At 43.6% G+C, this 57,671-nt stretch carries 61 protein-coding genes (2 of these 61 only partly in view); 14 read left to right on the top strand and 47 right to left on the bottom strand.

Going from position 1 to position 57,671, the window contains the following annotated elements; all coding sequences use genetic code 11:
- Positions 1-264, top strand: partial view of a sodium-dependent transporter gene (locus BET10_RS07545; protein WP_070984596.1) — the end only. 1,083 nt of this gene lie to the left of the window's left edge; the window shows 264 of its 1,347 coding nt (coding positions 1,084-1,347); its start codon lies off the left edge, out of view; the stop codon is at positions 262-264.
- Between the two features lie 34 nt (positions 265-298).
- On the opposite strand, the gene BET10_RS07540 is transcribed toward BET10_RS07545, so the two are convergent.
- Both BET10_RS07540 and BET10_RS07535 read right to left on the bottom strand, forming a co-directional pair.
- Positions 299-757: a GNAT family N-acetyltransferase gene (locus tag BET10_RS07540; protein WP_070984594.1), complete on the bottom strand. Its 459-nt coding sequence runs from the start codon at positions 755-757 to the stop codon at positions 299-301.
- A 66-nt stretch (positions 758-823) separates the two neighbouring features.
- Complete coding sequence (locus tag BET10_RS07535; RefSeq protein WP_070984591.1) at positions 824-1,567, bottom strand: sporulation protein; 744 nt, start codon at positions 1,565-1,567, stop codon at positions 824-826.
- Positions 1,568-1,769: 202 nt separating this feature from the next.
- Between BET10_RS07535 and BET10_RS07530 the strand changes: the two genes are divergently transcribed.
- Both BET10_RS07530 and BET10_RS07525 read left to right on the top strand, forming a co-directional pair.
- Complete coding sequence (locus BET10_RS07530) at positions 1,770-3,341, top strand: cation:proton antiporter family protein (RefSeq protein WP_070984588.1); 1,572 nt, start codon at positions 1,770-1,772, stop codon at positions 3,339-3,341.
- 273 nt (positions 3,342-3,614) lie between these two features.
- Complete coding sequence (locus BET10_RS07525) at positions 3,615-3,902, top strand: hypothetical protein (protein WP_070984585.1); 288 nt, start codon at positions 3,615-3,617, stop codon at positions 3,900-3,902.
- Positions 3,903-3,977: 75 nt separating this feature from the next.
- On the opposite strand, the gene BET10_RS07520 is transcribed toward BET10_RS07525, so the two are convergent.
- From BET10_RS07520 to ccmA, 10 genes are read right to left on the bottom strand one after another with little or no spacing between them, the layout of a single operon-like run.
- Positions 3,978-4,709 carry an MlaA family lipoprotein gene (locus BET10_RS07520; RefSeq protein ID WP_070984583.1) on the bottom strand — a complete coding sequence of 244 codons (732 nt, stop codon included), beginning with the start codon at positions 4,707-4,709 and terminating at the stop codon, positions 3,978-3,980.
- Positions 4,710-5,963, bottom strand: coding sequence for a c-type cytochrome biogenesis protein CcmI (gene ccmI, locus BET10_RS07515; RefSeq protein WP_070985577.1), 1,254 nt, complete (start codon positions 5,961-5,963; stop codon positions 4,710-4,712).
- An 11-nt stretch (positions 5,964-5,974) separates the two neighbouring features.
- Positions 5,975-6,430, bottom strand: coding sequence for a cytochrome c-type biogenesis protein (locus BET10_RS07510; RefSeq protein WP_070984580.1), 456 nt, complete (start codon positions 6,428-6,430; stop codon positions 5,975-5,977).
- The gene (locus BET10_RS07505) at positions 6,427-6,999 is read right to left on the bottom strand and encodes a redoxin family protein (RefSeq protein WP_070984577.1); all 573 of its coding nucleotides are present in this window, start codon (positions 6,997-6,999) and stop codon (positions 6,427-6,429) included. Before BET10_RS07505 ends, BET10_RS07510 begins: the two co-directional genes overlap by 4 nt.
- The gene (locus BET10_RS07500; RefSeq protein ID WP_070984575.1) at positions 6,996-8,960 is read right to left on the bottom strand and encodes a heme lyase CcmF/NrfE family subunit; all 1,965 of its coding nucleotides are present in this window, start codon (positions 8,958-8,960) and stop codon (positions 6,996-6,998) included. Before BET10_RS07500 ends, BET10_RS07505 begins: the two co-directional genes overlap by 4 nt.
- 1 nt (position 8,961) lies before the next feature.
- Positions 8,962-9,441 carry a cytochrome c maturation protein CcmE gene (gene ccmE, locus BET10_RS07495; protein WP_070984572.1) on the bottom strand — a complete coding sequence of 160 codons (480 nt, stop codon included), beginning with the start codon at positions 9,439-9,441 and terminating at the stop codon, positions 8,962-8,964.
- Entirely contained in the window at positions 9,438-9,641 is a 204-nt protein-coding gene (gene ccmD / locus BET10_RS07490; protein ID WP_070984570.1) for a heme exporter protein CcmD, read from the bottom strand. The genes ccmE and ccmD overlap by 4 nt, the downstream gene beginning before the upstream one ends.
- Positions 9,641-10,381: a heme ABC transporter permease gene (locus BET10_RS07485; RefSeq protein WP_070984568.1), complete on the bottom strand. Its 741-nt coding sequence runs from the start codon at positions 10,379-10,381 to the stop codon at positions 9,641-9,643. Before BET10_RS07485 ends, ccmD begins: the two co-directional genes overlap by 1 nt.
- 1 nt (position 10,382) lies before the next feature.
- Positions 10,383-11,069 carry a heme exporter protein CcmB gene (ccmB, locus tag BET10_RS07480; protein ID WP_070984566.1) on the bottom strand — a complete coding sequence of 229 codons (687 nt, stop codon included), beginning with the start codon at positions 11,067-11,069 and terminating at the stop codon, positions 10,383-10,385.
- Positions 11,066-11,701, bottom strand: coding sequence for a cytochrome c biogenesis heme-transporting ATPase CcmA (ccmA, locus tag BET10_RS07475; protein WP_083330465.1), 636 nt, complete (start codon positions 11,699-11,701; stop codon positions 11,066-11,068). The genes ccmB and ccmA overlap by 4 nt, the downstream gene beginning before the upstream one ends.
- 88 nt (positions 11,702-11,789) lie before the next feature.
- On the opposite strand from ccmA, the gene fliK reads away from it, so the two are divergent.
- Together fliK and BET10_RS07465 are read left to right on the top strand one after the other, a co-directional pair.
- Entirely contained in the window at positions 11,790-14,216 is a 2,427-nt protein-coding gene (gene fliK, locus BET10_RS07470; protein WP_070984564.1) for a flagellar hook-length control protein FliK, read from the top strand.
- Positions 14,217-14,225: 9 nt separating this feature from the next.
- Positions 14,226-14,522 (top strand): EscU/YscU/HrcU family type III secretion system export apparatus switch protein, encoded by a 297-nt coding sequence (locus BET10_RS07465; protein ID WP_070984562.1) that lies wholly within the window; start codon positions 14,226-14,228, stop codon positions 14,520-14,522.
- Here the strand turns inward: BET10_RS07465 and BET10_RS07460 are convergent, their stop codons facing one another.
- The 29 genes from BET10_RS07460 to BET10_RS07320 all read right to left on the bottom strand — a co-directional run bounded on the left by BET10_RS07460 (position 14,523) and on the right by BET10_RS07320 (position 42,933).
- Positions 14,523-14,861 carry a DUF2802 domain-containing protein gene (locus tag BET10_RS07460; RefSeq protein WP_083330507.1) on the bottom strand — a complete coding sequence of 113 codons (339 nt, stop codon included), beginning with the start codon at positions 14,859-14,861 and terminating at the stop codon, positions 14,523-14,525.
- A gap of 87 nt (positions 14,862-14,948) precedes the next feature.
- Entirely contained in the window at positions 14,949-15,446 is a 498-nt protein-coding gene (locus BET10_RS07455) for a chemotaxis protein CheW (RefSeq protein ID WP_070984558.1), read from the bottom strand.
- 24 nt (positions 15,447-15,470) lie between these two features.
- Positions 15,471-16,241 carry a chemotaxis protein CheW gene (locus tag BET10_RS07450; RefSeq protein ID WP_070984557.1) on the bottom strand — a complete coding sequence of 257 codons (771 nt, stop codon included), beginning with the start codon at positions 16,239-16,241 and terminating at the stop codon, positions 15,471-15,473.
- An 11-nt stretch (positions 16,242-16,252) separates the two neighbouring features.
- A complete protein-coding gene (locus BET10_RS07445; RefSeq protein WP_070984556.1) occupies positions 16,253-17,020 on the bottom strand; it encodes a ParA family protein in 768 nt (255 codons plus the stop codon).
- Between the two features lie 64 nt (positions 17,021-17,084).
- The gene (locus BET10_RS07440) at positions 17,085-18,218 is read right to left on the bottom strand and encodes a protein-glutamate methylesterase/protein-glutamine glutaminase (RefSeq protein WP_070984554.1); all 1,134 of its coding nucleotides are present in this window, start codon (positions 18,216-18,218) and stop codon (positions 17,085-17,087) included.
- Positions 18,219-18,294: 76 nt separating this feature from the next.
- The gene (locus BET10_RS07435) at positions 18,295-20,490 is read right to left on the bottom strand and encodes a chemotaxis protein CheA (protein ID WP_070984553.1); all 2,196 of its coding nucleotides are present in this window, start codon (positions 20,488-20,490) and stop codon (positions 18,295-18,297) included.
- A gap of 13 nt (positions 20,491-20,503) precedes the next feature.
- A complete protein-coding gene (locus tag BET10_RS07430) occupies positions 20,504-21,286 on the bottom strand; it encodes a protein phosphatase CheZ (RefSeq protein WP_070984552.1) in 783 nt (260 codons plus the stop codon).
- Positions 21,287-21,306: 20 nt separating this feature from the next.
- Positions 21,307-21,690: a chemotaxis response regulator CheY gene (gene cheY / locus BET10_RS07425; protein ID WP_070984550.1), complete on the bottom strand. Its 384-nt coding sequence runs from the start codon at positions 21,688-21,690 to the stop codon at positions 21,307-21,309.
- 39 nt (positions 21,691-21,729) lie between these two features.
- Entirely contained in the window at positions 21,730-22,440 is a 711-nt protein-coding gene (locus tag BET10_RS07420) for an RNA polymerase sigma factor FliA (protein WP_070985575.1), read from the bottom strand.
- A gap of 26 nt (positions 22,441-22,466) precedes the next feature.
- Positions 22,467-23,327: a MinD/ParA family ATP-binding protein gene (locus BET10_RS07415; RefSeq protein WP_070984548.1), complete on the bottom strand. Its 861-nt coding sequence runs from the start codon at positions 23,325-23,327 to the stop codon at positions 22,467-22,469.
- Positions 23,320-24,792, bottom strand: coding sequence for a flagellar biosynthesis GTPase FlhF (flhF, locus tag BET10_RS07410; RefSeq protein WP_070984545.1), 1,473 nt, complete (start codon positions 24,790-24,792; stop codon positions 23,320-23,322). The genes BET10_RS07415 and flhF overlap by 8 nt, the downstream gene beginning before the upstream one ends.
- A gap of 21 nt (positions 24,793-24,813) precedes the next feature.
- Positions 24,814-26,910 carry a flagellar biosynthesis protein FlhA gene (gene flhA / locus BET10_RS07405; protein WP_070984543.1) on the bottom strand — a complete coding sequence of 699 codons (2,097 nt, stop codon included), beginning with the start codon at positions 26,908-26,910 and terminating at the stop codon, positions 24,814-24,816.
- Positions 26,911-26,974: 64 nt separating this feature from the next.
- Positions 26,975-28,105: a flagellar biosynthesis protein FlhB gene (flhB, locus tag BET10_RS07400; RefSeq protein WP_070984540.1), complete on the bottom strand. Its 1,131-nt coding sequence runs from the start codon at positions 28,103-28,105 to the stop codon at positions 26,975-26,977.
- A gap of 3 nt (positions 28,106-28,108) precedes the next feature.
- Positions 28,109-28,888, bottom strand: coding sequence for a flagellar biosynthetic protein FliR (gene fliR, locus BET10_RS07395; RefSeq protein ID WP_070984538.1), 780 nt, complete (start codon positions 28,886-28,888; stop codon positions 28,109-28,111).
- A gap of 2 nt (positions 28,889-28,890) precedes the next feature.
- Complete coding sequence (gene fliQ, locus BET10_RS07390; RefSeq protein WP_070984537.1) at positions 28,891-29,160, bottom strand: flagellar biosynthesis protein FliQ; 270 nt, start codon at positions 29,158-29,160, stop codon at positions 28,891-28,893.
- A gap of 1 nt (position 29,161) precedes the next feature.
- A complete protein-coding gene (fliP, locus tag BET10_RS07385; protein WP_070984535.1) occupies positions 29,162-29,902 on the bottom strand; it encodes a flagellar type III secretion system pore protein FliP in 741 nt (246 codons plus the stop codon).
- Positions 29,895-30,296, bottom strand: a complete 402-nt coding sequence (fliO, locus tag BET10_RS07380) for a flagellar biosynthetic protein FliO (protein WP_096348933.1) — start codon at positions 30,294-30,296, stop codon at positions 29,895-29,897. Before fliO ends, fliP begins: the two co-directional genes overlap by 8 nt.
- Positions 30,293-30,694 carry a flagellar motor switch protein FliN gene (fliN, locus tag BET10_RS07375; RefSeq protein WP_070984533.1) on the bottom strand — a complete coding sequence of 134 codons (402 nt, stop codon included), beginning with the start codon at positions 30,692-30,694 and terminating at the stop codon, positions 30,293-30,295. The genes fliO and fliN overlap by 4 nt, the downstream gene beginning before the upstream one ends.
- 28 nt (positions 30,695-30,722) lie before the next feature.
- On the bottom strand, positions 30,723-31,814 hold the full coding sequence (gene fliM / locus BET10_RS07370; protein WP_070984530.1) for a flagellar motor switch protein FliM: 1,092 nt from the start codon (positions 31,812-31,814) through the stop codon (positions 30,723-30,725).
- A gap of 8 nt (positions 31,815-31,822) precedes the next feature.
- The gene (gene fliL, locus BET10_RS07365; RefSeq protein WP_070984524.1) at positions 31,823-32,344 is read right to left on the bottom strand and encodes a flagellar basal body-associated protein FliL; all 522 of its coding nucleotides are present in this window, start codon (positions 32,342-32,344) and stop codon (positions 31,823-31,825) included.
- Positions 32,345-32,401: 57 nt separating this feature from the next.
- Complete coding sequence (locus BET10_RS07360; RefSeq protein WP_170829121.1) at positions 32,402-34,438, bottom strand: flagellar hook-length control protein FliK; 2,037 nt, start codon at positions 34,436-34,438, stop codon at positions 32,402-32,404.
- Between the two features lie 143 nt (positions 34,439-34,581).
- Positions 34,582-35,022 carry a flagellar export protein FliJ gene (gene fliJ, locus BET10_RS07355; RefSeq protein ID WP_070984519.1) on the bottom strand — a complete coding sequence of 147 codons (441 nt, stop codon included), beginning with the start codon at positions 35,020-35,022 and terminating at the stop codon, positions 34,582-34,584.
- A complete protein-coding gene (gene fliI, locus BET10_RS07350) occupies positions 35,022-36,353 on the bottom strand; it encodes a flagellar protein export ATPase FliI (RefSeq protein ID WP_070984517.1) in 1,332 nt (443 codons plus the stop codon). Before fliI ends, fliJ begins: the two co-directional genes overlap by 1 nt.
- Positions 36,354-36,367: 14 nt before the next feature.
- Positions 36,368-37,186, bottom strand: a complete 819-nt coding sequence (gene fliH, locus BET10_RS07345; protein ID WP_070984514.1) for a flagellar assembly protein FliH — start codon at positions 37,184-37,186, stop codon at positions 36,368-36,370.
- Positions 37,187-37,189: 3 nt separating this feature from the next.
- Positions 37,190-38,227, bottom strand: a complete 1,038-nt coding sequence (gene fliG / locus BET10_RS07340; RefSeq protein WP_070984512.1) for a flagellar motor switch protein FliG — start codon at positions 38,225-38,227, stop codon at positions 37,190-37,192.
- The gene (fliF, locus tag BET10_RS07335; RefSeq protein WP_070984511.1) at positions 38,220-39,929 is read right to left on the bottom strand and encodes a flagellar basal-body MS-ring/collar protein FliF; all 1,710 of its coding nucleotides are present in this window, start codon (positions 39,927-39,929) and stop codon (positions 38,220-38,222) included. The genes fliG and fliF overlap by 8 nt, the downstream gene beginning before the upstream one ends.
- Before the next feature lie 22 nt (positions 39,930-39,951).
- A complete protein-coding gene (fliE, locus tag BET10_RS07330) occupies positions 39,952-40,284 on the bottom strand; it encodes a flagellar hook-basal body complex protein FliE (protein ID WP_070984510.1) in 333 nt (110 codons plus the stop codon).
- 154 nt (positions 40,285-40,438) lie between these two features.
- Positions 40,439-41,833 (bottom strand): sigma-54-dependent transcriptional regulator, encoded by a 1,395-nt coding sequence (locus BET10_RS07325; RefSeq protein WP_070984507.1) that lies wholly within the window; start codon positions 41,831-41,833, stop codon positions 40,439-40,441.
- On the bottom strand, positions 41,830-42,933 hold the full coding sequence (locus BET10_RS07320) for a sensor histidine kinase (protein ID WP_070984505.1): 1,104 nt from the start codon (positions 42,931-42,933) through the stop codon (positions 41,830-41,832). Before BET10_RS07320 ends, BET10_RS07325 begins: the two co-directional genes overlap by 4 nt.
- Positions 42,934-43,104: 171 nt before the next feature.
- On the opposite strand from BET10_RS07320, the gene BET10_RS07315 reads away from it, so the two are divergent.
- Positions 43,105-43,710, top strand: a complete 606-nt coding sequence (locus BET10_RS07315; RefSeq protein WP_070984502.1) for a DNA-3-methyladenine glycosylase I — start codon at positions 43,105-43,107, stop codon at positions 43,708-43,710.
- On the opposite strand, the gene BET10_RS07310 is transcribed toward BET10_RS07315, so the two are convergent.
- Complete coding sequence (locus BET10_RS07310; RefSeq protein WP_070984499.1) at positions 43,707-45,146, bottom strand: sigma-54 dependent transcriptional regulator; 1,440 nt, start codon at positions 45,144-45,146, stop codon at positions 43,707-43,709. The genes BET10_RS07315 and BET10_RS07310 overlap by 4 nt on opposite strands.
- A gap of 148 nt (positions 45,147-45,294) precedes the next feature.
- Entirely contained in the window at positions 45,295-46,080 is a 786-nt protein-coding gene (locus BET10_RS07305) for a flagellin N-terminal helical domain-containing protein (RefSeq protein WP_070984498.1), read from the bottom strand.
- Between the two features lie 224 nt (positions 46,081-46,304).
- Here BET10_RS07305 and pseB point away from each other — a divergent pair, with 224 nt between their 5' ends.
- Genes pseB through BET10_RS07290 form a run of 3 tightly spaced genes read left to right on the top strand, consistent with a single transcriptional unit; the run spans position 46,305 to position 49,628 of the window.
- Positions 46,305-47,306, top strand: a complete 1,002-nt coding sequence (gene pseB / locus BET10_RS07300) for a UDP-N-acetylglucosamine 4,6-dehydratase (inverting) (protein WP_070984497.1) — start codon at positions 46,305-46,307, stop codon at positions 47,304-47,306.
- The gene (pseC, locus tag BET10_RS07295; protein WP_070984494.1) at positions 47,303-48,463 is read left to right on the top strand and encodes a UDP-4-amino-4,6-dideoxy-N-acetyl-beta-L-altrosamine transaminase; all 1,161 of its coding nucleotides are present in this window, start codon (positions 47,303-47,305) and stop codon (positions 48,461-48,463) included. Before pseB ends, pseC begins: the two co-directional genes overlap by 4 nt.
- Positions 48,464-48,494: 31 nt before the next feature.
- Positions 48,495-49,628 carry a Gfo/Idh/MocA family protein gene (locus tag BET10_RS07290; RefSeq protein WP_070984491.1) on the top strand — a complete coding sequence of 378 codons (1,134 nt, stop codon included), beginning with the start codon at positions 48,495-48,497 and terminating at the stop codon, positions 49,626-49,628.
- A gap of 20 nt (positions 49,629-49,648) precedes the next feature.
- Here the strand turns inward: BET10_RS07290 and BET10_RS07285 are convergent, their stop codons facing one another.
- From BET10_RS07285 to pseI, 4 genes are read right to left on the bottom strand one after another with little or no spacing between them, the layout of a single operon-like run.
- On the bottom strand, positions 49,649-51,154 hold the full coding sequence (locus tag BET10_RS07285) for a class I adenylate-forming enzyme family protein (protein ID WP_070984489.1): 1,506 nt from the start codon (positions 51,152-51,154) through the stop codon (positions 49,649-49,651).
- 20 nt (positions 51,155-51,174) lie between these two features.
- Positions 51,175-52,758 (bottom strand): hypothetical protein, encoded by a 1,584-nt coding sequence (locus tag BET10_RS07280; protein ID WP_070984487.1) that lies wholly within the window; start codon positions 52,756-52,758, stop codon positions 51,175-51,177.
- Entirely contained in the window at positions 52,755-53,006 is a 252-nt protein-coding gene (locus tag BET10_RS07275; protein ID WP_070984484.1) for a phosphopantetheine-binding protein, read from the bottom strand. The genes BET10_RS07280 and BET10_RS07275 overlap by 4 nt, the downstream gene beginning before the upstream one ends.
- Positions 53,003-54,043 (bottom strand): pseudaminic acid synthase, encoded by a 1,041-nt coding sequence (pseI, locus tag BET10_RS07270; protein WP_070984481.1) that lies wholly within the window; start codon positions 54,041-54,043, stop codon positions 53,003-53,005. The genes BET10_RS07275 and pseI overlap by 4 nt, the downstream gene beginning before the upstream one ends.
- A gap of 184 nt (positions 54,044-54,227) precedes the next feature.
- Here pseI and BET10_RS07265 point away from each other — a divergent pair, with 184 nt between their 5' ends.
- From BET10_RS07265 to BET10_RS07245, 5 genes are all read left to right on the top strand, one after another.
- The gene (locus BET10_RS07265) at positions 54,228-54,953 is read left to right on the top strand and encodes a cytidylyltransferase domain-containing protein (protein ID WP_083330464.1); all 726 of its coding nucleotides are present in this window, start codon (positions 54,228-54,230) and stop codon (positions 54,951-54,953) included.
- 163 nt (positions 54,954-55,116) lie between these two features.
- Positions 55,117-56,064 (top strand): NAD-dependent epimerase/dehydratase family protein, encoded by a 948-nt coding sequence (locus BET10_RS07260; RefSeq protein ID WP_070984478.1) that lies wholly within the window; start codon positions 55,117-55,119, stop codon positions 56,062-56,064.
- Positions 56,061-56,672, top strand: a complete 612-nt coding sequence (locus BET10_RS07255; protein WP_070985572.1) for an SIS domain-containing protein — start codon at positions 56,061-56,063, stop codon at positions 56,670-56,672. Before BET10_RS07260 ends, BET10_RS07255 begins: the two co-directional genes overlap by 4 nt.
- The gene (locus BET10_RS07250) at positions 56,665-57,654 is read left to right on the top strand and encodes a GDP-mannose 4,6-dehydratase (RefSeq protein ID WP_070984476.1); all 990 of its coding nucleotides are present in this window, start codon (positions 56,665-56,667) and stop codon (positions 57,652-57,654) included. The genes BET10_RS07255 and BET10_RS07250 overlap by 8 nt, the downstream gene beginning before the upstream one ends.
- A 7-nt stretch (positions 57,655-57,661) precedes the next feature.
- A protein-coding gene (locus BET10_RS07245; RefSeq protein WP_070984473.1) for a class I SAM-dependent methyltransferase crosses the window boundary here: on the top strand, positions 57,662-57,671 show its start. 653 nt of this gene lie beyond the right edge of the window; 10 of the gene's 663 nt are visible here — the first part of the coding sequence; its start codon is at positions 57,662-57,664; the stop codon falls past the right edge of the window.

Here is a 57,671-nt window from a genome sequence, read left to right as displayed (position 1 = left end):
TCATTGGTTAGTTTTACTATTATTTTTAACTTCAGTAGTTTGTTTGGTTTCGTGGTGAGCTTAACTACACAATTTGGCCAGCCATTGATAGGGATGCTTTGCTGTATATTTGTTGGCTGGATATGGCACAGAAATAGTCTGCTAACAGAGATAAAAAATGGTTATCCAGATGCGGATCATAGCGTGTTTTGGAAAATATGGCCTTGGTATATTAAGTTTGTCTGCCCTCTTGCCATAGCGCTGGTATTTATACACTCGCTTTAAATATGAAAAATCAGGCTATGAGATTAGCGCAGCGCTAACCTCTTTTAAATCTTCGAGTTAATCGCATATCTTGGTGAGGGATACCATCTTCTAGGTATTCTTCACCTTCAATCACAAACCCCGTAGATTGATAAAATTTCAGCAAATAGGTTTGTGCACTCAGTACCACGTCGTTTCCTTTAAAATGTGTATCACACACCTCAATTGCTGTTTGCATCAAAGGCGCTGCGAGACCTTTGCCTCGGGCGCTTGGCATCACCAATACCCGCCCGATTGCACATTCACTCGCTGATTTTCTGTACACTCGTGCGTAGGCACACAACTCCCCCTGCTCATAAGCCATGACATGAAAGGTGTCTGATTGTCTATCAATCTCATCCAGCTCTGGGTAGGCACACTGCTGTTCAACAACAAAAACATCAACACGAGCCTTAAGCAAACTAAACAAAGTATCTGTATCTAGTTGTGAAAAAGTACTTATCTGCCAATTCATTAAATATCACTCCACATAACAAAAAGCCCAGCAATGCTGGGCTTTAAAGTTTATACCCACTTGCCGCTATGCGAACAAGCGCTCTAATTGATCGCATAACTGCGACAGGTTTACGTGATCATGCTCTATGGTGAGATCAACATATCCGTCACCGCGAAACGCCCTATCAAGCTCAATCAGCACGTGAGTCTTGTGAGCTTCGGGGACAAATGACAATTCCACTTCTTGAATTCCAAACATAGATTGCCGATGAGGGCGATACTCTAGCTCCTGATAGCAACCTGAAACGGTGTGAAAGTTACTTGCACGCAAATACCCTTTTTCAACGTCGGCCTTAACCAGTCCAAAGCCGAGCTTTTCCATTGCTAGCATACAGGTTTTTATTGCATCATTTGGATATATATGGAGCGCATCTCGGTCTGTAGGATCGAGTGCTAAGTCTATATCAAGGCCTGTTTCCAGCCATACGTGGCTATGGTTGTATCCAGCATTTAGCTCGGTAAGTGGTGTTTCTGAGTGTAAACGAGCCTCAAATGGGATGGTCTTACGTTCTTTTGCGGCAACTTCAAATCGCTCGCCTATCTTCCACTTTTCAATCACATGATTTTCGAAGTAATGACCATCATCATTTTCAACTTTCACTTTAGTCATCAATGCCATCTCTAAGCCATTTATTTCCTGACTAATATCACCACCTTCAATGATAATTTTTGCTTGAAATTTTTGCCCAGGGTGCAAATGCTCTGTTTCTAATACAGTATCTACTTTTGCCGCACCTATACCAACAGATGCGAGGATCTTTTTAAACATTACTTCTCCTGTGAGAATGTTCCCTTATCGCATCTTAACCACATTTACAGCGCATTGTCAGCGAAAATTTATGGGTTCTTATATATTCTTCAAGAATATTCAAAAAAAATATCAGAGTTATACGCCTGTAAAAGAACTTTTCAATTTATAAATCAGAGAGTTTTGGTACACTGTGGTTAGATAGAACTAACATAGGCACACCATGGAACTTTTGTTTTTTGCCGCAGCGTTCGCCTGTGGCTTTTCGGTATATCAATTAAAGTTGCCGCCGCTAATTGGTTTCTTAATGGCTGGGTTTATTTTAAACCTAATGGGATATCGTAGTACTGAGTTACTCACTCAACTTGCAGATTTGGGCGTAACTTTGTTGTTGTTCAGTATTGGCTTAAAGCTCAAAATTGGTAATCTTGTCAAAGCACAGGTTTGGGCACCCGCAACTCTACATATCGTAATAAGCAGTGCATTTTTTGCCAGCCTGTTATTACTGCTCGGCGCAATGAGCCTACCACTGTTTACCGATTTAACGGTTTCGACAGCCCTGTTAGTTGGCTTTGCCTTTAGTTTTTCCAGCACAGTTTTCGCAGTTAAAGTACTTGAAGAGCGCGGGGAAATGGCAAGTCTACACGGTAAAATCTCCATCGGTATCTTGGTTATGCAAGATATCTTTGCCGTGGTATTTTTGGCGATTAGTACAGGAAAAGCACCAAATGTGTGGGCGTTGGTGCTACTAGTTTGTCTACCTGTATTTAGACCGATTATGTTCTGGGTTTTAAACCGCTCTAAACACGGTGAACTACTGCCATTATTCGGCTTTTTCTTCGCACTGGTTATTGGTTATCATGCTTTTGAATTTGCCGGCTTAAAAGGAGATCTTGGCGCTTTAATCATTGGTATGCTGTTCGCACCTCACAAGAAGGCTGGTGAGTTATCAAAATCTTTAATGAACTTGAAAGATGTTTTACTGGTAGGTTTCTTCCTTAATATTGGTCTCAATGCCAACATGAGCTTTGATGCTTTGCTCATCGCCTGTTTGTTAACGCTAGTCTTACCCGTCAAAGTATGCCTGTATTATGTCCTTACCAATATTTTCAAATTGCGTGCTCGTACATCATTACTCAGTGCCTTTACACTTGCAAATTATAGCGAATTTGGACTCATCGTCTGCGCGGTTGCCGCCAGCTCAGGGGCGATAGCACCAGACTGGTTAGCCGTCGTTGCAATAGCCGTGTCAATCACTTTTGTGATTGCCTCACCGCTTAATAAGCGCGCTAATGGATTCTATGTCAGATTAGAGCCCTTTTTATTGAAGTTCGAAAGCAGTAAGCGTCTTGAAGAAGAGCTCCCCGTGAATCTAGCAGACACACGCATTGTTATCTTTGGTATGGGCAGAATTGGTACGGGTGCCTACGAAACCATAGAAGCCACCCACCCCGGTTCAATTGCAGGTATCGATATAAAGCCCGAAGTAGTTGATAAACACGTGCAAAGAGGACGCAGAGTGTTGCTTGCTGATGCAACAGACCCTGATTTTTGGCAACGTGTAAATCACTCTCAAGTTGATATGGTCATGTTAGCAATGCCAAAGCATATGCAGAACATTTATGCATTGGAGCAACTAAAAGCCTCTGGCTTTAAAGGCCAAGTAACCGCCATCGCCAACTACCCTGATCAACAAAAAGAGCTTGAAGAAATGGGGGTCAACTCAACCTATAACTTCTATCTTGAGGCCGGTAGTGGCTTTGCAGAACACGTAAAACAAAATTTATTTTCCTAATACATTATTATGTTCTCAGTACCACAAAAGGTACTGAGAACTATTTTTATTTACTCATCAATACCTTACTTCTAGATGTCTACCACGCGCTGTTAGATCATTTCAAATCGTACATTATTCGATTTACAAAGCTTTACATCGAAGTTAGTAATCTACCCTAAAAACAGAGTACACTGTTTTCAACAAAGAGGACGTAAGTATCTATTTTTAACACAAAAAATATGATGTGCGTGACTAACATAACAATTGGATGTTTTTTGGGAGAAGGCCAATATGCTTAAAACTAAACAGGTAAATCACTTTGCTGCTGTCGTTGATGACGTAAAAGCTGGGCCATTTTCCGAGCTGCAAAATCGACTTGATGAAATCCAAGACAATGGGATGACAGCGTTAGCAATTCGCAATGTACTATTTAACAAGATGCTTGATTTACACAATGTACCGAATGACCACTTTTTGCGAGATGAAGACACACCATCACGTATCGATGATCCAGCAGTGTTGATCGAAAAGCTTAATGACTTAGGATTTTATCGCAAAAGCAATGGTGCTTTTCACTAGAACTGATTAGGGGGAGCCTACTCTCCCCACTATAGGCTGGCAATGCCCGTCGCCAGCCTATCTTCTTTCTTCGTATTACAAATTCTCTAAAAAATCTTCATCGAAATCTGTTGGCTCTTCCTTAATCGGAGGATTACCATCGTATAGCTCATACAATTGGCGCTGGAAATATATATCTTTCATAAAGATGTACGGGTCGAGTGATTCTTCCAACAACTTTTCTTGCGCCATCAACGATGCTCTTGCTTCAATGGCTCTAAGTGTGAACACGGCGATAGTTTCCGGCGTGCTCAGTGCTATCTCTGGCATCACATAATTGTCAACAACATCACCTGCCAAATTTCTGGCTGTTGTAGGGCCCATAACGGGCAGCATGATGTAAGCACCATCACCCATTCCCCAAACACCTAAAGTTTGCCCAAAATCTTCATCATGATGTTTAAGGCCTAGACTACTGGCGACATCAAATAAGCCAAAAATCCCTACGGTAGAGTTCACCAAAAAGCGTGCAGCATTCACTCCCATGCTGCTAGGCTTACCCTGTAAACCAGCATTAATTGCATCGGTTGGGGTAAGCAAATTAGTCGTAAAATTAACAATACTATTGCGTACCGGCTGCGGTGTAGCAGCAACATAGCCAACCGTTACTGGGCGTAAAATATATTTGTCTAAAACATCCATATTAAAATCATAAACTGGGCGATTTAATGACTGAAGTGGGTCACGCTCGTCCTGTTTTTCTTCAGGAATAGTACTACATCCTGAAATCACAACAGCTGCCAGAACAGCTAAAAAAGGCTTAAACATTTAATTTCCTGTGTTTGATATAATCCGATTAATCTCAACTGGGATCACCTCAAGCGCTTCGCTCAACGCTATAATTTCACTTTGTCCTTCCAACTCGCCAGCTTGTGCCATAACACTTTCATCAGTTGAAATGCGAGCCGTGATAATGACGTTTTGATAGCTCGACAGCTTGAGGCTTGGCATCATCGCCATACTATCATCTAGTGTGACACGTAAAGGCAAGTTAAAATTTGTAAGCTTAGCAACCGCCAGCGGCATAGCTGGGCCATCAGCGGCTTTAGCAAACACGAACAATGTACCCTGACTGGGAAGTTGCTCAGTCAGGTTAGGACTGAGCGTAACTTCAATTTGTAATGCCGCGGCTGTAGACTCGGTTTGAGGGGCAAGTTTCTGTTCTATTTCAACAATACGTTGCTCTATCATTGCATATCGTGGGTCTTCGCTGTTCATACTTGCCAGTAATACTTCAAAAGCTGTTTTGGCTTCATGCCAATCTTGCTTTTCGTATGCAATAAGTGCGAGTAAAGAAATTGCATCAATATTAGTTGGCTCACTTCTTAACACTTTGGCCAGCAATCGTGCTGCGCGGTTCATACCGGACTCCGCCCCCTCAATCAACAATACTTGACTGTAATTGATCAAAATATTGCTATTGTTTGGTTCCATTTTCAGCGCTTTGTCGAATGCCTGTTTGGCCATCTCATAGTCATTTAGCGACATTGCTACACGACCCAATAGCATCCACGCTACTGCATCATCGCCGCTGTCGGCTAATTTAGTACGTAAGCCGAGCGCAAAAGCCTGTAATTCGTTTGCTGTTAATCTTTGCCCTTGTTGCAATACCGCTCTTTCACCGTATTCTGGCAGCTTTTCAATAGCATCGTACCAATTGGCTATCTGCTGCTGACTTCCCGTAAAGTGATAAAAAACACCGCTGACCGCGAGGGTGAACAACAACCCCGTTAGGGCAAAGATACGATTGTTGCCACGGCTACTGAGCTGCTGTTCAGGCGAGAGCTCATTGAGTAATCTGCGCTTAAGCTCCAGTACCGACTCCTGATAAGCCTGTTGTTCGATGCGTTGATTGCTCAGCTCAGCATTTAACTCATCAAGGCGTTGGTAGTAGATATCAACTCGTTCGGCATTGGCTTGGTTGTCCACCGTCAGCACTTTTTCTCGACGAATGAATGGCACAACCACAAACAGTACTGCTAATAAAGTAAGCAATGCGAACATCACCCACATCTGCATAATTCCGTCCACTGCTACTGCTCCCTACGCTGATATTGCTTAATAAGTTTGTTCAACAGTTGCTCATCTTGCTCGCTCCAAGTCTGCTTACTTGAGGCCTTTTTCTGCCTAAAAACAATAAACCCAAAGCCCACAACAACAATAAATATAGGCAGTACCCATAATATGATAGTGGCAGGTGTAACAGGTGGCTGGTAATGAACAAAATAGCCATAACGGTCTATCATGTAATCAATCACCTCATCCTTACTCTTACCTTCGTTCACTAAGCTAAGGACTTTATCCCTAAGATCTTTTGCCACCACAGCATCTGAATCGGCGATATTTTGATTTTGACATTTAGGACAACGCAACTCGTGAGTGAGCTCACGAAAAGTATTCTCACGCTCTGCATTGGCAAATTCATATCTATCCTCTGTCGCAAAAGCCGAGCCACATACCATTAGAAAAATAACAATCATGAGTCTCATTGCGTCAACTCCATCAGCTTAGGTGCAAATTTAGCACGCCATACACGCTGGTTTATATCACCTGTATGATGAAGCAAGATTTTACCTTGCTTATCAACTAAGAATGTTTCAGGGGCACCAGAGACGCCTAAATCCAGCGCCAACGTGCGCTTCAAATCGAGAATATTAAATTGGTAAGGATTGCCTGTTCTGGCAAGCATCGCGTTTACTTCGGCACGTAATTTGTTGATATCAAATTGGTCACCAAAGTCAGGATCGTAGCCTTGCTCATAGTACAAGCCGATTATCCTAACTCCTTGCTCTCGCAACTCGGTTAAATAGCTCAGCTCCGCTACACAAGTCGGACACCAAGTACCCCAAACGTTGAGTAAATAGACTTCTCCCAACAGGTCACTCTCTTGCCATTGCTTGGAATCACTCATCAAATCAGGCAGGGTAAAGCTCGGCATTTGTTGTCCAAGTCGCCCTGTTTGAAGCTCCCTTGGATTACCGAATAACCCTTGGTATAAAAATACACACAACAGGATAAAAATAAGAAACGGGATTAACCCTAGTAACTTGCGGTTCATGATGTTGCCTCCTGTTGATTACCCTTAGAAGGACTTTTTCTATAGCGCTTGTCAGCCAATACGATAAACCCAGCAAAGGCTATGAGTAATCCTCCGAGCCACATCCAACGTACGTATGGCTTATGGTATATACGTAGTGACCATGCTCCACCACCGAGTTGCTCTCCAAGTGCCAGATATAAGTCTCTAAAGAACCCGTCATCTACCGCGGCTTCTGTCATAAACTGCATACCGATGTTGTATAAACGCTTTTCAGCATGCAACTCAGTCACTTTTTCATTATTCTTTAATACCGTTACCACACCGGCGTGCCCAGTATAATTAGGCCCAACAATTTCTTTTACGCCTTCAAAACGATATTCATATTCGTTCAAAGACGCTGTATCACCGGGCTGCATGCGTACAGAACGTTCAACTGAATACGCTGACGTAATCGTGACCCCCGCAATAACAAAGGCAATACCAACATGCCCCAAGACCATTGCCCAATAGCTAAGTCCTAGTCGCTTTAGCCCCTCAGATAGACGCTGCTGGGTTGATACTTTTTGTGCAAAGTCTACTGCCGTCGATAACATAATCCACACAGCCAGCGCACTGGCAACAAATGTCAAAGGTGCCACTGTTTCAAAACTGCCGAATAACCAAGCCGCGGTAATGGTGATTGTCGCCATTAAAATAACTAACCATTTTTTCGCTAATGGCGGTAACTTATTTTGTTTCCAGCGTAGCATCGGCGCGATACCTAACAATAACGCAAAAGGCACAATTAATATCGAAAACATTTGGTTGAAAAATGGCACACCGATTGAAATAGAACCCAGGCCAAGCTCTTTGTGGATCATAGGTAGCAGCGTGCCTAAAAATACAACTAAGGTCGCTACCACTAAGAATATATTGTTTACCCACAACGCCACTTCTCGAGAAAAGAACTGATACCGCCCCTCACTTCTAACCTGTGACACTCGCGCGGCATACAACGCCAAGCTGCCGCCAACAACCACGGCTAAGAATAGTAAGATATACAGCCCGCGATCTGGGTCTGTCGCAAAAGCATGTACGGAAACGATAATGCCAGAGCGTACGATGAAGGTACCTAGCAGACACAAACTAAACGCTGTGATGGCCAGTAGTACAGTCCAAGATTTAAATACACCGCGCTTTTCTGTTACGGCCAACGAGTGTAGTAAGGCCGTTGCAACCAGCCAAGGCATCAATGAAGCATTTTCTACTGGGTCCCAAAACCACCAGCCTCCCCAACCAAGCTCTGAGTACGCCCACCAACTGCCGATTGTAATACCCAAGGTCAGAAAGCCCCACGCCACCATGGTCCACGGTCTTGACCACTTCGCCCAAGTATTATCTAACTTACCTGTTAATAAGGCTGCTATGGCGAATGAAAAAGACACCGATAAACCAACATACCCCATATACAACAGTGGTGGATGAATGATCATGCCAGGGTCTTGCAATAGGGGGTTGAGATCTCGACCTTCAACTGGATAGTAAGGTAGTAGACGTTCAAATGGACTCGACATCCACAAAGTGTAAAGCATAAAGCCCACACCTAAAAAGCCTAACACTCCCAGCACCCTAGCACGTAACACCCAAGGTATTGACTTAGACATCAGCGCAACTAGTGCGGTCCACGATGACTGCATCACCAACCACAACAAGATAGCACCTTCATGCCCTCCCCAAGTTGAAGTCACTTTGTAATACCATGGCAAAGTGCTACTCGAATGGTGCGCTACGTACGCAACCGTAAAGTCATCGGCAAGCGTGATATAAATTAGAATCGCGAAAGAAAATAACACGAACACACATTGACCAACCGCCAAAGAAGGGGCTGCACGCATTAACCTCAAATTGCCGGTATGCGCGCCCCACAATGGGAAAATGCACAGCAGCAAACTCAGCGCCATAGCTAGCACTAATGCAAAATAACCTATCTCTGGGATCATATTAGTTCTCGTTGTTTAAGTTGTACTTTGGCTTCTCATGCTTTATGCCTTTCAGCGCTTCTGCAACTTCTGGTGGCATATACTCTTCATCGTGTTTTGCCAAAACTTCGAACGCTTCAATAACATTAGGCTCTACCAAAGTTCCCTGTGCGACAATCCCCTGACCTTCTCTGAATAAGTCAGGTAAAATTCCCTCATAACGGATGGTGACAGTTGGCCCTGTATCCATCAATTTAAAGCTGACATCTAGGCTGTCTTCGTCCCGAACAACTGAACCCGGAACAACCATGCCACCGATTCGTAATTTCTGACCTATAAAGGGCTTTTCTTTATTTTCGCCTTTGCCATCGATCAATTCTGTTGGTGTGTAAAACAAGTTAATGTTTTCTTGTAACGCGTACAGCATCAGTCCAATTGCTGAGCCAACCCCAAAAATAATTGCAATGACTGCCAGTAAACGTTTTTTGCGCCTCGGGTTCATACTTGCTCCTGCTGCTTAGCTTTCTTTATACGCTCTTCACGCTTCATTTGAGCGCGAACTTCATGACGTAACTTGCTACCGTCTCTTAATGAGCTGAAAAACAAAGCCAAAAGAATGGCGGCGCAACTGCCGAAAGACAACCAGACATAAAAGCCGTATCCTCCCATCGCCAGGAATTCGTTCAATGATTCAAATTGCATCACTCACCTCGACCGACTAGTTCTCGCACCCATGGGCGGTGCCTTTCACATTGTAGGATTTCGTTCTTCAAACGGATCAACGTCACAACACCGACAAAACCTGCAAATGCGGCAATATTGATTAACAGCGGCCATAGCATTGATGAGTCTATCGCTGATGTATCAAACTTGGTTATGGTGGCCCCTTGATGCAAAGTGTTCCACCACTCTACCGAAAAGTGAATAATAGGTAGGTTAATCACGCCCACAACAGCTAAAATACATGCCGCGCGCCCTGCTGACTTTTTATCTTCAAACGCGTGATATAGTGACAACACTCCAAGGTACAAAAACAATAAAATGAGTTCAGATGTTAATCGTGCATCCCAAACCCACCAAGCACCCCACATAGGTTTGCCCCACGCAGCACCCGTTATTAGCGCGATGGCCGTCATGGCAGCACCTACGGGAGCAATCGCTATCACCGCCAGCTCAGCGTTACGAATTTGCCATACCAGAGCAATAACTGCGGCAATGGCCATAGAAGAGTATGCACCCATTGACAATATTGCCGAAGGGACATGGATAAAAATAATGCGATAACTATCTTTTTGTTGATAGTCTGCCGGAGCATAGGCAAGACCCCACACCCAGCCAACAACCAAACATACTACGGTAACTACCGCAAAATAGGGCATCAACGTATTACATAGCTGGTATGCACGCTCTGCCTTTGCATAGGGATGTAACCATTTCCACATGTTAACTAACACTCACTTTTAAAGCTGAAGATATTGCAATAGGTGCGCACACACAGGCTACAGCCAACATGGCACCTAGGATTGCGAGTTGCCCGCCATAAGCTAAAGACATACTACTGGTATCGATGGCAGACGTCGCAAAAATCAGTACGGGAATATACAAGGGTAAAACCAATAAACTCATTAATATTCCACCTTTTTGTAACCCTACTGTCAGCGCAGCACCGATGGCACCAATAAAGCTCAATAGCGGAGTGCCTATCAGCAAGGTCAATACCGTTGCGCCAAGTGCCTGAGAATCTAGATTCATCAACAAAGCAAACATAGGTGCCATCAGTACCATAGGTAACCCTGTGATAGTCCAATGCGCAAATACTTTTGCCAGAACTGACAGCGAAAGTGGATAAGGAGATGCAATGAGCTGCTCTAGCGAGCCATCGTTGTAATCATCCCTAAACAATTTATCTAACCCTAACATGGTAGATAACAAAGCCGCTACCCAAATAATACCCGGCGCTATGCGTTTCAACAGCGCAGGTTCTGGGCCAATAGCAAGCGGAAATAACGTAATAACAATAAGAAAAAATAACAATGGATTGACAATTTCCGATCGCTGACGAAATGCCAACGTCACGTCCTTACTATAAACACTGGTAAATAATTGCCAATAAGAATGCTGGGCCGTCAAAATTGATACTCCAATACGAGGGTTTTGAGCGCCGTAAAATGGGTGGTTAAGTCTTGGTGCGTGGTAAGTAAAATAGCCCCACCTTGAGCCAAATGCTCAGCAAACCTAGTTTGCAATTGTTTCACCCCTTTCTTATCAAGCGCAGTAAATGGCTCATCGAGTATCCACAGCTTCGCGTTGTTAAGCCATAACCTCACTAAAGCAACGCGCCGTTGTTGACCCGCAGAAAGTGTTCTTACCGGTACATCTTCAAGACCAACCAACCCTAGTAACGATAATAAATCATACGCACGCTTATCCACGTGACAACCATGAACCCGCAACCAATGACACACATTTTCATACGCCGTCAGTTGGCCATTCACACCCGTTTTGTGACCGATAAAAAGTAGTTGCGCTGCAAACTCGTCGTAGTTGTCACTAATAGACTGACCTGAAAAATGAATTTCTCCCTCATCAGGGCGTGCAAACCCAGAGATGATCCGTAATAATGAGGTTTTACCTGCACCATTTGGGCCCTCAATTTGCATGATCTGCCCAGCTTCCAACGAGAAGCTTAACGATTCAAACAGACAGCGTTCTTGTTTAGTACAAGTAACAGATTTAATCTCTAGCAAATTGGTTATTCTCATTACCCAAAATTGGGCGTTAGTCTACCATAATGGTATGGTAATACGAATAACGCGTTGCGACCGATTAGCGAAAATTTGATTTAAAATAATGAATAAGCCACCGATTTCTATTCAATATTCGAACACATCTGATACAAGCTCAGCTTTAAACGAAGGACGTGCAAATATTGACCTAACGAAACAAGCCAGTCAGTTTGTGGCACGAAATGTCGTGATCAAACCGGATGCGCTACAAATGGAAGTAGAAATTGATGGCCGCTGGCAAACTATCCGCTTAGCTGTGAAAGATAATAACCAGCCAACATTAAGATTAAACGAAGCTGTGGTTACTTTGGGTGAAAACGGTCAATCTCTCACCATTAAATCACCCGAACAAACTGTTAATATAAAAGCCGCCAACCAACTGTTATCACTCTTAACTTTGATGAAAAGTGGCACACCTGAATCCAGTTTAAAAACCAGCGCTCATGTCACAGCTGGTAACAATCCACAGCTTGTATTAGACAAGCTAGGACTTAAACTCGCATTAGACCCGTCCCTTGCCAAGATATTAACTCAAGAGAGCAAACTCATTGCTCAGCTACAAGCAAGCGAGAATAAAATCCAGTTGAAGCTGATGAACGGTTTTGCCGATCAGCTGTTTTCTAGTGTACTGGCAAAGCAAAAAGTGTCGGAGCAACTGGCTACTCTCGGAAAAAGTCCACTTTTACTCGTTGATAAACATGCGTTACAAGTCAAGTTTTCACCCTCACTCAAAGCTATTACATTACCTGTGAGCAATTTGCAAAGTCCACCGCCAGGTGTTGGCGCGCCACAGTGGCAGCAAGCGCAACTCAAAGCCACCACAATGGGAATACAAATTAAGACCCTCAGTGATCTGCAACATTTAGATTTAAAACAGCCGATTAAAGGCAAGTTTGCTCAGGTCAGCCCACATATTACACCACAGCGTATGCCTGAGACGATACAAAGCGCTCTAAACCTTGGCTACGACAAGCCACTTATTAACATCACCATTAACGATATAAAAAAGGCTGTTGAGCAAGCAATTACCCAGTGGCTGTCAAAACCATTTAAGCAAACAAGCAATAGTTCATCATCCGCAGGTACAGTTAGAGCATCGCAGGCGAACACTTTACAAAATGCACTACCAAACCAAGTAAATTCTTTGCCCAAGCTTTCTTCAACACCACTCATGCTTAGCCCTCCGCAAACTGATGTGCTACCGCCCATGGTAAAACTGTTTGCACAGATAAAAAGTGTGCTGCAAAGCACAGGAAGTACAATGAGCCAAAACACAAGCAGTTTGGTGAGTCAGCAAGATGCAAACAGCGGCCGCTCAGGTACACCTCAAAATGCGAATCAGGCACTGGACAAAAGTGCGTCTGCTACAAGTGCAGTGGCCCAGCCAATAAGCAGCGCAAAAATGAAAATAGACCAATCTAACTTAATCACCGACACATTAAAAGCATCTACCGAGCTACTTAAAACCCCAGAGCAAAGCCAAAAAGCAACGGCAGGTGCTCATAGCACTTCCCTTTTACCCTTACCTAGAAGTGATTATCAAGCGAGCCACCCTATTGAGCGCAAGTTGTTAGAACCTTTGTTAAAGTTAGTAGCTCAACCTGCTAAGCAAACTGCTTCACTGCTAAATAGTCAAATTACAACCGAAAAAGTAGCACAGCTAAGTCAATATAAAGACTTACAATCAGTGGATATGACCAAGCTTGTCCATCAAGCCTTTAGTCGTATGATAGATGCCAATAATATTTCAGCGAACCATGTAATGGCTGAACTGAATAGCTTAGTGCCAGGAATGGTTAGTCAACACTCACAAACCCAGACGTTCATGGGTGCGAATAGCTTTACACAGGCTCTTGATAAGTTACTGGTGACACTTCTGGCGTCGCCTCGTGCAACCTCACCACAGTCTTTGCCCGACAATATAGATCAAGCTCAACGTCTGGGCGCATTACTAGAAACCCTAGTGCCCAATGCCAAGAACATTGCAACAAAACAGGTACTGCCTCATTTACAGCAACTAAATAACACACTATTAAATGACTTAGCACAGGTACAAAATACGCTGACCAATAGCGTACAAATCACGCCTACTAGCCAAAAGGTCGATAGTGAAACTCAGTTGTTACTCAGTCTTTTTATGCCGATGAAACTACCCAGCGAGTGCAAACAAACAGAGCTGCAAATAGGCAAATATAAGAAGCCTGCTAAAGCCAAAATGCCTGAAAAAACAGTATGGTTTGTACGCCTTAATTTTGACTATGCTCACCTTGGTAAACTGAGTGCGCAAGCAGAGCTAATGGATAAGGCACTTGATTGCCAATTGGTCGCCAACACTCAGCAGGTTTGCGCGTTGGCCGAAGCACATTTAGATGCATTGCGACGAAAACTAAGTGCCCATGGTTTACAGGTAAATGAAATAACGCTCAGTGAAGATGCTCAGCAAACACACACCTTTTACGAGCAACATGCGATCGTTAACATTAAAGTATAGGAGTCGATAGTGGAGCAAAAAACAGCCATAGGTTTATTATATGAAGCAGGCAATTCACCGCATGTAGCCTGTAAAGGGTTTGGTGAACTTGCTGAAGAAATTATCGCACTTGCAAAAGAAAAAGGCATCATGATCCATGAAGATGCTGAACTAGCAAAAACCTTGGAACAGTTAGACCTTCACCAAGAAATACCTAAGGAGCTCTACTATGTTATAGCCGAGCTCATTGCCTTTTCATATGTGTTAAGAGGGAAGTTTCCACCTGGGTGGCAAGGCTTTAGCAACAAGCTGGATATTAAGGCCTGATCAAGATTTTTGATGTAACGACATTAATAGCTCAGCTTCAGCTCTGGGGATCTCACACTCACGCATAATTTCTTCCAAGCCTGCCCCCAGTTCAATCATCTTAACGGCACGTGAGTAGATTTTTGCATCTGGATCATCATACTTTTGAGCAGCCTGCTGCTGAGCGAGTTCTTTTGCATGGTTTTCACATGCAACTAAACGCTTACCAATACTCATCAAACTACTACGCACCTCAGCTATTTCGCTTCTCAAGATTGAGGTTTGATCGTGATTGTCCTTTATTTTTTGTTTAAGGGAATGCACTTGTTGGTGAGCGCCCCCTAAACGTTTACTCAACATAAAAATCAACCCCAAGCATACAAAGGTTAGTAAGCTTGAGGCTAACAATAGGAGCAATACAAAGTTATTATTTACTACTTCCACAGTTTATAAATGACTCAACTCATCCCACTCATCATCACTGAGTAGTTTATTCAAATCTACAAGAATAAGAAGCTCACCTTCACGGTTCGAAACACCTTGAATAAACTTAGCGCTCTCTTCCGTTCCAATATTCGGCGCACTATCAATCTCAGAACTGCGTAAGTAGACAACTTCAGCAACACTATCAACCAAAATACCGATAACTTGCTTTTCAGCTTCTATGATCACGATGCGAGAGTTATCTGTCACCTCAGCACTGACCAATCCAAAACGTGCTCGAGTGTCTATAACTGTTACAACGTTACCTCGCAGATTAATGATACCCAACACATACGCCGGTGCACCGGGAACTGGAGCAATCTCTGTATAGCGCAATACCTCCTGTACCTGCATTACATTTATGCCGTATGTTTCATCTTCGAGTTTATAGGTCACCCATTGAAGAACTTCATCGTTACTATCGGCATTTTTGTCTGCGGAAAGTAGTCTATCTTGGCTCATGGTTTAACTCCAAAAAGATCTTGTTTACTGCTCTCGACTATCGAGGCCTTGCTCAAGCAAGCGGTTTAAATTCTCTACATCAATTAACGCGCACATTTTTTCTTTAATTACGCCTGCCAACCATGGTCTTTTGCCATTGCCTGTGCGCCACTTCACATCATCTGGTCGCAATGTAATATTATTTACCAAGTTTTCAGCTAACAACCCCCAAGGGCTATCACCCAATGTGATTAAATACTGATAATCTAGGCTTTCTTCCAGCTCGGGCGTATACTTTTCCGGCATCACCCAACGCGCAGTATCAACCACATTGAGTTTTTCATCGCGATTTAACATCACGCCTTTAAACCACTTAGGCTTACCGAATAACTGATTTACTTCGCCCAACTGGTGAATACCACCTAGCGATTTCAATGGCACAGCCAATGTGAGGCCTGCAACTTCGAAAAATAGCGCCTGAAACTCTTGCTCACCATACGCCTCTTTTGCGCTAACTGGTTGATTTTTTATTTCAGTCGATTCTTTGATAATAGTATTATTTTCTGTTATCTCAAGATCTTTCGTTTGTTCTTCAGGGATTTCCTGTACTGGCTTTGGTTGTACTTTTGGTTCAACTAGCGGCTCACTTTTGAGTTGCTCGACTTGTGCTTCAGGCTCAGCTTCTGACACAAGCGGAACTTGCTCAAGTAATTTAGCAACAGGCAGCAACGAAGTGTCTTCAGGCTCTTCTTCACTAAGAAGCGCTCCTAAATATTGCTTCATAACTTTTTCATTAGCAAACAAATGTTTACTCATTACTACCTCTATTAAACCTGCAATAAATAATCAAGTAACGCCCGATAAGCAAACACTCCTCGGGACTTTGGACAGTATGAAACTGGGACCTGCTGCGCCAAACTTGCATCTCGGAACTTGGTGTCCACGGGAACAACCCCAGGCCATACATACTCTTTGTAACTGGCTAACAGGCTTTTGTATGCCTCCAGTGAAGCTTTGGTCCGCTTATCGTACATTGTAGGTACTATGGTATATTGATATTTCTTGGATTGCGAACTTTGCATTAATTCCATAGTGCGCATCATTCTATCCAGCCCTTTGAGCGCAAGAAATTCAGTCTGAACAGGAATTAATATTCGCTCGCTTGCTGCCAACGCATTAACCATAAGTACACCAAGTACAGGCGGGCAATCAATAATAGCGTAGTCGTAATGGTCTTTAATTTTATCTAACGCTTTTTTGAGTACCAAACCCATTCCTGCGCGATTTCCCATACTTCTGTCTAGTGTTGCGATGGCCATCGTCGCAGGCAAGATATCCAAATTTTCAATTGTTGAGGGACACAATGCCTGTAAAATTTCTTCACTTTGCATAGCGCTTCCACGAGCAAAAATGTCGTAGACGCTTATCTCTAACTCTTCCGAGTCAATACCGAAGTAATAAGTCAAAGACGCGTGAGGATCAGTATCTATCAACAACACACGCTTACCTTGGAGTGCTAAAATTCCCCCCAAGCTCACTGTAGTGGTCGTTTTCCCTACGCCCCCTTTTTGGTTTGCTACTGTCCAGATCTTCACGAGCTAATGCATTCTCCAAGTTTTGCGCTTATTTTTGTTGTTATTTGCTTACTGGCATCTACAGCTAACACCCAACCTCTTTGTTTAGCCTTGCAGCAACCTCTGGTAAAGCGATATGCTCAGATGCAAGGCCAGCATTGGCAACAGCTTGCGGCATTCCATACACAACACAGGTTTTTTCGTCTTGAGCCCAAATCGTTGCCCCCACTTGTTTGAGCATACGTGCACCATCACGCCCATCGGCCCCCATTCCCGTTAGGACGATTGCCAATACATCGCCATGATATGCCTTAGCAGCACTGGCAAATGTTACATCAACACTTGGCTTATAGGTGATACGTGGGCTATCGTCTTCAAAAACGCGGAGCGTCTTACTAGACCCCCTCGCTTCAACCATCATTTGCTGGCCACCCGGCGCTAAATAGGCAACGCCAGGCTCTAGACGATCGCCCTGCTGTGCTTCTTTGACTCTTATTTTACACAAGCTGTTCAAACGGCTGGCGAATGCGGGCGTAAACGCAGCAGGCATGTGTTGGATAAGTAATATCGGATGAGGAAAGTTGCTTGGTAGCTGCGTTAAAATAGTCTGTAATGCAACAGGACCACCTGTTGATGTACCAATTGCAACAACCTGATACTTCTTGCCCGACGCCTTAAGTGAAGCACTAGAACCACTTACGGGCGCAGCACGCTGAAACGTTCTATCCGGCTGACTAATACTGGTATTGCTATCAAGCTCTTGACTCGTGGCAGGCTTACTCGCTTGCCTTGTAGCAAAGGGACTGACAAATCGAGGTAAGCGGCGGCGACCAATCTCTTTTACTTTATTCTGTAAAGACTTTATTGCTTCTTCGCTATTGCGAGCAATATCTTCAAACTTCTTTGGTAGAAAATCCAATGCCCCTGCATCTAAAGCATCTAGAGTGGCACTTGCCCCTTCCCTAGTCAAAGACGAAAACATTAGGATTGGTGTAGGATTGGAGGCCATAATCTGTTTTACGGCACTAATACCATCCAATACCGGCATTTCCACATCCATGGTGATCACGTCAGGCTTTAACTGCGCGGCTTTTTCAACAGCTTCCTTACCGTTAACGGCAAAATCAATCACCTTGATATCACTATCTAGCTCAAGAATTTCGCTCACTCTACGGCGAAAAAAACTTGAGTCATCAACTACTAACACTTTAACTGCCATTGGCACGCTCATTAAATATTCAGATCTAAAAAGTGGTGCGCAAGGCACCACTGTGTCTAACTCTTATTTAGAAACTCTACTTGCCCGCATAATGCTTGAGCATATTCGGCACATCTAAGATCAAAGCAATACCACCATCCGATGTAATAGTTGCCCCAGCCATACCAGGTGTGCCCTGTAAAAGTGCATCAAGAGGTTTAATTACAACTTCTTCTTGGCCTATCAAAGAATCAACAACGAAACCAACTTGCTTAGTTCCTATTTGTACTATAACTACGTGTCCGTGCGCTTTACGGGTTGTTCTGTCAGCACCTTTAACTAGCCAATGTTCCAGATAAAATAACGGAATCGCTTTTTCACGTACGATTATCGTCAACTGTCCGTCAACAATATTGGTCTTGGTTAAGTCTAAGTGGAAAATTTCACTCACACCGGCAAGCGGCAACGCAAATGTTTGCTCGCCTACAATGACCATGAGTGTTGGTAAAATAGCTAAGGTCAGCGGTACTTTTATTTCTAAAATAGTACCCACTCCTAACTCAGATTGGATATTAACTGAGCCATTGAGTTGGGTGATTTTAGTTTTTACCACATCCATGCCCACACCACGGCCTGAAATATCAGATATTTCTTCTTTGGTTGAAAAGCCCGGCGCGAAGATTAAGTTGTATGCCTCAGTGTCCGATAACCGACTAGCTTGGTCCGAATCTATCACGCCCTTACTAATTGCTATCTTCTTGAGCTTTTCAGGGTCCATACCCGCACCATCATCGCGAATGGTTAGCAAGATATGATCCCCCTCTTGAGATGCAGACAACGTCACAGTACCTGTACGTGATTTACCCGCGGCTTCACGTACGCTAGGCATTTCGATGCCGTGATCGACAGAATTACGCACAAGGTGAACAAGCGGGTCTGCCAGTGCTTCTACCAAGTTTTTATCTAAATCGGTGTCTTCACCTTCCAATACCAAGTTTATATCTTTTTTCAGACTTCTAGCTAAGTCTCTAACAACTCGTGGGAAACGACCAAATACTTTTTTAATCGGCTGCATGCGCGTTTTCATTACCGCACCTTGCAAGTCAGCCGTCACCACATCTAAATTTGAAATGGCCTTGCCCATCGCTTCGCTGTTGGTATTATTTGCCAAACTCACTAAACGATTACGTACTAATACCAGCTCGCCCACCATGTTCATTATTTGATCAAGCCGCTTGGTATCTACGCGAACTGTGGTTTCAGCTTGAGCTGCTGGCGCTTTTTTCGCAGCTGCTTTATTTTCAGCCGCAGGAGCAGGAGCGCTCTTCGCCGCTGGCGCTGTAGGTTGAGAAGCCGCTGGTTTCGCAGGTTGCGCTGGCTTTTCTGGTTCCTTAGGTTGCTCAACTTTAGGGGCTGCAGGCGGAGGTGCTGCATTTTCAACTGAACGCGGCGCAGTTCCTTTCCCATGAAGCTCATCTAATAACGCTTCAAATTCGTCGTCATTAATTTCATCATCGCTACTGCTTGCCGACTGAGCCTCAGGTTCGCTTGCTGCAGCAGCGGGAGCCGGTTGTGACTTACTAATTTCACCAAAGCTGCCAACACCATGTAACTCGTCTAACAGGCTATCAAATTCATCGTCAGTAATGTCACCGTCACTGTCTGTTTCATCACTGGTTGCCGTTTCACTCACTTTTGCGGGGCCATTACCCGCTCCATGTAACTCATCCAGTAAGCTTTCAAACTCATCTTCAGTGATTTCATCGATGCTACCGTCACCTTGGTTCGACTCAGTGACATCCGCATCCAGATCGAAGAAAATATCATCAGCGCCGACATCTTCGGTTGAGGGTTGTTCAGCTATAACTTCTTGTTGTGGAATATCAATGACTTCGTCTTCTGTTTGCGGCTTGCTAAGTTGATGAAGTGTTTCAAGTAGTGCAGGGTCGGCAGGTTCAGGTTGCTCTCGATTTTGAATATGCGCGAACATTTCATTAATCGTATCGAGGGATTGCAAAATGACATCCATTAATTCTGATGTAACTTTGCGTTGCCCTTGGCGTAGCACATCGAACACATTTTCAGCACCATGACAGGCATCAACCAGTTCGGTCATACTTAAAAATCCAGCACCACCTTTAACTGTGTGAAAACCACGGAAAATTGCGTTAAGCAGCTCTTTGTCTTCAGGGTTATTTTCTAACTCTACGAGCTGTTCAGACAGTAACTCAAGGATCTCTCCAGCTTCAACGAGAAAGTCTTGTAAGATATCTTCATCGACCTCAAAGCTCATGCATACTCTCCTATTAGAAGCCTAAACTTGACAGTAAATCATCCACTTCATCTTGACCTGAAACAACATCATCTCGCGCTTCAGCATCAATAATGGGACCTTCTGGCCCTGAAATTTCATTTACGTCAATATCAACCTCACTTTTCGCAGCGACCTGAGCTTCAGAACCTTTCTTCTTGCTCGGTAGCTCGTCCGTGGTGCCAAAAACGGTTAATAAATTAATTAGGCTATCTTCGACTTCTCTAACTAGCTCTATAACCCGACGAATAACTTGCCCTGTCAAATCTTGATAGTCTTGAGCCATTAATACATTTGTCATCAAACTTTGTAATTCATCTGTACGTGTTTGTGACCCCTGCATAAACTTGTCTAAATCGTGACATAAAGACTTAAACTCTCCTAGCTGAATGTCACGCCGCATAAGGCGGTCCCAAGTTGGTTTAATATTCGATAAGTCATCTGCTAGCTCTTGGGCTAACGGAAGACTCGCCTCAACTGCATCCATGGTTTTGTTGGCGGCATTTTCTGTCATTTCCATGACATAGTTTAAACGTTGTTTAGCATCGGGGATGGCATCAGTCGTCAAATCAGCAAGACGCGTGTCGAGTTCAAAGTTTTTCAAAGATTCATGCAGTTGGCGAGTTAATTTACCCACCTCAGCAAACAACTCTGATTGCTCTTTGTTGGCAGCTTCCAAAATTAATTGATCTGCCTTTTCTTGTTCACCTTGTTCCAAATAAGCAACTAGCTGCTTTGCCTGCTCAAGGCTGATCTGAGGCACAGAAGGCGTTGACATTAGCCTCTCCTTCTTATTAATTAGCCTAAACGTTCAAACACTTTTTCTAACTTAGTTTTCAGTGTTCCTGCTGTAAAAGGCTTAACGATATAACCATTAACCCCAGCTTGGGCAGCCGCTACGATTTGTTCTTTCTTTGCTTCCGCTGTTACCATCAACACTGGGATATGCTTAAGATTCTCATCTGCTCTAATCGCGCGCAGCAGATCTATCCCTTGCATACCAGGCATATTCCAATCAGTTACCACAAAATCAAAGTCTTGATTTTGTAGCATTGGAAGCGCAGTACTGCCATCGTCAGCTTCTTGTACATTGGTAAAGCCTAAATCTCTTAGCAGGTTTTTGATTATTCTCCTCATTGTAGAAAAATCATCAACCACGAGAATTTTCATGTTTTTATCCAAAACATCCTCCAGTGAGGTTTGAACCTATTATTTTTTACTCTAATTTACCCAGTCATTGATCTTGGCACGAAGCCTTATCATTGCCTGCCCATGAATTTGGCTAACACGAGATTCACTTACATCTAGTATCTGGCCGATTTCTTTTAAATTCATTTCATCGTTGTAATAAAGCGACAACACTAGGGCGTCTCTTTCTGGCAAAGATTTTATCGCTGCCACCAACGATTCGTTAAAGCGTTCATTTTTAACGTTATTAAATGGTTTGTCTAGCGATAAATCATTGTCTGCAGGCGAAATGACGTCTTCATCTACACCTAAGTCCTCAATACCTATAACTTTACTGGTATTTACATCATGTAGAATATGATGGTACTCATCCAGAGTAATAGCAAGTTTTTCAGCTATTTCAGTATCTTTTGGTTCTCGATTGAGGAGGGATTCAAGTTCAGCAATAGCTTCTGCAACCATGCGGCTTTTACGGTGCACTGAACGAGGTGCCCAGTCGCCTCGACGAATTTCATCCAGCATAGCGCCACGAATGCGAATGCCAGCAAAAGTCTCGAAACTTGCTCCCTTTGAGGCATCAAAGTTCTTGGTTGCTTCAATCAGACCAATCATGCCAGATTGCATCAAATCATCTAGCAAAATATTAGCAGGCAGCCGAGCCAATAAGTGACATGCCACTTTTTTTACAAGTGGCGCATGTCGCTCTACCACCTTATGTAGATGTTCTGATGTTTGATACCCCATCGCTTTACTCACCGATGATGCCATAGTTACCCATTGACAAGTTGTTCAATAAAAAACTCAAGATGCCCTGACGGTTGATGTGGAATGGGCCATTTCACGGCCTTGCTAGCTAGACCTCTAAATGCAACTGCTGCTGGTGAGTTAGGGAAGAGTTCTACGATGGTTTTTTGACGTCTTGAAGACTTCCGCATATTTTCATCAAACGGGATCGTTGCAACAAGTTCTAGAGCCACATCTAAAAACCTGTCTGTTACCTTAGACAGTTTAGCAAACAATTCCTGTCCTTCTCGTAAACTACGCACCATGTTAGCCACAATTTTAAATCTATAAACGCCATGCTCACGGCTTAATACTTTTATTAGTGCATAGGCATCAGTAATAGATGTTGGCTCATCACACACCACCACTACGACATCCTGTGCAGCACGAGAAAAGCTTAATACCATATCGGAAATACCTGCGGCAGTATCGACAATTAAGATATCAAACTCAGTATTGAGTTCACTAAATGCGCGAATTAAGCCAGCATGTTCAGCAGGCGTCAACTCCACCATGTTTTGTGAGCCCGATGTTGCAGGAACGATTTTTATACCAGCAGGACCTTCTACCAATATTTCGTCTAATTCGCATTCGCCCGACAAAACGTGTGACAAATTCTTTTCGACTCTTAAACCCAACATCACATCACAGTTTGCCAACCCCAAGTCGGCATCGAGTACCAATACCCGGTTTCCTTGCTGGCCCAGCGCAATTGCGGTATTCAAAGATACATTGGTTTTACCCACTCCGCCTTTACCGCCCGTTACCGCGATAACCTTAACACCGTGATTACTATTTTGACTCATTTTACGCAGGCCACTTGCTTGATCTAATACTGTGTTAATCATACATTCCTACTGTCTGAGACGCTACTGGTACAGGTCTCGAATGTTGTGCTTTTATTCTTTTTAAATACAATTGCTCAGCCTTTTTGACTAGCTTTTGTGCATTTGCTACGCGAATATCTTCTGGAACTCGCTGTCCATTGGTAAGATACCCTATTGGTAAACGATTTTGAATCGCTATACTAATAATCTCACCCAAACTTAGACACTCATCAAGTTTAGTAAAAATACAGCCAGTTAGGTTCACTTTTTGGAAATGGCGAACCGTCTCTTGTAACACGTGCATTTGTGAAGTCGCACTTAATACTAAATAACTACGAATGTCAACGCGAGTGCTACGCATTAAAGTATTCAACTGTTCGGTTAAACGCAAATCTCTTTGGCTCATTCCAGCTGTATCTATTAATACTAGTCGCTTATTGCGCAAGTGGTACAACACTTCAGCCAGTTCATTCGCATCTTTTACTTGCTTCACTGGACAGCCGATAATTCGACCATATGTAGAGAGCTGCTCATATGCACCAATACGATACGTATCGGTTGTAATTAGAGCTACTTTGTCAGCACCAAATTTCTGTGCGCCTAACGCTGCTAGTTTGGCAACAGTAGTCGTTTTGCCAACCCCTGTAGGTCCTACAAAAGCAAACACTCCACCTTGGCGAAGAATGTCGTTATTGGTCGTATGCATCTGGTTTACAACCATGTTAAGTAACGCATTCCAAGCTTCTTTGCGGGATACATCATCTGGAATAAAACACGCCATTTGTTCAGCTACATCAGCGTCAATACCCATTCCTTGTAGGCGGTCAATTAAGCATGCACGAGTCGGGTCGCGACGCGCCATCTCTTGCTTCATTAGGCCAGAAACTTGATGTTCAAGAAGTTGACGAATGGCATTCATTTCTTCACGCATGGATGACATTTCATCATGCTTAGGGTCGCTGTGCTCCATGTCATCACCAAAGCCAGATTCTAGTTCATCATCAAACTGCCAGTTTGATGTTTGTGCTGGTGTACTGTGACTAGGTTTGGGCTGCTGAAAACGCTCTTGTTCATAGTTAGGGTTATGTATCTCAGCTTGTTGCTGACGAGATTTGAACACTTGCTCGGTATCAATACCAGATTGTGAAAACATTGAGGCAAGCTGTGGCGAACGAGGGCGCGGTGCTTGACGCTCTAATAGCGCCTCTAAGCTGTCTGCCACTTGCGCTTGTGGCTCTGGACGTGCTTGCTGAGGCTCTGGACGCACAAAACGAGGCGCTGTAGAGCGAGGAGGCTGTTGCTGAGGCGCTTCTTGTACACTCGGCTTAGGCGTTGCTGGTGCGCGATCATTATCAATTGCGGCGACAATCTCGACGCCATCGGCCAATTTCTTATTCGACATAATTACAGCATCTACACCAAGCTCTTCTTTCACTTCTTTTAGTGCTGTTCGCATATCTTTGGCAAAAAAACGTTTGATCTTCATGTTACAACCCCTTAAATCCTATTACTGTCCAACTGAGCTCACAATCTTAATTTGTCTTTCATCTGGCACTTCTTGATATGACATCACACGAAGGCCGGGGATCGTATGTTTAACAAATCTTGAAAGCACACTTCTTAACATACCTGAGGTTAATAAAATGGACGGGTCACCTAGCATTTCTTGCGTTTGATGCGCTTCTCTCAAAGAGTTTTGAAGCCGCTCTGCAAGGCCTGGTTCGATACCTGCCCCTTCATCACCTGCGTTCTGAAGTGACTGATGCAACATCTGTTCCAACTCAGGTGCCAATGTTATGACAGGGATTTCATCAGCATTACCAACGGCATCTTGAACGATAAGTCTGCGTAGCGAAATTCTTACCGCAGCCGTTAGTACATCTGGGTCTTGGCTACGTGGTCCATACTCAACAAGCGTTTGTACAATCGAACGCATATCTCTAATTGCAACGCCTTCGTTAAGTAGATTTTGTAGAACTTTTACCACTGTTGTAAGTGGTAACACGTCAGGCACTAAGCCTTCGACTAAGCGTGGATGGCTCTTAGCAAGCATGTCTAATAAGTTCTGTACTTCTTCATGACCTAACAGCAAAGCAGCATTATTTGTCAGCAACTGACTAATATGGGTCGCAACGACAGTGGCTGCATCCACTACGGTATAGCCTAACGAATGTGCTTCGTCTTTTTGTTCTGGCTTGATCCACACTGCGTCTAGACCAAACGCAGGGTCTTTTGTTTCAATACCTTTAATTGGACCGAATACCTGACCCGGATTAATAGCGAGCTCATCGCCATGCTTGAGCTCCCCTTCACCAGAACCCACACCCATTAAGGTAATGTTGTAAGCATTTGGATCTAGTTCTAAATTGTCGCGAATATGTACCGGTGGTACCAAGAAACCCAGTTCTTGAGATAGCTTTTTACGTACCCCCTTAATGCGGTTCAATAGCTCCCCACCTTGTGACTGGTCCACAAGTGGAATCAAACGATAACCCACTTCTAAGCCAATCACATCAACAGGTTGAACATCGTCCCAGCCAAGTTCTTTTTGCTCTTGTTTATTAGCCACAGCAGTACCCTTGGCTTCTTCTTCGGCGGCATTTTGCGCCGCATCTTTTTTCTGTTTTTGGGTAAAGTAAGCCAAATACCCAAGTAATGCGCCTAAGCTCAAGAATGCAAAGTGAGGCATTCCCGGTACGAGACCCATAACAATTAAAATACCAGAAGCGATAAATAAGGATTTTTCGTTTCCTAATTGCGTTTTGAATTGATCACCCATGTTATGGGATTCATTTTGACGGGTAACAACAATCGCAGTACCAATAGATAGCAACAGTGAAGGAAGCTGGGCAACCAAGCCATCACCAATCGTTAGCAATGTGTACACTTCCATTGCACGGCTAAAAGGCAAATCATGTTGGATCATACCAACAAACAAACCGCCAATAATGTTAATAGCAAGAATCACAATACCTGCTATCGCATCTCCTTTTACAAATTTACTGGCACCATCCATCGAACCATAAAAATCGGCTTCACGTGTCACTTCTTCACGTCTTGCTCTGGCATCATCCGCACTGATAAAACCCGCATTCAAATCGGCGTCAATCGCCATCTGCTTACCAGGCATAGCATCTAATGTGAAACGTGCTGAAACTTCTGAAATACGCCCCGCACCCTTGGTAATAACCACGAAGTTGATAATGATTAAGATCAGGAAAACCACAAGACCGACAGCGTAGTTACCTCCAATTACAACTGACCCAAATGCTTCAATCACTTTACCCGCGGCGTCACCGCCGTTGTGACCTTCCAATAGTACTACCCGAGTACTGGCAACATTTAGAGCCAAGCGCATGATAGTCGCAATGAGCAAAACGGCTGGAAACATGCCAAACTCTAGTGGCTTCATGGTGTATACCGTCACCAGTAACACCACTAAAGCTAATGCAATGTTGAAAGAAAATAGAATATCCAGCAAAAAAGGTGGTAGGGGTAGTATCACCATCCCCAAAGCCGCCAATACCAGCAACGGTGTACCAACACCTTTGGCGTATTCTTTTTTATCTTTGTTGAGCTGTGCTAAAACCGCTTTAAATTCCATAACTTAACAACTGCAAAATATTGACACTATGCAGATAAAGCAAGTTACGAGCCAATTATTAGGTCTAATGTTTTAAGTCATCAGGGATAGGTAAGTCTTTGCTGAGTGACGTAGGGCGACGTCCTCGGCCTTTATTGAAGCGCTTTAACTGAAATACATAGGCCAACACTTGTGCCACTGCGGTGAATAGCTGATCTGGAATTTGCTGTCCTATTTCAGTGGTGTGGTATAACGAGCGCGTCAGCGCAGGCGATTCAACAATGGGTACTTCATTACCAATCGCGACTTTTCGAATCTGCATGGCAATTTCATCCACCCCTTTTGCAACAACCATTGGCGCACCTGCTTTTTCCGTATCATATTTAAGCGCAACAGAATAATGTGTTGGGTTAGTGACCACCACATCCGCGTCGGGTACATCTTGCATCATGCGTCGCTGCGACATTTCTCGCTGTGTGCGCCTAATTCTAGCTTTTATCTGTGGATCACCTTCAGAATTCTTATATTCATCTTTCACCTCCTGCAGCGTCATTTTTAATTGTTTGTGGTGGTTGTAGCTTTGGTATGGGGCATCGATCGCTGAGATAACCACTAAGGTGCAGCTTAAGCCTAAAAACATCCACGCTAAAATCTCCAACGCGTGGATCACACTGCTCGGCATAACTTCTATGCTCAGGTGAAGAATTTCATAAAAGAAAGCGCTGATCAGGAAAATCGCGCTGCCAGCCACCAACACAAACTTGAGTATTGATTTTACAAGCTCGACAGCGGCTTGTGGCCCTAACATTCGTTTAAGACCCTTCATGGGTGACATCTTACTCGCTTTTGGTGCTGCTGCCTGCCAACTGAAATTAAACCCTCCCAGCAAGGTATTACCCACCACTCCCGCAATAACAATGATTAAAACAAACATCGCCATTGGAAAAAAAAGTTCAGAAAAAACACTTTCCCATACTGCAAACATTTTGGTGGTATCGTAGCTTTCGTTGCGATTTAGGTTCAGTGCGCGGCCCATGATGTTATACAAACCTTTACCTATCGCTGGCCCATACAACAATAAAGCAATGGCTGAAAAGATCAGCACAAAAGTTGTTCCCAACTCTTTAGAGCGAGCAACCTGCCCTTTTTTTCGAGCCTCACTAATTTTCTTCTCGGTGGGCTCTTCCGTGCGTTCTTGACCAGAATCTTCTGCCATATGCTAAACCGTACAACCTATTAAGTTACACATCAGTTCTGTCATTTTTAGCCATTGAAATTCAAACTGCACAACAAAATTACCCAGGGTGGCCCAAATAATGGTTAAACCTGCTACGAGTGTGAATGCAAAGCCCACAGAGAAGATATTCATTTGTGGTGCCGCACGTGTCATTATGCCAAATGATATATTAATCACTAACATTGCAGTAAGAGGAGCCAGCGAAAGCGCCAGCGCGGTCGTAAACATCCACCCCCCCCAATTAACAATCTGCCAGTAGTTATCTACCAGCCACCACTGACCGTTAATGGGAAAAGTTTCAAAGCTAAAAATGATCATATTCATCATCATCAAATGACCATTAAAAACAAAGAATAGCAAAGTTGCCAAGATAAGATAAAACTGCCCCACTGCAGGTACACTCAAGCCATTCGCAGGGTCAACAACTGAAGCGAATCCCAGACCCGTTTGCATTGCCAGAATTTGTCCAGCAATGATAAACGTATTGAGTAACAACAGTGACGCAAAACCAATGGCAATGCCGATGATCATCTGTTGGATTACCACTAGTAACATTGAAAAAGAGAACAGCTGAACAAATTCAGCCTTTGGAAGTGCAGGCATAACCGCAAAAGTTACGACAACAGACAAGGCCAATTTAATTCTTGTGGGTACTGTTTGCGCTCCCAAGCCGGCCATAACCATGACCATTGAGCTGATCCGCACCAGAGGCAGTAACAAGTCACTTAGCCACTGCATGACAATTGCAATTGGAAATTCCATCACTAGCCTGCTATTTCAGGGATCCGCATCACAAGACTCGTGAAGAAGTCCATGAGTTCTTGGGTAAACCAGTGACCTCCAACTATCAATGCAAGAATAGTAACTATCAAACGGGGCAAGAAACTCAAAGTTTGTTCGTTGATTGAGGTTGCAGCCTGAAATACAGCAACTACCAAACCAATCATTAATCCGGGAAGTACAATTGCCGCAACCAGTTTTATGACCAAAAACAGTGAGTCGCTGAGTATATCGACAAATACTTCGGGTTCCATATTACACCCCTAGACCAAAACTACGGGCCAACGTACCCATCACTAACCCCCAGCCATCGACCAATACGAATAGCATAATCTTAAATGGTAAAGAAACAATCATGGGTGACAACATCATCATACCCATTGCCATTAATACACTGGCGACCACCAAATCAACGATCAAAAATGGTATAAAAAACATAAAGCCAATAATGAAGGCTGTTTGCAACTCACTGGTCACAAATGCAGGTATGATCACCACAAAGGGAGTGTCTTCTGGCTTATCTAATTTGTCATACCCAGCTATCTTGGCAAACGTCTCTAAATCTTTAATACGCGTTTGAGAGAGCATAAACGCTTTTAGTGGCTCTTTTGCCTGTTCTAATGCTTGCAGTGATGTCAGTTGCTCATTCAAGTAAGGTTGAACAGCTCTGTCATTTATTTGGCTGAATATGGGAGCCATAATAAAAAACGTTAAAAACAAAGACATACCTAATAAAATTTGGTTTGAAGGTGACTGTTGAAGGCCAATTGCTTGCCTTAAAATGGCTAAAACCACAATGATACGTGTGAATGAGGTCATCATTATCACTGCTGCCGGAATGAAACTCAGCGCAGTCATAATGGCAAGCACTTGTAACGTTACTGAGTACTCTTGCGAGCCATCAGGGTTTGTAGTAACACTCAGTGCATCAATGCCTTCAGCGCCAGCGAAAGGTAAAAAACCTAGGCCGATAAGCGCTATTAAAAATTTAATCATAAGAACTATTCTTGTTATTTTGTCTACCTACAAATCGCCCAAGCTCTTTTGCAAATGCTGGCACCTGCGCCTCTTCAAGGGGCTGCTCTAATTGATATAAATAATTTATGCTATGGGGCGTTACCCCCAGCAAATGTTGTTTATTGTCTATTTCTACCACCATCAGGCGTTCTTTAGTACCCAATGGTAGGCTTCGTATCACCTTGAAGTCTTTGTTATTACCCAAGTTAGGATTGAACTTTTTAACTAATAGCCCTAACCCGATAATTAATGCTACAACCAGCATCAATGACAAGCCCATAGACAAAAGCTCTGTACTTAAGCCTGTCATTTCCTGCTTTGCTATAACTGGCATGGCGGCCACAAGCAAAAATATACTGGTAGATATTTTCATCGTAGCTTCTTGATACGCTCGACTTGGCTAATTACGTCAGTTAGACGTATACCAAACTTATCATTTACGACAACAACTTCACCATGCGCTATTAGCGTACCATTAACCAGCACATCTAGCGGCTCACCCGCTACTCGGTCAAGCTCAACAACCGAACCCTGGTTGAGCTGTAGTAAGTTACGAATATTAATTTTAGAACGTCCCACTTCCATTGAGATAGTAACAGGGATATCTAAAATTGTATCTAACTTGCGTTTTTCGTCTGGAGATAGGTTGGCATTCGTGTCTTTTAGTTCATCCAGTTCTGCCACTTCAGGCTCGCTGGAGACATTTTCATTTTCTTCTGCCTCGGCGAGTGCTGCCGCCCATTCGTCCATTGTATCTTGATCATCGCTCATACTATCAAAACCTTTATGTAATCAATTCTTACCAATCTAAGTCCACACCTTCTGAAAGATGTAAGTCTTCTTCCAATTCCGCAAGCTCAGCATCTGAGTCAAGCTTCTTGCCACCTTTTGTGAACACATGTAGTTCAGATTTAACGGATTCTGGACGTTTAATTTTTTCGCTAATTTGTAATGCGACATTGTCTCTTGAACGCCCCATCTTCGCTCTGAATGTGGGCAACTCTTCGATAAATACAGTGATATATTCCGGCATTTCTACAGGAATAACATCACCCGCTTTTAACCCCATAATTTGCTCTAGGGTCAAATCTATCTCAAGTAATTGCGTCGATAGCTCAACTTCCACATCCATAATTTCATCGCGTAAAGCTTTACTCCAACGCAAATCAGTATCTTCAGTATCCGACTGTACACCAGCGTCTAACAGTTCACGGATCGGCTCCAGCATTGAGTAAGGAAGTGAAATATGAAAATCACCACCACCACCATCAAGCTCAATATGGAAAGAGCTGATTACCACAACCTCTGTAGGACTCACGATATTTGCCATCGCTGGGTTAACCTCAGAGTCAAGGTACTCAAACGAAACATCCATCACGGGAGCCCAAGCCTCTTTATAATCTTCGAAGATTATTTTTAACAGCATTTGCACTATTCGGCGTTCAGTAGGCGTAAATTCGCGACCTTCAATTTTTGCATGATAGCGACCATCCCCACCAAAGAAGTTATCTACCAGAATGAACACTAGGCGCGCTTCCATGGTGATCAGGCCAGTTCCCTTTAACGGTCTAAAGCGCACCATATTTAAGCTAGTTGGAACAAATAAGGTATGAATATACTCACCAAACTTTAGCATTTGTACGCCATTAATTGATACTTCGGCTGTGCGACGCATCATATTGAACAGGCTAATGCGCATATGGCGAGCAAAGCGTTCATTAACAATTTCAAGGGTCGGCATACGACCACGAACAATGCGGTCCTGTGATGAAAAGTCATACTGTAACGCCGTTGACTCCCCGTCATCACCTTCGCTTATTTCTTCCTCTTCGACATCATCAACACCATGAAGTAGCGCATCAATTTCGTCTTGGGATAATAAATCACTCACTTAAGACCTCACTGCATTACAAAGCCGGTGAATAGTACACGTTCAATGACTTTACTGCCCTCAACCCCTTCCATTGCTTCTTGTACTTTGTCCACTGCTGACAAACGTAATGATTCTTTCCCTGCACTTGTACTTAGTTCATCCGCTGTCGTTGTCGAAAAGACGCTCAACAACGTGCCTTCTATCAAAGGAATATGTTTCTTAGCAATTTCTTCGTTGATATCTCCACGCACCAGTAACTGCACTTTAATTTGCACAATGCGGTCTCTACTTGCCCCTGGCACGTTAAATACAAATGGCCTTGGCATAGCGACATAAAGCGCGCTACCTGTTTTTGCCGACGATGAACTGGCTGTCACTTGCTGGGCTGTTTCTTCTTCTGCCAACGTCTCAACTGGCGCATCTTCCGAAGAGGTCAGAAACCAAATACCAGCTGCAACCAATACCACTACTGCAACGGCCGCAATGATGATAATCTTTTTCTTATTGCCACCCGCTTCTTCTATTTCTAAGTCGGTATCTTCTGCCATTGTTAATCCTTATAAAAGCCAATTAGCTCACGGTCTATTTCTATATAATAGCAGTAGTTAGGCGTAATAATCTATTGAAGAACCATCGTTTAGAGCACCGTTTGCACGTGATGTCATGTTTTCATCCTGCTCGGATTGTTCTGCTGACGTTGAATGTGCTTGGCCCTGCTCATTTGAACCCAACATTTGTTCCTGCTGCCCTTCACCGCCTTGCTCAATATTACTTTGCCCCAACTCAATGCCTTGTTCAGCTAACATTTCTCTGAGTTTTGGCATAGATTGCTCAAGCAAGTCTTTCGCTTGCTGATTTTGTACCACAAAGTTTACCTGTGCTTGCTCTGCATCAGTACGTATTCTGATCTGCATACTACCAAGCTCACGTGGGTCAAGTCTGATTTCAGCTTCTTGATTGTTAAGATTCAGCATCATTGACACTTTTTCTTGCAAAATTTTTGCAGCATCATTACGAGCAATATTTACCGCTTGTAGCATTTGCGCATCAACTTGTACTTTGTGAGAGGTAGCGTTGAGCTGTTGCGTTTGTGTGCTCTGAGGCGCAGCATCCAACTGTTCAAAATACTGGGCTAGTTCGCTAAATTGCGAAGATAGCGGGTTGGTCTGAGCAGGTGTTACAATCGCTTTAAAGAGCTGTTCAACCTGAGGGGTTGGCATCACTTGAGCCAACTGTACCGCGCTCAATGCTTCTCGCTTAATGTCAGAATTAAAATTTCCTCCATCAACTGAGTTCATGGCCTTGAGCGACTCTTTCATGTCTTGCTTTATCGTGTCTTTATCGACTTTGGTACTGTTGTAAGAGTAACTTTGCTTATTTGCTATGGCAGCATTCGCAGCAACCGTAACTTCACTACGAACTGCTTGTTTCGTCACCGCCATCTGGCCTTCGTCAAGCTCTTTTAATTGCTGTAACGCTTGTTCAACTAGCGGGGATGCTTTGCCTTGATTACTAAGTTGCTGTAGCCCCTGCTGTAGGGCGCTTCTTTCTTTAGGTGACAATAGTGCTAATTGCTGCTCTAGTGTTGCTTTAAGCTCTGCTGGAACTTGAATTTCTCGACCGCTGCCGTCTTGAGTAACTTTGGCACCGATTTGCTTAGCTATATCACTGACCTCTTGCGCTAATTCACTTTTCTTAAGGTTTGGAGTGTTTTGTTTGTGCTCAGCCAAGCTAGTGTGTTCTTGCACCGTTGTTGGCATTATTTTAGTCGTAGTACTTTGCTCTTTTAGCTGTGCAGTGACTTGCTCTACATCATCGGTCGCCTCTATGTGCTCTTGTAACAACGGTTTTTCTGGTTTCACAGCAGGCTCACTGACTTTTTCTTGCCCATCAGTTAAGCTCTGTTTTTGTGATGCTAATTCACCAGTTGGGTTTTGCTTCGCTTTTGATTCTGCCAGCTCAGAAAGAGTGTTTCCTTTACCTTCAGTGGATTGAGAGCTGCCTTGATGCTCAGCACTTTTCTCACCTTCGGACATTACTCGAAACCCAGGGGGAATAACAATTTTATCAACAGGTTCTTCAGCTAACTGAGGTTTAACGTCAGGTTTGCTGATTTGTAGCCCTGACTTCAACGCATCATTCGTTGTTTTTGCAGTCAACTGTGCTTGCGCGTCGGACTTCTCAGCCTGATATCGAGTCACAGCTGTTTTTTGCTGATTGGCAGCATTTATTTGAGCAAGGAGATCATCAGCTGAACGCTGGTTTTTCTGGTTATTTGCTTGCTCAGAGTCAGCAAGCACATTCACTGCTCTATCAGTTTCCGATGATTCAGATACCACCTCTCCATCATGCTCGGCATCGTCAGTTGGATCTGTATCTAATTCATTTTCTGATAGGGGCTTAGCTCCCGTTTTATGCTCGGTCTCTACCTGCTGCTCATCATCCGTAATGGCTGAGCTGTCTGTCTCTTTACTGGTGTCAGAATTGCCACCGTGTTGCCTAGTATCGGCATCGCGCAACTGTGTGAAAGTTGCCAAAAAGCTCAGCTCTTCACTCGCGCTATCTTCTTGAGTATTCGTATATTCCGCAGCACCAGCATCCACACTAGTTTTAACTGAGCTATTAATAGTTACATTAAGCATATTTTTACCTGCCAAAGCGGCAATTAACAGCCGCGGATACATCACTATAAGTTTAAAAGCAAAACTCAGGCCACTTTTATTTTTGTGAGGACATCGCGCTCAGTTGGGCAGCTTTGCCATCACTAAGACTCACTATTTCTAGCTTAGGCCCTACGGCGCATAAATTGATTGGTAGCAAATTCATCCAACATTTTCTGCTCTGCTTTGTCACGCTGTTTTTGCAGCTGTAGTTGCTTTTTCTCAATGAGTTTTTCGATTGCTTTCGCCTTAACTTGCTGCGCCAACCACAGTTTTTTTCGCTGTTCTACAACTTGCTTGGCTGTATTAACTGTTTTGGCCTGCTGCTGCATTGCATCTTCTATTTTTTTTATAAAAGCTTGATATTGAATGAGACCACTACTGGTTAAGCCTTGTTTAGCTTTGAGGTGGAGCTGTTGACTGTATTCGAGACGAAAATCATTCAAACCAGCAAGCTTTTGCTGGTTATCGTTTAGGTGATGTTGAGCCTGCATATAGTTTACACGCAAAGACTCTTCTTTTTCGGACTCAAGCTTGTACAGTAAGTTAAGTTTATCTGCTGCCATTATTCTTGTCCCAATAACTTCGCAAGTTCTTGTAAGCACTGATCATAATTGAGTACTTCTTTCATACCTTGCTGTAAAAATGCATTCACTGTAGGTATCATATTGATGGCTTGATCGAGCATAGGATCACTGCCTTTTTGATACGCCCCAAGTGTGATCATATCCTTGTTCTGTTGATACATCGCATACACTTGCTTAAGCACTCGTGCCTGCTGCAAATGGCTATCGGAAACCACTTGCGGCATAACACGACTAATAGACTTTTCTATGTCAATCGCAGGGTAATGACCACTATCGGCTAAGTCCCGAGATAACACAATGTGCCCATCCAAGATAGCCCGCGCTGAGTCCGCTATCGGATCCTGCATATCATCACCTTCACTTAATACCGTGAAAAATGCGGTTATAGAACCTTGACCTTCACCGCCGTTACCCGCTCTTTCAACCAAAGCCGGTAGTTTTGCAAACACTGATGGCGGATAACCTTTCGTCGCGGGCGGTTCACCTACCGCTAACGCGATCTCACGCTGAGCCATGGCATAACGAGTAACAGAGTCTAAAAGTAACAATACGTTGAGCCCTTGATCACGAAAATACTCCGCAATAGTGACCGCACTTTCACACCCTTTCAAACGCATAAGTGGCGAAGCATCGGCTGGTGCTGCTACAACAACTGCACGTTTACGTCCCTCAACACCCAATATTTCATCAATAAACTCTTTAACTTCCCGTCCACGCTCACCCACCAAACCAACAACAATGACATCGGCTTCGCTTCCTCGAGTCATCATACCTAGCAAAACAGATTTACCCACACCACTTCCTGCAAACAAACCCATACGTTGACCTTGCCCAACAGTTATGATGGAGTTTATGGCTCGTACTCCCACGTCCATAGGCTGACTAATCGGCCGCCTTGCAAGCGGGTTTATCGAGTTTTGCGCAAATTTCAAAGTATGTTCAGCGTTGATGGGTCCCAATCCATCTAATGGCCTGCCTAGACCATCCACCACACGTCCAAGTAAGCTCATCCCCACGGGCAATCCGGTTTCTTTTAGTTGAGGTATTACGCGCGCACCAGGAAGTACACCTGAAATATGATCGTTAGGCATTAAATAAAGTGTATCATCGTTAAAGCCAACCACTTCAGCATCCACAAGGCCTCGGGTTGTTTCTATTTTGCAGTGGCTACCCACAGGCGCACTGAGCCCTTTTGCCTCGAGTGTTAACCCGACAACTCTGGTTAAACTACCTGCAACGGGCACAGCAAATTGATGTATATGTTTTTTATATTGTGATAAACGTTCAGCTAAAGGACTTTCAACACTCATGAGGTAGCCAAAAATTACGACTGGATACCACTACCATGCAAAAAGTCGTCCAAGATTTCTTTGATTCTTGTTTTCAGCGTCATATCGATTGAAGATTGAGAAGTTTTAACCTCTACATCACCACGATGTAATGTAGGCTCAGGTAATAGATGCCAATGCTGTTGTGCAAGCTGTTCCTCACCATATGCCTCTTTTACCAGCTCTAAGTCATCTGGATGCAGATGAATTTTAACCGTATGCTCCGAAATAGGTAACGCATCCATGGCCTTCTTCAAAGCCAGCAGTACGATGTTGGGATCTAGTTCAACTTCACGGAAAATAACCGCCTGCGCCAATAAATTGGCAAGCTCTACAAGTTGCTTTTCACAACGTTCATCGACCAGTCGCAACGGCTCATGTAATTCATTGATAATTAGGGTTAAAGTTTGTAACTTTTCTTCTATAAGCGGTTTTGCATCATCGTGGCCTTGCTGCTTTCCAATCTCCACACCTTCTTTGTAGCCCGCTTCTTTACCCTCAGTTACACCTTTGTCAAAGCCATCAATATAGCCTTGCTCATGGCCTTGTTTAATACCTTCATCGTAAGCATCTTGACGAATTTGTTCTAATTCTTCCAACGTCAATGTCGGAAACTCTGGTTCTTCTGTGTCTGGCTCTTCAGCGTTTTTGTCTGGCTTTTGATAAAGCTGCTCTAACGGTTTGCCAAAAGCAGTTGAGCGCCCCGAATACTTGCGAGGATCTTCTGTTACATCAGGGATTGGCCAATTTTTAAGAAGTTCATCTAGTGCTTCTCCTTCGACTGGCCGACCCTTATAAAACTTGGTGTTACTCATAAATTATAAGAACTCCTCACCACCGCCACCACCGAGCATGATTTCACCGGAATCAGCAAGACGACGAGCCGTTGATAGAATTTCTTTTTGAGCCGCTTCAACTTCACTGATCCGAACAGGTGGCATGGCTTCTAGATCATCTGCCAGCATTTCCGCAGCACGTTTTGACATGTTGCTGAGGATTTTCTCTTTCAGAGCATCATCTGTACCTTTTATTGCCTTCATCAGTACATCTTGTTGAACTTCACGCAAGATAGTTTGAATACCCCTATCATCAACATCCAATAAGTTTTCAAATACAAACATGAGGTCTTGAATTTGTTGAGACATCTCTTCATCATGTTCACGAATAGAGTCCATAAGTTGACCTTCAATATTCGTATCTAAGTAGTTCATAATGTCTGCTGCTGCTTTCAAGCCACCCATCTTGGCAGCTTGTGCACCCGCTTGGCCTGCAAACTGTTTCTCCATGATTTCATTAAGCTCTTGCAGCGCTGCTGGCTGAACTTCTTCTAAGTTTGCAATACGCATGGTCAAATCTAAACGCACTTTTTCTGGGAATTGAGACAATATCTCCGCCGACTGTTCTGGTTCTAAATAAGACAACACAATCGTCTGGATCTGAGGGTGCTCGTTACGAATAATGTTGGCAACCTGTTTTGAGTCCATCCACTTAAGTGAATCCAAGCCCTTCGCACCCGACCCCATAACAATCTGATCAATAAGGCTGGCAGCTTTGTCTTCACCAAGCGCTGCGGTGAGTGCCTTTTTAATAAAGTCTTCTGATTGAAAACCTATTGTACTGAAGCTCTGGATTTGCTCTATAAATAGATTGTGTACTGCGCTTATCTTGGCTTGTGATAAATCATCTAATGCTGCCATAGCCATACCAACGCGCTGTACCTGCTTTGGTTCAAGATGTTTTAAGATTTGCGCAGCATCTTCTTCAGATAAACTTAGTAACAAGATGGCGGCTTTGTCGACGCCATCAAGTTTATTTACATCATACGCAGCGGGTAGTTGTTTTTGTTCATCAGTCATCTTCTGTTAACCACGCTTTCACTACTTGAGAGGATAATTCTGGTTCATTGGCAACTAAGGCACGTACGGCTTTTAGTAGGTCCTCATCACCATGTAAGTCTGGCAATTGTAAAGTACCATCCGAAGAGAAGCCAACAGCTGATGAATCAAACTCATGATTTAACATATCTAATGTGCTGTCTCCTAAGTCTACGCCCGATGTAAGTGAATCTTCATCAAATTCTTCTAGCGTGTCATCTGGGTAAATCAAGCGTTTAAGCATCGGTCTGACAACTGCTAAAATAAGTACAATAATTACCAAAGCACCCAATGCTAAGCGAGCCATCTTCATAAACCACTCTTGCTGCCAAAGTGGTACTTCAGCAACTTCACTTAAATCTTCACGTACGAATGGAACAGTAACAACCTCTAAGGCATCGCCACGTTGCATATCAAATCCAACACCACCTTGTAATAAACGGCGAATGTTTGTTAACTCTTCTTGCGTGCGTGGTTGCAGTGTTACGTTGCCCTCTGCATCTGGCTTTGGTAGATAATCTACGGCTACCGAAACACTGATACGACGGATCACACCAGTTTGCTGACGCTTATGGCTAATTGTAGTGTCTAATTCGTAGTTTCGCGTTGCTTCTTTTTGCATTCTGCTTGGGTTGGTACCATTCGCAGCGCTGCCATTACCCGCTACTTCTGGAATATTTGAATCAAGTGGTGGCTGATTGGTCAACGCACCTGGAATCCCGGCAGTAATGCCACCGATATTATTTTCTTCAAATGTTGTTTCACTACGCACTGCAGGTAAATCTGGGTTAAATCGCTTCTGTGTTTCCTCAACCGCACTAAAGTCCATGGTTAAGTCAACTTGCGCGGTATACTTACCTAGGCCAACAACAGGGATCATAATACTGTCAATTTTCTCTAAGTATTCCTGCTCTCTTTTACGCTCTATCTCATACTCTTTTCGAGAGCGAGCGGCCAGTGAATCCTGTGAGCCAGAGTTTAATAGACGACCATTTTGATCTGTCACGGTTACACGCGCAGGCTCAAGGCCTTGTACTGCAGATGCTATGATATCTACAATCGAATCAACTTCTTCACCGTCTAGTGTTCTACCACGTTTTAAAGTGACAACCACCGTTGCTGAAGGTTTTTTCTCACGTCGAGCAAATACATTTTCTTTAGGGATTGCGAGTAAAACTTTCGCACGGCTCACGTCTTGCAGTTCTTCAATGGTGCGTGCTAACTGTTGCTCACGGCTATGCTTTAGCCGTTCACGTTCAAGTCTCTGACTGACGCCAAAACCCATGTCCTGCATAAGTATGTCAGTGCCAGAGCTGGGACTTTGTGAAAAGCCATCGCGTGCCATCTGTAACTTGATATTCTGATAGTCACCTTCTGCAACCATGATGGTGTTGCCGTCAAGCTCATAGTCAATTTTCTGAGCATCTAGAAAATCAAGCGTCTGTACCAACTCTTCTGTTGGGTACTGACCCAATGGTCGCATATCTGGCTGGCGGGCCCAAATGATGATGAATACTGCAATTGCCAAGCATATTGCCAGCGCTATTACTAAAGTAACTTGGCGCAGCATATCAACGCCACTTAGCGCACTCAGATAGCCTGACTTTTGCTCTTGCTGCTCTTCAGCTTCGGTGCCAGTCGCGCCGTCTGATAAAGCTAGTTCTGTTGATTGATTCGTTGCCACAGTTACTCTCCACTACCTAGGTTTAAACAGGCATGCTCATAATTTCTTTATAAGACTCAACAAGCTTATTACGAACTTGCACGGTAGCCTCAAACGCCACAGATGATTTTTGCGATGCAATCATAACTTCGGCTAAAGAGACACTGCGATCACCCATTTCTAACGCTGTTACTTTGGATTTTGCCTCTTTTTGCAAACCATTAACAGTGTTAATCGCATCCGATAGTAACTCACCAAACTGCGCCGATGACGTCGCAGAAGATTGTACGGGCAAACTCTCTTGTGGTTTATTACGTGTAGCCTCTAAAGCTAGAGACTGCATTTCCTGATATAAGGCATTGGGTTGAATGTTCATAGTGCTCACCCTTTTTATTAAAGATATTAGGTATTAAGCACAAAACATGCCAACAAAAAACACATTAAAATCATAACCTTAATGTGTTTTTGTGGCTGTCATGTTTTTGACAAAGCAAAACCAGTGACGACTGGCTTTGCTTTAAAGGCTGGACTTATGCAGGTACGGATATCCCCATATCTCGCATTTTCGCAAGCTTGTAACGTAAAGTTCTTGGGCTCATACCCAGCACTTCAGCCACATCCTTGCGCTTACCTTGGTAACGAGACAGAGTGTCCAAAATAATTTGATGTTCTTTGTCCTGCAATTCAGACTTGTAGCTCGTAGCATCACTATTATCCATAGCTGGTGCTTGCTCAGAGACCTCACCGTCTTGCTTCGTAGTTGCTAAATTCAGCATAGGTGCTGCGGTGGCCATTACAGGCTGATAGCTTTCTATGAAAATATCATCCGCGGTCACCGTCTCACCTTGCTGTAAAATCAATGCGCGCTGCACCACGTTATCCAGTTCACGTACATTACCTGGCCAACTATGCGACAGCAGCTTCTCTTTTGCCTCACTCGTCAGGCTCGGCACAGGTTTACTGGCTTTCATACAATGCCTGGTAATGAGGTGCTCCGCTAAAACCACAATATCACCAGGGCGTTCACACAGAGGCAACCACATAAGAGGGAACACATTGAGACGGTAGTACAAATCTTCTCTAAACTTGCCCGCAGCTACAGCTTCTTTCAGATCTCTATTGCTGGTTGCAAGGACTCTGACATCAAGCTCAATAGTCTTGCGTCCACCTAAGCGCTCAACTTCACGCTCTTGCAACACACGCAGTAGCTTAGCTTGTAACCCAAGATCCATTTCAGTGATCTCATCAAGCAAAATTGTACCTTTTTGGGCCTGTTCAAACTTTCCAGGACAAGCTTGGATCGCACCTGTAAAAGCACCTTTTTCATATCCAAACAGCGTCGCTTCGAGCATATTCTCAGGGATCGCCGCGCAATTTATAGCCACAAATGTTTCATGCGCTCGCTCAGATTTATCATGAATGTAGCGAGCTAGTACTTCTTTACCTGAGCCACTTGGGCCTAATACCATAACGCTAGCATCGGATTTAGCTACCTTGTTTGCAAGCTCCAATAACTGAATGCTTTTAGGATCCTTTACAACAGGACCATCCGTTTCTTTGTCCTTTGGCGGCATATATCGGCTTACCATATTGAGCAATACTTCTGGCGCAAAGGGTTTTGCCATGTAGTCAATGGCACCCAATCTCATTGCTTCTACAGCATCATCGATGGTCGCATAGGCAGTCATCATTAATACCGGCAAGTCTGGATAATTCAACTTGATAGTTTTAAGTAAATCAATGCCACTCATTGCTCCCATCTGCACGTCGCTTACTACCAATGAGAAAGATTGTTGCTTCAAAAGCACAACTGCCTGCTCAGCACTGGACGCTTCAATACAACTGAAGCCTGATAACTGTAAGGTATCGATCAGTGCTTCGCGTAGACCTGCATCGTCTTCCACTACTAAAATTGAATGACTCATACAACCTCCAATTGTTCGGTATCAAATGAAATGGGGAGCAGCAAACTAAAACACGCACCACCGCTTTCCATATTTTTAACTTCTACCTGCCCTTTGTGGGAGTGTGCGACTGAGCTGACTACTGCTAAACCAAGACCTGTGCCCTGACTTTTGGTCGTAAAAAATGGTTCGAAGACTTTATCTGCCACTTGTGGATCAACACCTGGACCATTATCAATGACCGAAATTCTGACTTTATCGTGCTCTCTTTGAACATTAACTTTAACCTCTGCGCCCGTGCCAATAATTTGAATACTATTGTGTATTAAGTTTTGCACAGCACTGGCAAGGGCAGTTTTGTTGCCTATCACTGCAATATCTGGTTCTGGCAGCGCTACATCTAACGAGCTGTTATTCGTCGCAACCATCGCATCAGATCCAGCTTTAACTTCGTTCAGCAACTGCTGCATTGATACTTTTTCTACAACTTGTTGATCACCACTTTTGGCAAACAAGAGCATATCGTTCACTTGTGATTCCAAATCTTTGAGTCGAGACATAAGCTTCTCGTGAAAACGCGCACGGGATGTATCTGGTAAACTACGACTACCTAGATTGGCCGCATACAACATAGCTGCTGACAGAGGTGTACGTACTTGGTGTGCCAATGAAGCAACCATTTTGCCAAGCGCACTTAAACGCTGCATATGTGCAACACGGGATTGCAAACGACGTGTCTCTGTTAGATCCGTCATTAAAATCAGCTGCCCAGGCTCCGGTGCTAATGCCGTGATATCTAGCTTGATCAGTCGACCATCTTTGAGTGATATCTCATGCCCATCATCTTGCTGGGGGCTAAAAGAGCGCTGTATGATGTTAAACCATTTCTCACCTTCAAGCGGCTCGCCTAACATATCAATGGCAATTTGATTCGCTTTGGCTATCATGCCTTGACCATCCAACACCACCACACCCGCAGGCATCGTATCAACTAGGTGACTAAGCCAACTCGCTTGCTGGCGAAGTTCACTTAGCTCACCGACATACGCTTCTTGTAGCAAACCTGGACTAAATTGTGCAGGCGTCACAAATTGTGGATTTAAAACATGTGCCAAAGCCATAACATCACTCTCTCATAAAGACTCTACACATGAATAAGCAGGATTTAGGCCAACATTAATTCCCTTTATAATCAATATTTTATAAATATTTTCTGATAACACTTTTTTGACACTGTATTTTTATACAGCAATATGTACAATCAATTAATCGATCTGTATAAGGAAAGTAAAATGTGCACTAGATGCTTGTGGCTAGACCAAAGTAAAGAAGATTATATTCGATACCATGATGATGAGTGGGGAATACCAGTACTTGATGATCAAACCCTATTCGAATTTATAACGCTAGAGTCGGCACAAGCTGGCCTCAGTTGGTATACCATATTAAAAAAAAGAAATGCATACACAGAAGCATTCTATGAATTTAATGTGCAACGTGTTGCTCAGATGAATCATGGAGATGTCGCGCGGCTGTTGAATGAATCATCCATTGTTCGCAATGAGAAGAAAATTATAGCGACCATCAATAACGCCCGAGCATTCATTGACATTCAAAATGAGTTTGGCAGCTTTGCGAAGTACCAGTGGCAGTTTGTCGACTACTTCCCAATAGTAAACCACATTGCCAGTAGAGCAGACTATCAGTCTCACAGTGAGATAAGTGTTGCATTCGCAAAGGATTTGAAACGTAGAGGGTTTAAGTTTTTAGGGCCAACCACTGTTTACGCGCACATGCAGGCATGTGGCATGGTGAACGATCATGATAATGCCTGTTTCAGGAAGGAGCAAATCATCACAGGCTACGAACATACAGATTTTGAAGCATTAAAAAGCTAATCACGATTAAGGTTATATTTTTTCATTTTTTCAACCAATGTGGTACGACGCACACCTAACACTTCTGCTGCGCGTGCCACAACATAGTCGTACCGCTCTAGCGCTTGCGTAATCAAACTCACCTCTAAATCGGCTAGATACTCTTTAAGCTCGATACCTTCATCAGGCAACAGCCCAAGATGTGCCGCGTTGTTCATCGCGCCCACATCATCATCGGCGTCATCATCGAAGTCACAAAAACCATCACTAAAGAGCTCGTTGAAAGCATCTTTTTCCAGTAGCTCCTCTGGATATTCTGGCTCATATGCTTCCACGTCAATATATCGATATTTATTGGGTAAGTCCGTAACATCAACAACTTTGTCTGGAAACATGATTACCATCCGTTCGACTAAGTTGGCGAGTTCTCGAATATTACCTGGCCAATCATGGGCCTTTAAACTTTCAATAGCACGCTCAGTAAACTTGGCTGTGGTACCGCTTTGTTCATTAACGCGACGCATTAACTCTTTAAGCAACAAAGGAATATCATCAGCACGTTCATGTAAAGACGGGTTTTCAATAGGGAAAACATTTAGTCGATAGTATAAATCTTCTCGAAATTTACCAGATTCAATCATTTGTTCTAAATTTCGATGCGTCGCGGCGATAATTCTAACATCAGCCTGAATTGCCTTGGTCCCACCCACTCGCTCATAGCTGCGCTCTTGCAATACTCGTAATAATTTCACTTGCATTTGCAAAGGCATATCGCCAATTTCATCTAAGAATAACGTTCCGCCCTGTGCCAACTCAAAGCGCCCTTTACGCGCCGAAATCGCGCCTGTAAAAGCACCTTTTTCATGGCCAAATAGTTCACTCTCTAGCAATTCACCGGGGATCGCCCCACAGTTTACCGGTACAAACGGTCCATGGTTACGTCGAGATAGCAAATGTACGTTACGGGCTACAACTTCTTTACCTGTTCCTGACTCGCCGAGAATTAAAACATTAGCATCCGTCTTGGCAACTTGAGATATTAAAAACCTGACTTGTTTTACCGCTTCGGTTTCGCCCACCAAACCATCGAACGACTTACCGCTATTTTTATCTGATTGTCCTGGAAGCATTCTTTGGTACTGCTGACAGTCGTGTAACAGTTGCATTGTGACATCATGACCGAATGGCTCGGAAATCAAACCTACAACATTAGCTAGGCTCAACAGCGGCTTGAGTGTTTCTCCAATCAACAAAAACGGAGAGGCGGGTTGCGATTTAACTACTTGCTCGTGATCAAGTTCTGAAAGTGCGCCAAGCACGATGATAGACTCTTTCGAAAAGGAACTTTGTAAATCCAAATCGGACTCATTAATGACTCTTGCGCCCTGACCAACAAAAGTCAACGCACTATAAAGACTATTAGCTCGGTTATTATTGTTATCTAAGATCAAAACCATCTTACGAGTCCAACTACTTATGGCGAGAATATATTATGATTGTAAGGTAGTTAGGAAGGGATGCAATACCTTGGTGGCAAGTTTTTGACACTTTCGCCAAAAAAACGCCACCAAGTCTGACCAGAATCAATACTTTTGCATTAATTCTCTATAAAAGACCAAGTACCGCAGATGCAGACTGGTTGGCCTGCCCTCTTAGTGCGATTGATGCTTGCGATAAAATATCGTTTGCCGTTTGTTCAGAGACAGCTCTTGCGTAGTCGGTATCTTGAATTCGACTCTGGCTCGCTGCGATATTTTCTCTTTGATTATCTGCGTTACGAATTGTGCTTGAAACAGTGTTCTCGAAAGCCCCCAATTGGGTTCTTTGCGTATTTAAATCCTGAGAAACTGTATCCGCCACATCAATTGCTGCTTGAGCGCCCGCTTCAGTTGATATATCCACACTGAGGATAGCGCTTGCAAAGCTACCATCTGTTTGAGTCAACTCTTTGGTTGTCAAAGCATCAGGCCCGATTTGAAATGTTGCAGATTCACCGTTGAACAGCTGCGCTCCACCAAAAGTGGTGTTCTCGAATGTCTCGGTGATTTGTGTTTGCAGCTGCGATACTTCCTCTTGTAGCGCCTGCCTATCGTTATCGGTCAATGCACCGCTTCCCGCTTGGATGGATAGTTCTCGTATCCTAGAAACGGCGTCGTTTACACCAGATAACGCTGAATCAGCGGTTTGTGCATAGGAGATACCATCGTAAGCATTGCGAATTGACTGGCCATAGCCATTTTGCTGTGAGGTCAATCTATCTATGATCTGCAAGGCTGCCGCATCGTCCGCAGCAGAATTAACCCGCTTACCAGTTGCAAGCTGTTGGTTAAGTTTATTGCTCGTATTTTCGATTCTATTAAAAATACTACTACTTTGTGATTGGATTTTCATACCGCCCCCTATCAAGTGGTACTACTATGACCATACTCCTTTTTGTTCAATATGTCATCTATAGCCACATAAACTGCATTCTGTCACTCCATAAATACTGCAAAGTTGAGAAAACTGATATAAAGTATTGACTAGTATTCGATTTATAGATTTCCACAAAAGTACCTAAATTTAACCTGTTGTGGATATTGTAAAGATTTAATTGCACCACAAGGTGGATCAGCATGTTCGATAATAAAACTATTTTAATAACGGGTGGCACGGGTTCTTTTGGAAAAAAGTACACTAAAACGCTATTAGAAAGATACAAGCCCAAAAAGATCATCATCTTCTCTCGTGACGAACTCAAACAATTTGAAATGCATCAAGTATTTAATCAATCTTGTATGCGCTATTTTATCGGAGATGTCCGCGATAAGGAGCGGCTACGTAGAGCCATGCAGGGTGTGGACTACGTGATCCATGCAGCAGCATTAAAACAAGTGCCCGCCGCTGAATACAATCCGATGGAATGTATCAAAACAAATATCAATGGTGCAGAAAACGTTATTGATGCTGCGTTAGATAATAATGTAGAGAAAGTGATCGCACTATCAACAGATAAAGCCGCTAATCCCATCAACTTATACGGTGCGACCAAGTTAGCATCGGATAAATTATTTGTGGCTGCCAACAATATTGCCGGTGGACATAAAACGATGTTCTCTGTGGTTCGTTATGGCAATGTGGTGTGCTCTAGAGGCTCTGTAGTTCCAGTATTTCAAAAGTTCATTGATGAAAACGCAGGGCACATCCCAATCACGCACGAAGATATGACTCGGTTCTGGATTAGCCTGCAAGAAGGTGTAGATTTTGTTCTCAAGAATTTTGAACGCATGCTCGGCGGCGAAATTTTCGTCCCCAAAATCCCTTCTATTAAAATTACTGATTTAGCCAGTGCAATGGCACCAAATTTGCCACAGAAAATCATCGGTATTCGACCAGGTGAAAAGCTGCATGAAGTAATGTGTCCTCAAGATTTGAGCTTCGATACGTACGAATTTCCAGATCACTTTGTGATTGCACCTGGGATCAAATTTAGCAGCAGAAACAACCGCTTTGACACCAATGCGTTAGGTGACCAAGGACAGCGTGTTAAACCTGGTTTTGAATACAACTCACTGACCAATCCGCATTATCTAACTGTAGAAGAAATTAAAGCATTCAACGCAAAGGCACTACCATGATCCCATACGGGAAGCAGAATATCAGCCAGCAGGATATCGATGCTGTTGTTGATGTACTAAAATCTGACTGGCTGACTCAAGGTCCTAAAGTCCCTTTATTTGAGTCAGCTGTCGCACAGTACTGCAAAAGTAATTATGCCGTTGCGACTAACAGCGCCACATCTGCGTTACACGTTGCATGTATGGCTCTCAATGTATCAGAGGGAGACATCGTTTGGACGTCACCTAACTCGTTCGTCGCCTCAGCAAACTGTGCGAAATATTGTGGTGCCAGTGTAGATTTTGTCGATATAGAACTAGATACTGGGAATATGTGCGTTGCAGCACTTAAACGTAAGCTTGCTGAAGCTGCTCAACAACAGTGTCTTCCTAGTGTTTTAATCCCTGTACATTTTGCAGGCCAATCGTGTGACATGAAAGCGATTGCTCAATTAGCCAAGCAATACAATTTTAAGGTCATTGAAGATGCTTCCCATGCAGTTGGTGGCAAATATAACGATAAACCCGTTGGGAACTGCGAATACTCCGACATCTGCATTTTCAGCTTTCACCCAGTAAAAATTATCACTTCTGCAGAAGGCGGAATGGCAATAACGAATGATGAGAAGTTGGCAGCTACAATGCGCCAGTTGCGCAGTCATGGCGTTACCTCCGATGAAAGCCTTTTCACTCAAACCAGTCATGGTCCTTGGTATTATGAGCAACAGGCGCTTGGTTATAATTACCGCATGACAGATATACATGCTGCTTTAGGCTATAGCCAGCTCAACTCCCTTGGCGAGTTTGTGCGCCAACGGAATGTTTTAGCGCAGCGGTATGATAAGTTACTAAGCGCCAGCAAAAAGGTTATACCATTAGAGGTGCATAACAGTTGCTACAGCGCATACCACCTGTACGTGGTAAAGGTGTTAGACTGTAACCCCACAAAGCACCGTAATGTGGTTAATAAGCTCAGAGCATTGGGTATCTATGCGCACGTGCATTATATACCAATTTACCTGCAACCCTATTACCAACAGCAGGGGTTTAAACCGGGTTACTGTCCTAATGCGGAGCAATATTATCACAGTGCAATCACATTGCCTTTGTTTCCTGAACTGAGTGAAGAACAACAACAAGATATCGTCGATAATTTGCTTGCTCTAATTAACGACTAAGTCAATTTAACAACTGCGGATGGAAAGTTCTATGAGTAATCAACCTCTAAATTTGGCATTTATTGGTGGTGGCGTAAATTCCGCTGTCGGCTATGTGCATTTTTCAGCAGCCCATTTAGACAACAAATTTCAGGTTGTGGCAGGTGCGTTTAGTCGCGACCCTAGCAATAACTCATTGACTGCTGCACAGTGGGGTATCACGACTAATAGAACCTATAATGATTGGCGTGAAATGATAGACATCGAATATAAGAATATTGATGCTGTCGTCGTGCTTACGCCTACTCCACATCATTTAGAGGCATTGCAATACCTTTTGCAAAAGAATGTACCCGTCATATGCGAAAAAGCGCTGGTATGCGGCACTGAAGAGGCAACGAAGTTATTACAGTTATATGATCCTCAACAACACTTTTTAGCCGTTACCTACAACTATAGTGGTTACGCTATGGTGAGAGAGCTGAAAAACATCATAAAGCAAGGCAAGTTGGGAACACTGCAAAAAATACATTTGGAAATGCCACAGGAGGGGTTTAAAAGGCCCCCTGATATAGCAGGTAAGCCAAGTTTACCTCAAGCTTGGCGTCTTCAAGATTATTCAGTACCCACTATTTGTTTGGACTTAGGCGTGCACTTGCACCACCTTTCGAGTTATCTGCTTGAATGCGAACCAACCGAAACGTGCGCCCAGTTCGCCAATCATTCAGAGTACACCAACCTGATCGATGACGTAACTATGCTACTCAAATATCCGAACAATGTAACAGGTAGCATGTGGATGTCAAAAACAGCAATCGGCCATCGCAACGGGCTGGAGGTGAGAATCTATGGCACTCACGGTAGTGCTCGCTGGTATCAACTTAATCCCGATGAGTTGGAGCTTCAATTTAATGACGGTAGAAGGGAAATTCTAGACCGCGCAGGCCAATGCCAATATGCCAACCAGTTTAGGTATAACCGTATGAAGCCTGGTCACCCAACAGGCTTTGTTGAAGCATTTGCCAATTTATACACCGATATCCACCAAGCGCTCTGCAACTTTAAGGCAGGGCGCCCTATTACCAATGAATACGTATTTGGGTTAGAGCAAGCCAAACAGGGGCTTGATCTTTTTAGCGCGGCTAAACGAGCGAGTCAAAGCAAAACGTGGGAACGCGTTGGGTGATTAAATTAATCACCCCATTTTCACGATTTATACAGTTCTTTCACTTTGTTGCGTAATACTTTTCCCATAGGGTTTCTAAGTAGCTCTGCTACCTCTAGAAACTCTCTCGGTTGCTGATAATCAGTTAACTCTTTTAAACATAGCTTACGTAGCTCCATCGAAAGGTCTTGCTCCCCTCGACGTTCATACACAACCTTTACATACTCTCCTAATTGAGGATGCTGACAGCCAAACGCTACACAATCTATGATCATTGGGTGTGATTTCACAACCGCTTCAATATCTTGTGGGAAAACATTAATACCGCCGCTGGAAATGACTTCTTTTTTCCGTCCCACATAATACAGATATCCGTGCTCATCTAAATACCCTAAATCACCTGTTCTAAAAAAGCCGCTGCTATCATAAGCGTTTGCGGTAGCCTCTGGCATTTTGAAATACTCATTGAACGCAGTGGTTGTTTTACAGCAGATCTCACCAATCTCATTGTTAGGCTGTGTATGACCGCGCTTATCAGTTATCTTTACCTCAACAAAAGGCAGTGCTTTGCCAACACTACCGCTCAACTGAGGGTGTTTTGAAACACAAAAATCTGTTACCACGCCAACCTCTGACGCCCCATAACATTCGTGAAAATCACAGTCCAAACGCGCCATTAACGCTTTTTTGCTGGCATTGTTTAATACCGCGGATGAAGAGACTAAACACCTGATTGAACTGATGTCTTCTGTAACACTGTCCTGGACAAGAAAGCTTTCGAGCTGGGCCGATACAGCAAATAAAAAGCTCACTGCGTGTTGTTCAATCGCCTTTAACCAATGTGGAAGTGAGAATTTAGGCATAATCACTGTCGTTGCGCCTAGCATCAAAGGCATCAACACACCCCGTTGCGCCAATGAGTGATACAAAGGGGTCGCGACTAAAACAACATCTTCTTTATTCAAGCAATAGTAATCTATAGTAGCTGCAAACGCGCGCTCGATTTTACAGCGCTGACTTAATACGATGGGTTTCGGCTGGCCTGTGGAGCCTGATGTCATCGTTAAAATATAAGGCGCTGAAGTGTCAACATCTGGCGCGTCACATGACTCATGAGTTGATGTCAAGGTAGCCTGCCACGTTTGCTCCCCATCAACAGCGTCACCTATCGTGATAACACTTTCTCTTTCCACCAGCCTCTGTTGTAGCAGTACTTTGCTGATGGTTGGCCAAGCAATTGCCGCCGCGACAGGCATCACTTTAAGCGCTGTGATCAGTGCATCACCTTTTAAACTAATGGGCAATGGCACGATAGCTAATCCTAATTTTGCCGCCGCTAACATTACCGTGGGATATTCCAAACCATTTGGTGCAAATAACGCGACTCGGTGGCCTTGCCTTAAACCTAATGAGGTAAAATAGCTGCTTAATGCTCCAACCTGCTTATCGAGCTGTTGATAGCTCAGGCTATTATCATTGAAGATAACAGCCGCCTTGTTTGGATTGGTTTTCACATGTTCTTGAAATAGTTGATATATACTGTTCAAAGTGAATTACTCTTGACGGTCTATGTATTGTTATCGGCAAACTTAGCCACAAAGTTAAATTGCTCAGGCGTTGCATCAGGAAAGAGCGCCAAAATACTTTCAAATTCAGGACTTCCCTCTGCCACAGCAACAAATCCAGCACGTTGGTTAAGCAGGTTTACAAATTTGTTTTCTTTGTTGATCACCGCTAACCAATGCGCTTTTGGCCACAGCTTGGCAGTTTCTTTAAGTTGCCAGTCTAAGATGAGCTGAGCATGGGCAAAACCAACATCATCACTGGCAGCAAACCACCCACCTATTAAATATTGTTGTCCTCGAATCTCAAACAGTTGGTGCCAAATATATAGTAATGCCCCACCTTCGGATTCAAGTACAAATGAAGCGCGTTGATTAGCAAACCACCAGCGATAGTGTTGTAACTGGCTTATTTGCTTGGTAATGGTCATACGCCAAGCATTGTCTGCCCGATTTCTAGCATTGAGGTAATGGTTAATATCTGTGTCTTGAACCGGCCTGAGTGTAAGATCTGGCGTAATTTGTATGCTGGTTTCCGCATAGGACGCCTTTGCCAATACTTGTTTTTGTGAATGGTGGTTGTTTAATAGCACTGAACACACCCTTTGTGCTCCTAATCCATCAACTTTCACCGCCGCAGATTGAGCCAGTTTATTAAGACGTTCTCGATACTGCAATAAAGCATGTAACGTGCTTGCAATCTCATTTACAGGATAATCTAGTAAATCTGGAATATGGAAGTAGTGGCCTAACTGCTCTAAGTCTTGCTGATCATTATGCTGGTTATCTGCGATACTAAAGGTCACCGCACTGGTTTGTGTTGCTGCCAGTTCATACAAAGATGTGCCCAACGCCCCTACAAATAAGCCACACTGAACATAATAGTGATAAAGACTATTTTCACCCGTTATCAAATGCAGATTCGCAAACTTTTCAGCGAGTTGACTGAGCTCCTCGGTAGAGGTCGCGTAGGGGCCAATGATCACTTCAATTTTAAGCAAACCATTATCTTGGTGTAGCAAGTGACTTATGAGCTCGGTCAGCCGCGACCAATCACCTCCTCCCCCCAAAGAAAACAACAAGCTGTTTTGTCTTTGTAATTGCGGTTTGAACTGCGCATATTGTGGGGATAGTAACGCATATTCTGGGCCAAGCAACAACTGAGTATCCTCAGATACTCTATCATCATAGCGACTAAAAAACGTTTGATGACCTTGCCACTTAGCATCTATTACCCAATCCGCCTCATGTGAGCGAGCCAGGTCATCTATCACTACGACGCCAACTTGCGGTGATTTTACCGCCAATTCCCATTGCATAGAAAATTTATAACCATCTATTACCCAGTGACTTGGCGTCAAACCCTGCTCGGACAAATACTGAGTGCACCAACTTGCTTGCTGCACTTGTGTCAGCCCACGGGGTACGATCACAACATCCTGACAAAATGGCTCACATAATTCTTTGTTCGGCTGATTATCTAGGAAAAGTTTACAGGCAACCCCCTGCTCTTTTAGCGCTAATGCAAGCCATTTGGAGCGCATAAAGTGCCCAAGACCACTTAGGCTATCTATACGAAACGCTATCATGCCAATCCTAGAATGGCATCAACTAGGTTGCCAATTTCTGCATTGTTTTTATCTAGTAATAGTTCTGCTGGTATACTGATTTGACAGTGCATTTCAATGTGCATGATCAAGGATAAAACCTCAAATGAATCAAGGCTTCCTGCAGCCATAAAATCATAGCTCGGCAACTTCTCATCTGGAATAACAACCCCTCGCTCTAAAAAGAATTGTTGGATCAGGGATAATAACTCTCGCTTATCTGTACTCATATCAAGTCTCCCCACGCTAGTTGCGTGCCTCTTGCCAAAGCTTTACGAGTGGTTCGTCCAATAATTGTAGGGAGTGCCTCAGGCATGATTTCTCCACCTCCTGGGCGCATTTGAGCCACGTGTTTCTCGGTCAACACTTCCCCAGCTGCAACATCTTTAATTATATAGACACAGCGACGAGCCTTTGAAGGTTCACTCGGATAGTGGACTGTTCCCATTGCCTGTTCTATCTGTCTGACGCCATGCACTAATGCAGCAAGTTCATCTGGCGTCATTGAGAAAAAGCTATCCGCAGTTTCGTCTTTTTTATCCATCACAAAATGTTTTTCAATCATACAAGCTCCCACCGCCACAGAGGCAAGCGGTACATCGTTACCTAATGTGTGATCGGAAAGACCTACTGGGCATCCAAATGCCTCTCGCATGTGAGCAATGGTGCGAAGATTGATGCTATTGGCAGGTGCTGGATAGGTACTTGTACACTTCATTAAGGCTAACTCTGTCACACCGGCATCATGAGCGACTTTGACCGCATTGGCAATTTCCGCAAGCGTTGCGCCGCCTGTCGACATAATCACAGGCTTTTTAGTTGCTGCAACGTCTCTAATTAACTGGTGATCAATTAGCTCTGGAGAAGCGATTTTGTATGCAGGCGCATCGAACTGCTCAAGTAAATCAACAGCTGTTTTATCAAATGGCGATGAGAAACAAGTTAGACCAAGCTTTTGTGCAAGTTCAAATAGCTCAGCATGGAAATCCCATGGCATGTATGCTTTTTTATATAGATCGTACAAGTATTGGCCTTGCCAAGGGCCTGTAGCTTCAAAGTGCGGCAGTTTGCAATCCATGGTCAGCGTATCGGCTGTATAAGTTTGTAGCTTGATTGCATCTGCTCCCGACTCTTTGGCTGCGTACACAAGCTCCTTTGCCTTAGTTAATGATTGACCATGATTTGCTGACATTTCGGCTATCACATAGCAAGGGTGTTGATGTCCAACAAATGTGTTAGCAATTTGAAACTCTGTTTTAAACGTCACGGTAATTCCTATATTTTTTCATGTCGCTGACTATTTCTAAGCAAATTACAAGCCGAGTTTTGACCTCTATCGTACAAAGTTGCAGCAATCGTAATAGTCGTCTTGGCTGGCTCACATTGATCACTGTCTTTGAGTGTAATGATTTGCTATATTTATCTCAAATATAATGATAACAAAGACTTCGATGCACCCAGTACAAATCATCATTCAAGCACGAATGACCTCTACTCGGCTTCCTGGCAAAGTTATGTTGCCATTGTGTGGCAAACCAGTTTTGCAAGTTATGATCGAAAGGCTACCACGCTGGCGTGCTTCTATTATTGTAGCAACAACCAATGATGGAACAGAAGCGCCCATAATGGCACTATGTCAAAAGTTAGGAGTAGCAACTTTTCAGGGAGATACTGAAGATGTACTTGGGCGCTATTACGGTGCCGCAACAAAGTTTGGTGCAAAGCCAAACACCACGATAGTTAGACTCACCAGCGACTGTCCGTTGATAGATGAATCACTGTGTTCCGACGTTATCAAACTACATAAAGAAAACCAGTTTGATATGGTTAATTTAGGTCCGCACAGTGGTTTTCCCAGAGGGTTAGACTGTTGTGCTTTTTCATTTCAGTTACTTGAAGCCGCACATTTAAACGCCACGGATCCTGCCGCACGCGAGCACGTCACCTTAGGAATGCCAAAATTCCAAACCATGACCACACATACACTCAGTGCAGGCTCTGACTACAGTCATTTGCGAATCACTTTGGATGAACCTGACGATTACAAGGCCATCAGTGCTATTTACGCTCATTTTAACAATCGCCTAGACTTTTCTTATGCAGATTTAATGAAAGCATTAAAGGAAAAGCCTGAACTTACCGATATAAATAAACATGTAGAGCAAAAGAGCGTTTAAAAGTATGAAATACATTACTTGTAGCGCAGGTAACAAATAAAACATCAAAACCGAAACAGTACGGCATTTATTTTGCATCACTCACCGACAATATGAGTTGCGCAGAGATGCCACAAGTATAAGTTAAGTACTGGCTAAAGATTAGAAAAGTTGAGTTAACAACATGCGTAATAAAACAGTTTTAGTAACAGGTGCCACTGGTTATAAAGGCACCGTTTTAGTTCCAAAGCTTTTAGACAAAGGCTACCGAGTCATTGCATTGGATACACAGTGGTTTGGTAACTTTTTACCTGAGCATGACAATCTTTCTGTAATCAAAGGAGACGTCAGGCAAACCGCTGATGTCGATTTAGAAGGTGTAGATAGCATCATTCACTTGGCATCCATCGCCAATGATCCATGTGGAGACTTAGATCCTAAGTTAACATGGGAAGTCAGTGCGCTTGCTACAATGCAACTGGCTGATAAAGCTAAGCGTCAAGGTATCAAGCAGTTTATTTATGCCTCTTCTGGCAGTGTTTATGGTGTCAAAGAAGAAGAGCAAGTTACCGAAGACCTGACGCTTGAGCCGATTTCAGAGTACAACAAAACAAAGATGGTCGCGGAGCGTGTACTGCTTAGCTACGCTGACGACATGGCTGTGCAAATAGTTCGCCCAGCAACAGTTTGTGGCCTATCTGCAAGAATGCGCCTTGACGTTTCCGTCAATATGTTGACGATGCAAGCGTTAAAAAATGGCAAAATCACTGTTTTCGGTGGTGCGCAGGTCCGTCCAAATATTCACATCGACGACATCACTGATCTGTATATTTATATGCTTGAAAATCCTTCAAAAACCTCTGGCGTATTTAATGCGGGATTTGAAAATATCTCCATTATGGATATTGCTAAGATGGTGCAAGAGAAGGTTGAATGTGAAATAGAAGTAACCCCTTCAAATGATCCTCGTTGTTACCGCATCAACTCAGATAAGTTATTAGCAACAGGCTTTATACCTAAAAAGTCAGTTGCCGTTGCGATTGATGAAATCATAGCGGCCTATCAGCAAGGCAAACTCACCGATGAAGATCGTTACTACAACCTTAAATGGATGCAGCGAGAAGTATTATGACTAAGCAACAAAGTACCGTAACACCATTGCCCTCAAAAGATCCCGTTGTGAGTTTAACGCAGGATTACGTTGCCACTTTGAGTAAAGTATTATCACAACTGGATGGCAAAAAGATAAGAACCTTTGTCGATACATTGCTGGCAATGAAAAAGCGTGGCGGTACTTTGTACTTATGTGGTAACGGCGGGTCCGCCGCCAACGCCATTCACTTGGCTAACGACTTTACTTTTGGGATCAACCCACAAGGGGACGCGTTAAAAGTTGAAGCCCTGCCAGCAAATAGCTCAGTGCTTACCTGTTTGGGCAACGATATTGGTTATGACAATATATTTGCCCACCAACTGAAAGTGAAAGCTGACAAAAATGATGTGCTGCTAGTTTTGTCAGGCAGCGGTAACTCGGGCAATATCATAAACGCAATCACACAAGCTCAATCCATTGGCATGTCTACTGTTGGTATTCTTGGGTTTGATGGCGGTAAAGCTAAGCCAATGCTAGAACAGGTCTTTCATTTTGATATTCAAGATATGCAAATCTCAGAAGATACCCAAGTTGTTATCGGCCACATCCTCATGAAAGCCTTATATCAGGAATTAAAACATGGCTAGTTCCCCAATTTTAGTACTGGGCAGTAACTCTTTTTCGGGCGCATCATTTTGCGCTCACCTGCTTAAACAAGAACATTCGGTCATAGCAGCAAGTCGCTCTCATGAGCCTATTGATGCACTACTTCCGTATCGCTGGCAATCCAATCAACCAGACTTCCATCAGCTAGACCTGAATCATCATCTTGATGAAATTGTCGCTTTGATCAAGCAAAAGAAAATTAAACAGGTATACAACTTCGCGGCACAAAGCATGGTTGGTCAAAGTTGGCAGTATCCGGAACACTGGTTTATGACCAATGCAGTCTCGACGATAAAACTGCATAACGCACTACGCCAACTTGATGGGTTTGAAAAATACATTCATATTTCAACACCCGAAGTGTATGGCAGTTGCGAAGGGCTAGTACCAGAGCATAGAAATTATCACCCCAGCACCCCTTATGCGGTGTCACGCGCAGCAGCGGATATGAGCCTGCACACTTTCAGCGATGTGTATGATTTTCCAGTGGTGTTTACCCGCGCAGCAAATGTGTACGGCGAGGGTCAACAACTTTACCGTATTATTCCTAGAACAATTCTATTTGCTTTGTTAGGCAAGGTGTTACCTTTGCACGGCGGTGGCCACTCTACCCGCTCATTCATCCACATAGATGACGTTTCTGACGCGACACAGCGTATTGGTGAGCATGGCAAGACTGGAGAAATTTACCACATATCAACGGAGCGCATGATTACGATACGCGCCTTAGTCGAAATGATCTGCAACATGCTAAATGTCCCCTTCGAGCAAGTATGTGAAGTAACAGAAGATAGACTCGGCAAAGATGCCGCATATCTGCTGGACAGCCAGAAAGTACGCAACGAACTCAGCTGGAAAGACAAAGTGTCGTTAGAAAATGGTGTAGAGCGCACCATCAACTGGGTGAAAAATAATTTAGATGTGTTAGCAACACAGCCAAACGAATACATACATAAGGCTTGAGAAATCTATGTTAGGAA

Source organism: Pseudoalteromonas amylolytica (genome assembly GCF_001854605.1).
In the GTDB taxonomy this organism is placed as follows: domain Bacteria; phylum Pseudomonadota; class Gammaproteobacteria; order Enterobacterales; family Alteromonadaceae; genus Pseudoalteromonas; species Pseudoalteromonas amylolytica.
Note: the sequence above shows the minus strand (reverse complement) of the source record. Positions and strands in the feature narration are given on the sequence as shown.

Coding starts and splice junctions, on each gene's coding strand:
- BET10_RS07310 (WP_070984499.1), bottom strand. CDS start 45,146: ATGGTTTTGATCTTAGATAACAATAATAACCGAGCTAATAGTCTTTAT.
- BET10_RS07460 (WP_083330507.1), bottom strand. CDS start 14,861: ATGTTGAGTAAACGTTTAGGGGGCGCTCACCAACAAGTGCATTCCCTT.
- fliP (WP_070984535.1), bottom strand. CDS start 29,902: ATGATTAAATTTTTAATAGCGCTTATCGGCCTAGGTTTTTTACCTTTC.
- BET10_RS07535 (WP_070984591.1), bottom strand. CDS start 1,567: ATGTTTAAAAAGATCCTCGCATCTGTTGGTATAGGTGCGGCAAAAGTA.
- ccmD (WP_070984570.1), bottom strand. CDS start 9,641: ATGCAATTTGAATCATTGAACGAATTCCTGGCGATGGGAGGATACGGC.
- BET10_RS07510 (WP_070984580.1), bottom strand. CDS start 6,430: ATGAGACTCATGATTGTTATTTTTCTAATGGTATGTGGCTCGGCTTTT.
- fliI (WP_070984517.1), bottom strand. CDS start 36,353: ATGAGTGTTGAAAGTCCTTTAGCTGAACGTTTATCACAATATAAAAAA.
- BET10_RS07280 (WP_070984487.1), bottom strand. CDS start 52,758: ATGATAGCGTTTCGTATAGATAGCCTAAGTGGTCTTGGGCACTTTATG.
- BET10_RS07290 (WP_070984491.1), top strand. CDS start 48,495: ATGAGTAATCAACCTCTAAATTTGGCATTTATTGGTGGTGGCGTAAAT.
- BET10_RS07315 (WP_070984502.1), top strand. CDS start 43,105: ATGTGCACTAGATGCTTGTGGCTAGACCAAAGTAAAGAAGATTATATT.
- BET10_RS07420 (WP_070985575.1), bottom strand. CDS start 22,440: ATGGGGTATCAAACATCAGAACATCTACATAAGGTGGTAGAGCGACAT.
- fliH (WP_070984514.1), bottom strand. CDS start 37,186: ATGAGTAACACCAAGTTTTATAAGGGTCGGCCAGTCGAAGGAGAAGCA.
- fliN (WP_070984533.1), bottom strand. CDS start 30,694: ATGAGCGATGATCAAGATACAATGGACGAATGGGCGGCAGCACTCGCC.
- BET10_RS07520 (WP_070984583.1), bottom strand. CDS start 4,709: ATGTTTAAGCCTTTTTTAGCTGTTCTGGCAGCTGTTGTGATTTCAGGA.
- BET10_RS07505 (WP_070984577.1), bottom strand. CDS start 6,999: ATGAACCGCAAGTTACTAGGGTTAATCCCGTTTCTTATTTTTATCCTG.
- fliL (WP_070984524.1), bottom strand. CDS start 32,344: ATGGCAGAAGATACCGACTTAGAAATAGAAGAAGCGGGTGGCAATAAG.
- BET10_RS07325 (WP_070984507.1), bottom strand. CDS start 41,833: ATGAGTCATTCAATTTTAGTAGTGGAAGACGATGCAGGTCTACGCGAA.
- fliK (WP_070984564.1), top strand. CDS start 11,790: ATGAATAAGCCACCGATTTCTATTCAATATTCGAACACATCTGATACA.
- BET10_RS07415 (WP_070984548.1), bottom strand. CDS start 23,327: ATGATTAACACAGTATTAGATCAAGCAAGTGGCCTGCGTAAAATGAGT.
- ccmA (WP_083330465.1), bottom strand. CDS start 11,701: ATGAGAATAACCAATTTGCTAGAGATTAAATCTGTTACTTGTACTAAA.
- BET10_RS07455 (WP_070984558.1), bottom strand. CDS start 15,446: ATGAGCCAAGATAGACTACTTTCCGCAGACAAAAATGCCGATAGTAAC.
- BET10_RS07500 (WP_070984575.1), bottom strand. CDS start 8,960: ATGATCCCAGAGATAGGTTATTTTGCATTAGTGCTAGCTATGGCGCTG.
- fliQ (WP_070984537.1), bottom strand. CDS start 29,160: ATGGAACCCGAAGTATTTGTCGATATACTCAGCGACTCACTGTTTTTG.
- BET10_RS07260 (WP_070984478.1), top strand. CDS start 55,117: ATGCGTAATAAAACAGTTTTAGTAACAGGTGCCACTGGTTATAAAGGC.
- fliE (WP_070984510.1), bottom strand. CDS start 40,284: ATGAACATTCAACCCAATGCCTTATATCAGGAAATGCAGTCTCTAGCT.
- BET10_RS07305 (WP_070984498.1), bottom strand. CDS start 46,080: ATGAAAATCCAATCACAAAGTAGTAGTATTTTTAATAGAATCGAAAAT.
- pseB (WP_070984497.1), top strand. CDS start 46,305: ATGTTCGATAATAAAACTATTTTAATAACGGGTGGCACGGGTTCTTTT.
- BET10_RS07485 (WP_070984568.1), bottom strand. CDS start 10,381: ATGTGGAAATGGTTACATCCCTATGCAAAGGCAGAGCGTGCATACCAG.
- BET10_RS07540 (WP_070984594.1), bottom strand. CDS start 757: ATGAATTGGCAGATAAGTACTTTTTCACAACTAGATACAGATACTTTG.
- BET10_RS07525 (WP_070984585.1), top strand. CDS start 3,615: ATGCTTAAAACTAAACAGGTAAATCACTTTGCTGCTGTCGTTGATGAC.
- BET10_RS07275 (WP_070984484.1), bottom strand. CDS start 53,006: ATGAGTACAGATAAGCGAGAGTTATTATCCCTGATCCAACAATTCTTT.
- pseC (WP_070984494.1), top strand. CDS start 47,303: ATGATCCCATACGGGAAGCAGAATATCAGCCAGCAGGATATCGATGCT.
- BET10_RS07250 (WP_070984476.1), top strand. CDS start 56,665: ATGGCTAGTTCCCCAATTTTAGTACTGGGCAGTAACTCTTTTTCGGGC.
- BET10_RS07440 (WP_070984554.1), bottom strand. CDS start 18,218: ATGGCAGTTAAAGTGTTAGTAGTTGATGACTCAAGTTTTTTTCGCCGT.
- BET10_RS07320 (WP_070984505.1), bottom strand. CDS start 42,933: ATGGCTTTGGCACATGTTTTAAATCCACAATTTGTGACGCCTGCACAA.
- BET10_RS07530 (WP_070984588.1), top strand. CDS start 1,770: ATGGAACTTTTGTTTTTTGCCGCAGCGTTCGCCTGTGGCTTTTCGGTA.
- fliR (WP_070984538.1), bottom strand. CDS start 28,888: ATGGAATTTCCAATTGCAATTGTCATGCAGTGGCTAAGTGACTTGTTA.
- BET10_RS07360 (WP_170829121.1), bottom strand. CDS start 34,438: ATGCTTAATGTAACTATTAATAGCTCAGTTAAAACTAGTGTGGATGCT.
- fliG (WP_070984512.1), bottom strand. CDS start 38,227: ATGACTGATGAACAAAAACAACTACCCGCTGCGTATGATGTAAATAAA.
- ccmE (WP_070984572.1), bottom strand. CDS start 9,441: ATGAACCCGAGGCGCAAAAAACGTTTACTGGCAGTCATTGCAATTATT.
- fliO (WP_096348933.1), bottom strand. CDS start 30,296: ATGAAAATATCTACCAGTATATTTTTGCTTGTGGCCGCCATGCCAGTT.
- BET10_RS07430 (WP_070984552.1), bottom strand. CDS start 21,286: ATGTCAACGCCTTCTGTGCCTCAGATCAGCCTTGAGCAGGCAAAGCAG.
- flhB (WP_070984540.1), bottom strand. CDS start 28,105: ATGGCAGAAGATTCTGGTCAAGAACGCACGGAAGAGCCCACCGAGAAG.
- flhF (WP_070984545.1), bottom strand. CDS start 24,792: ATGAAGATCAAACGTTTTTTTGCCAAAGATATGCGAACAGCACTAAAA.
- BET10_RS07265 (WP_083330464.1), top strand. CDS start 54,228: ATGCACCCAGTACAAATCATCATTCAAGCACGAATGACCTCTACTCGG.
- fliJ (WP_070984519.1), bottom strand. CDS start 35,022: ATGGCAGCAGATAAACTTAACTTACTGTACAAGCTTGAGTCCGAAAAA.
- BET10_RS07450 (WP_070984557.1), bottom strand. CDS start 16,241: ATGAGTAAACATTTGTTTGCTAATGAAAAAGTTATGAAGCAATATTTA.
- BET10_RS07435 (WP_070984553.1), bottom strand. CDS start 20,490: ATGAGCTTTGAGGTCGATGAAGATATCTTACAAGACTTTCTCGTTGAA.
- flhA (WP_070984543.1), bottom strand. CDS start 26,910: ATGGAATTTAAAGCGGTTTTAGCACAGCTCAACAAAGATAAAAAAGAA.
- BET10_RS07255 (WP_070985572.1), top strand. CDS start 56,061: ATGACTAAGCAACAAAGTACCGTAACACCATTGCCCTCAAAAGATCCC.